General features: G+C 64.3%; 49 protein-coding genes (2 of these 49 only partly in view). 28 read left to right on the top strand and 21 right to left on the bottom strand.

From position 1 onward, the window contains the following. Positions 1-617, top strand: the 3' portion of a protein-coding gene (locus tag DPM35_RS22370) for a DUF1287 domain-containing protein (RefSeq protein ID WP_245431605.1). It extends 25 nt beyond the left edge of the window; only the last 617 of its 642 coding nucleotides appear in the window; its start codon lies off the left edge, out of view; the stop codon is at positions 615-617. A gap of 9 nt (positions 618-626) precedes the next feature. Here the strand turns inward: DPM35_RS22370 and DPM35_RS22365 are convergent, their stop codons facing one another. Beyond that, positions 627-2,948 (bottom strand): NADP-dependent malic enzyme, encoded by a 2,322-nt coding sequence (locus DPM35_RS22365; RefSeq protein WP_112129397.1) that lies wholly within the window; start codon positions 2,946-2,948, stop codon positions 627-629. Positions 2,949-3,098: 150 nt separating this feature from the next. After that, positions 3,099-3,878: an SDR family oxidoreductase gene (locus DPM35_RS22360; RefSeq protein WP_112129396.1), complete on the bottom strand. Its 780-nt coding sequence runs from the start codon at positions 3,876-3,878 to the stop codon at positions 3,099-3,101. 122 nt (positions 3,879-4,000) lie between these two features. Between DPM35_RS22360 and DPM35_RS22355 the strand changes: the two genes are divergently transcribed. Continuing rightward, the gene (locus tag DPM35_RS22355) at positions 4,001-4,831 is read left to right on the top strand and encodes a UDP-2,3-diacylglucosamine diphosphatase (RefSeq protein ID WP_112129395.1); all 831 of its coding nucleotides are present in this window, start codon (positions 4,001-4,003) and stop codon (positions 4,829-4,831) included. Positions 4,832-5,038: 207 nt separating this feature from the next. Further along, entirely contained in the window at positions 5,039-6,253 is a 1,215-nt protein-coding gene (locus DPM35_RS22350) for an MFS transporter (protein ID WP_112129394.1), read from the top strand. Here DPM35_RS22350 and dgcA read toward each other — a convergent pair. Further along, positions 6,224-7,207, bottom strand: a complete 984-nt coding sequence (gene dgcA / locus DPM35_RS22345; RefSeq protein WP_112129393.1) for an N-acetyl-D-Glu racemase DgcA — start codon at positions 7,205-7,207, stop codon at positions 6,224-6,226. The genes DPM35_RS22350 and dgcA overlap by 30 nt on opposite strands. Positions 7,208-7,284: 77 nt before the next feature. Between dgcA and DPM35_RS22340 the strand changes: the two genes are divergently transcribed. The 4 genes from DPM35_RS22340 to DPM35_RS22325 all read left to right on the top strand — a co-directional run bounded on the left by DPM35_RS22340 (position 7,285) and on the right by DPM35_RS22325 (position 11,356). After that, on the top strand, positions 7,285-8,472 hold the full coding sequence (locus DPM35_RS22340) for an ABC transporter permease (RefSeq protein ID WP_112129392.1): 1,188 nt from the start codon (positions 7,285-7,287) through the stop codon (positions 8,470-8,472). Position 8,473: 1 nt separating this feature from the next. Then, positions 8,474-9,286, top strand: coding sequence for an ABC transporter ATP-binding protein (locus DPM35_RS22335; RefSeq protein ID WP_112129391.1), 813 nt, complete (start codon positions 8,474-8,476; stop codon positions 9,284-9,286). A 14-nt stretch (positions 9,287-9,300) separates the two neighbouring features. Next, positions 9,301-10,674, top strand: a complete 1,374-nt coding sequence (locus DPM35_RS22330) for an MlaD family protein (RefSeq protein ID WP_112129390.1) — start codon at positions 9,301-9,303, stop codon at positions 10,672-10,674. A gap of 70 nt (positions 10,675-10,744) precedes the next feature. Then, complete coding sequence (locus tag DPM35_RS22325; RefSeq protein WP_425373399.1) at positions 10,745-11,356, top strand: ABC-type transport auxiliary lipoprotein family protein; 612 nt, start codon at positions 10,745-10,747, stop codon at positions 11,354-11,356. Between the two features lie 88 nt (positions 11,357-11,444). Here the strand turns inward: DPM35_RS22325 and DPM35_RS22320 are convergent, their stop codons facing one another. Beyond that, on the bottom strand, positions 11,445-17,855 hold the full coding sequence (locus DPM35_RS22320) for a kinesin (RefSeq protein WP_112129388.1): 6,411 nt from the start codon (positions 17,853-17,855) through the stop codon (positions 11,445-11,447). Between the two features lie 303 nt (positions 17,856-18,158). Between DPM35_RS22320 and DPM35_RS22315 the strand changes: the two genes are divergently transcribed. The 3 genes from DPM35_RS22315 to DPM35_RS22305 all read left to right on the top strand — a co-directional run bounded on the left by DPM35_RS22315 (position 18,159) and on the right by DPM35_RS22305 (position 20,068). Then, entirely contained in the window at positions 18,159-18,527 is a 369-nt protein-coding gene (locus tag DPM35_RS22315) for an Hpt domain-containing protein (RefSeq protein ID WP_112129387.1), read from the top strand. Between the two features lie 99 nt (positions 18,528-18,626). Continuing rightward, positions 18,627-18,947, top strand: coding sequence for a 2Fe-2S iron-sulfur cluster-binding protein (locus DPM35_RS22310; RefSeq protein ID WP_112129386.1), 321 nt, complete (start codon positions 18,627-18,629; stop codon positions 18,945-18,947). Between the two features lie 89 nt (positions 18,948-19,036). Then, positions 19,037-20,068, top strand: a complete 1,032-nt coding sequence (locus tag DPM35_RS22305) for an NAD(P)/FAD-dependent oxidoreductase (protein WP_112129385.1) — start codon at positions 19,037-19,039, stop codon at positions 20,066-20,068. 5 nt (positions 20,069-20,073) lie between these two features. Here the strand turns inward: DPM35_RS22305 and DPM35_RS22300 are convergent, their stop codons facing one another. Next, positions 20,074-21,558, bottom strand: a complete 1,485-nt coding sequence (locus tag DPM35_RS22300) for an MDR family MFS transporter (RefSeq protein ID WP_112129384.1) — start codon at positions 21,556-21,558, stop codon at positions 20,074-20,076. Between the two features lie 230 nt (positions 21,559-21,788). Further along, positions 21,789-22,409: a DUF922 domain-containing Zn-dependent protease gene (locus DPM35_RS22295; RefSeq protein ID WP_112129383.1), complete on the bottom strand. Its 621-nt coding sequence runs from the start codon at positions 22,407-22,409 to the stop codon at positions 21,789-21,791. An 84-nt stretch (positions 22,410-22,493) separates the two neighbouring features. Between DPM35_RS22295 and folP the strand changes: the two genes are divergently transcribed. Genes folP through folK form a run of 3 tightly spaced genes read left to right on the top strand, consistent with a single transcriptional unit; the run spans position 22,494 to position 24,206 of the window. Then, positions 22,494-23,348 (top strand): dihydropteroate synthase, encoded by an 855-nt coding sequence (gene folP, locus DPM35_RS22290; protein ID WP_112129382.1) that lies wholly within the window; start codon positions 22,494-22,496, stop codon positions 23,346-23,348. A gap of 2 nt (positions 23,349-23,350) precedes the next feature. Continuing rightward, positions 23,351-23,710, top strand: a complete 360-nt coding sequence (gene folB / locus DPM35_RS22285; RefSeq protein ID WP_027166337.1) for a dihydroneopterin aldolase — start codon at positions 23,351-23,353, stop codon at positions 23,708-23,710. Continuing rightward, complete coding sequence (gene folK, locus DPM35_RS22280; RefSeq protein WP_112129381.1) at positions 23,694-24,206, top strand: 2-amino-4-hydroxy-6-hydroxymethyldihydropteridine diphosphokinase; 513 nt, start codon at positions 23,694-23,696, stop codon at positions 24,204-24,206. The genes folB and folK overlap by 17 nt, the downstream gene beginning before the upstream one ends. Positions 24,207-24,252: 46 nt before the next feature. On the opposite strand, the gene DPM35_RS22275 is transcribed toward folK, so the two are convergent. Then, positions 24,253-24,801, bottom strand: coding sequence for a DUF924 family protein (locus DPM35_RS22275; protein WP_112129380.1), 549 nt, complete (start codon positions 24,799-24,801; stop codon positions 24,253-24,255). A 10-nt stretch (positions 24,802-24,811) separates the two neighbouring features. After that, positions 24,812-26,647 (bottom strand): monovalent cation:proton antiporter-2 (CPA2) family protein, encoded by a 1,836-nt coding sequence (locus DPM35_RS22270; protein WP_112129379.1) that lies wholly within the window; start codon positions 26,645-26,647, stop codon positions 24,812-24,814. Positions 26,648-26,891: 244 nt separating this feature from the next. Between DPM35_RS22270 and DPM35_RS22265 the strand changes: the two genes are divergently transcribed. From DPM35_RS22265 to DPM35_RS22255, 3 genes are all read left to right on the top strand, one after another. Further along, complete coding sequence (locus DPM35_RS22265) at positions 26,892-27,881, top strand: AraC family transcriptional regulator (RefSeq protein ID WP_181592101.1); 990 nt, start codon at positions 26,892-26,894, stop codon at positions 27,879-27,881. A 60-nt stretch (positions 27,882-27,941) separates the two neighbouring features. Beyond that, the gene (locus DPM35_RS22260) at positions 27,942-29,150 is read left to right on the top strand and encodes an MFS transporter (protein ID WP_112129377.1); all 1,209 of its coding nucleotides are present in this window, start codon (positions 27,942-27,944) and stop codon (positions 29,148-29,150) included. Between the two features lie 368 nt (positions 29,151-29,518). Next, a complete protein-coding gene (locus tag DPM35_RS22255) occupies positions 29,519-29,785 on the top strand; it encodes a hypothetical protein (protein ID WP_112129451.1) in 267 nt (88 codons plus the stop codon). Positions 29,786-29,859: 74 nt separating this feature from the next. Here the strand turns inward: DPM35_RS22255 and DPM35_RS22250 are convergent, their stop codons facing one another. The 4 genes from DPM35_RS22250 to DPM35_RS22235 all read right to left on the bottom strand — a co-directional run bounded on the left by DPM35_RS22250 (position 29,860) and on the right by DPM35_RS22235 (position 33,631). Further along, a complete protein-coding gene (locus DPM35_RS22250; RefSeq protein ID WP_095818606.1) occupies positions 29,860-30,414 on the bottom strand; it encodes a hypothetical protein in 555 nt (184 codons plus the stop codon). Positions 30,415-30,513: 99 nt separating this feature from the next. Further along, complete coding sequence (locus DPM35_RS22245) at positions 30,514-31,596, bottom strand: YcjF family protein (RefSeq protein ID WP_112129376.1); 1,083 nt, start codon at positions 31,594-31,596, stop codon at positions 30,514-30,516. After that, positions 31,593-33,065: a YcjX family GTP-binding protein gene (locus DPM35_RS22240; protein ID WP_112129375.1), complete on the bottom strand. Its 1,473-nt coding sequence runs from the start codon at positions 33,063-33,065 to the stop codon at positions 31,593-31,595. The genes DPM35_RS22245 and DPM35_RS22240 overlap by 4 nt, the downstream gene beginning before the upstream one ends. A 62-nt stretch (positions 33,066-33,127) precedes the next feature. Then, on the bottom strand, positions 33,128-33,631 hold the full coding sequence (locus DPM35_RS22235; RefSeq protein ID WP_112129374.1) for a SixA phosphatase family protein: 504 nt from the start codon (positions 33,629-33,631) through the stop codon (positions 33,128-33,130). 248 nt (positions 33,632-33,879) lie between these two features. On the opposite strand from DPM35_RS22235, the gene dksA reads away from it, so the two are divergent. Beyond that, positions 33,880-34,296, top strand: a complete 417-nt coding sequence (gene dksA / locus DPM35_RS22230) for an RNA polymerase-binding protein DksA (protein WP_040972254.1) — start codon at positions 33,880-33,882, stop codon at positions 34,294-34,296. 324 nt (positions 34,297-34,620) lie between these two features. Here the strand turns inward: dksA and DPM35_RS22225 are convergent, their stop codons facing one another. Beyond that, complete coding sequence (locus tag DPM35_RS22225; protein ID WP_181592100.1) at positions 34,621-35,334, bottom strand: flagellar biosynthetic protein FliO; 714 nt, start codon at positions 35,332-35,334, stop codon at positions 34,621-34,623. A gap of 208 nt (positions 35,335-35,542) precedes the next feature. On the opposite strand from DPM35_RS22225, the gene cckA reads away from it, so the two are divergent. Both cckA and DPM35_RS22215 read left to right on the top strand, forming a co-directional pair. Beyond that, positions 35,543-38,122 carry a cell cycle histidine kinase CckA gene (gene cckA, locus DPM35_RS22220; RefSeq protein WP_112129373.1) on the top strand — a complete coding sequence of 860 codons (2,580 nt, stop codon included), beginning with the start codon at positions 35,543-35,545 and terminating at the stop codon, positions 38,120-38,122. A gap of 72 nt (positions 38,123-38,194) precedes the next feature. Beyond that, positions 38,195-38,902 carry a DeoD-type purine-nucleoside phosphorylase gene (locus DPM35_RS22215; protein WP_112129372.1) on the top strand — a complete coding sequence of 236 codons (708 nt, stop codon included), beginning with the start codon at positions 38,195-38,197 and terminating at the stop codon, positions 38,900-38,902. Here DPM35_RS22215 and DPM35_RS22210 read toward each other — a convergent pair. Then, positions 38,899-39,204 (bottom strand): ribbon-helix-helix domain-containing protein, encoded by a 306-nt coding sequence (locus tag DPM35_RS22210; protein ID WP_112129371.1) that lies wholly within the window; start codon positions 39,202-39,204, stop codon positions 38,899-38,901. The two genes, DPM35_RS22215 and DPM35_RS22210, sit on opposite strands and share 4 nt — an antisense overlap. 239 nt (positions 39,205-39,443) lie before the next feature. Here DPM35_RS22210 and DPM35_RS22205 point away from each other — a divergent pair, with 239 nt between their 5' ends. From DPM35_RS22205 to DPM35_RS22195, 3 genes are all read left to right on the top strand, one after another. Continuing rightward, a complete protein-coding gene (locus tag DPM35_RS22205; RefSeq protein ID WP_112129449.1) occupies positions 39,444-39,839 on the top strand; it encodes a VOC family protein in 396 nt (131 codons plus the stop codon). Between the two features lie 78 nt (positions 39,840-39,917). After that, the gene (locus DPM35_RS22200) at positions 39,918-40,466 is read left to right on the top strand and encodes a gluconate 2-dehydrogenase subunit 3 family protein (protein WP_112129370.1); all 549 of its coding nucleotides are present in this window, start codon (positions 39,918-39,920) and stop codon (positions 40,464-40,466) included. Positions 40,467-40,514: 48 nt separating this feature from the next. Beyond that, positions 40,515-42,086 carry a GMC family oxidoreductase gene (locus DPM35_RS22195; protein ID WP_112129369.1) on the top strand — a complete coding sequence of 524 codons (1,572 nt, stop codon included), beginning with the start codon at positions 40,515-40,517 and terminating at the stop codon, positions 42,084-42,086. A gap of 155 nt (positions 42,087-42,241) precedes the next feature. Here DPM35_RS22195 and DPM35_RS22190 read toward each other — a convergent pair whose 3' ends face one another. Then, complete coding sequence (locus DPM35_RS22190; protein WP_112129368.1) at positions 42,242-42,631, bottom strand: hypothetical protein; 390 nt, start codon at positions 42,629-42,631, stop codon at positions 42,242-42,244. A 307-nt stretch (positions 42,632-42,938) separates the two neighbouring features. On the opposite strand from DPM35_RS22190, the gene urtA reads away from it, so the two are divergent. The 6 genes from urtA to DPM35_RS22160 all read left to right on the top strand — a co-directional run bounded on the left by urtA (position 42,939) and on the right by DPM35_RS22160 (position 49,315). Next, positions 42,939-44,249 carry an urea ABC transporter substrate-binding protein gene (gene urtA, locus DPM35_RS22185; RefSeq protein WP_112129367.1) on the top strand — a complete coding sequence of 437 codons (1,311 nt, stop codon included), beginning with the start codon at positions 42,939-42,941 and terminating at the stop codon, positions 44,247-44,249. Between the two features lie 107 nt (positions 44,250-44,356). Continuing rightward, positions 44,357-45,973 (top strand): urea ABC transporter permease subunit UrtB, encoded by a 1,617-nt coding sequence (gene urtB, locus DPM35_RS22180; RefSeq protein WP_112129366.1) that lies wholly within the window; start codon positions 44,357-44,359, stop codon positions 45,971-45,973. Further along, positions 45,970-47,193, top strand: a complete 1,224-nt coding sequence (gene urtC, locus DPM35_RS22175) for an urea ABC transporter permease subunit UrtC (RefSeq protein ID WP_112129365.1) — start codon at positions 45,970-45,972, stop codon at positions 47,191-47,193. Before urtB ends, urtC begins: the two co-directional genes overlap by 4 nt. 6 nt (positions 47,194-47,199) lie before the next feature. Beyond that, on the top strand, positions 47,200-47,946 hold the full coding sequence (gene urtD, locus DPM35_RS22170) for an urea ABC transporter ATP-binding protein UrtD (RefSeq protein WP_112129364.1): 747 nt from the start codon (positions 47,200-47,202) through the stop codon (positions 47,944-47,946). Between the two features lie 70 nt (positions 47,947-48,016). Then, a complete protein-coding gene (gene urtE / locus DPM35_RS22165) occupies positions 48,017-48,712 on the top strand; it encodes an urea ABC transporter ATP-binding subunit UrtE (protein ID WP_041000655.1) in 696 nt (231 codons plus the stop codon). 426 nt (positions 48,713-49,138) lie between these two features. Then, positions 49,139-49,315, top strand: coding sequence for a hypothetical protein (locus DPM35_RS22160; RefSeq protein ID WP_095818617.1), 177 nt, complete (start codon positions 49,139-49,141; stop codon positions 49,313-49,315). Between the two features lie 24 nt (positions 49,316-49,339). Here DPM35_RS22160 and DPM35_RS22155 read toward each other — a convergent pair whose 3' ends face one another. The 6 genes from DPM35_RS22155 to DPM35_RS22125 form a co-directional block, all read right to left on the bottom strand. Further along, positions 49,340-50,485 carry a GGDEF domain-containing protein gene (locus DPM35_RS22155; protein ID WP_112129448.1) on the bottom strand — a complete coding sequence of 382 codons (1,146 nt, stop codon included), beginning with the start codon at positions 50,483-50,485 and terminating at the stop codon, positions 49,340-49,342. Between the two features lie 526 nt (positions 50,486-51,011). Continuing rightward, positions 51,012-51,818, bottom strand: coding sequence for a DUF72 domain-containing protein (locus DPM35_RS22145; RefSeq protein WP_112129362.1), 807 nt, complete (start codon positions 51,816-51,818; stop codon positions 51,012-51,014). Between the two features lie 26 nt (positions 51,819-51,844). Then, the gene (locus DPM35_RS22140) at positions 51,845-52,303 is read right to left on the bottom strand and encodes a GNAT family N-acetyltransferase (RefSeq protein ID WP_112129361.1); all 459 of its coding nucleotides are present in this window, start codon (positions 52,301-52,303) and stop codon (positions 51,845-51,847) included. A gap of 106 nt (positions 52,304-52,409) precedes the next feature. Next, on the bottom strand, positions 52,410-55,331 hold the full coding sequence (gene uvrA / locus DPM35_RS22135) for an excinuclease ABC subunit UvrA (RefSeq protein WP_112129360.1): 2,922 nt from the start codon (positions 55,329-55,331) through the stop codon (positions 52,410-52,412). Between the two features lie 1,021 nt (positions 55,332-56,352). Beyond that, positions 56,353-56,634, bottom strand: coding sequence for a hypothetical protein (locus tag DPM35_RS22130; protein ID WP_112129359.1), 282 nt, complete (start codon positions 56,632-56,634; stop codon positions 56,353-56,355). A gap of 76 nt (positions 56,635-56,710) precedes the next feature. Next, positions 56,711-56,999: the 3' end of an ATP-dependent Clp protease proteolytic subunit gene (locus DPM35_RS22125; RefSeq protein ID WP_112129358.1), read on the bottom strand. 314 nt of this gene lie beyond the right edge of the window; only the last 289 of its 603 coding nucleotides appear in the window; its start codon lies beyond the right edge, outside the window — the gene reads right to left on this strand; the stop codon is at positions 56,711-56,713.

Genomic DNA, 56,999 nt, shown 5'->3' with positions numbered 1-56,999 from the left:
CATTGCAGTTCGGTCTTTTGTGCCTGGCCATTCCGGGGGCGATGGCGAAGATCGCCACGCCCGAGGCGATGGCGAAGATCGCCACGCCTGAATGGCCTGGCAGGCTGGTCAACGCCGCGCGCGAGCAGATCGGCGTCACCACGCTCTACGACCCGACCTATGTCCGTCTCGCTTATCCCGGAGGCGATGTCGCGCAGGACCGGGGCGTGTGCACGGATGTCGTCATCCGCGCCTATCGCCGCGCCTTCCGGCTCGACCTGCAAAAGCTGGTGCATGAGGACATGGCGGCCAATTTCGCCGCCTATCCGAAGGCCTGGGGCATGAAATCGACGGACACCAACATCGATCACCGCCGGGTGCCAAACCTTGCTGTCTTCCTCGCCCGGCGCGGCGCGGCGGTGCCAGTCAGCGACGATCCCGCCGACTATCAGCCTGGCGATCTGGTCACCCAGATTCTGCCCGGCAATCTGACGCATATCGCCATCGTCTCGTCCAACCGCTCGACCGAGGCGCCGGAGCGGCCGCTGGTCATTCACAATATCGGCCAGGGCGCCCGCGAAGAGGACACGCTTTACGTCTTCAGGCGGACGGGGCATTTCCGCTTCGCGCCAACCTGAGCAACATAGTCAGATCGGAGCGAGCGCCTGCGCCTTGTGCGCCGCCTCGACGACGGCCAGTGCGGTCATGTTGACCACGCCGCGCGAGGTCACCGACGGCGTCAATATATGCGCGGGCTTGTCGGTGCCGAGCAGGATCGGCCCGACATGCAGCGCATCCATCATGGCGCGCAGCGCCGTCAGCGTGATGTTGGCCGAATCGAGGTTCGGGAAGACCAGCAAATTGGCCTCGCCCTTTAGCCGCGAATGTGGATAGACCCGCTGGCGCAGATGCTCCGACAGTGCCGTATCGGCATGCATCTCGCCGTCGCACTGCAGGTCGGGCGCGATGCGCGCCAGGATCGCCGCGGCCTGCCGCATCTTGAGCGCGCTCGGCGCGTCGCGCGAACCGAAATCCGAGAAGGAGAGCAGGGCAGCCTTGGGCTCCATGCCGAAACGCCTGATCTCCTCGGCCGCCAGCACGGTCATCTCGGCGATCTCCTCGGCCGACGGATCGATGGAGACATAGGTGTCGGTGAGGAAAATGATGCCGCGCTGCGAAATCAGCATGGACAGGGTCGAGAGATCGCGGTCTGTCACGCCCGCGCGTGGTCCGATGATCAGCGCGACATTGCGCAGGTGGCGGGCAAACCGGCCCTCCAGGCCGCAGATCATGGCGTCGGCGTCGCCGCGTTTCAGGGCAAGCGCCGCGATCACCGTATTGTCGGTGCGCACCATGGTGCGGGCGGCCTCCGTGGTTACGCCGCGCCGGCCGCCGAGCTCGATGAGCAGATCGACATAGTGGCGGTAGCGGGGATCGTCCTCGGGATTGATCAGGCCGAAATCGACGCCCGGCCTGATGCGCAGCCCGTAGCGTTTCAAACGCACCTCGATGACATGCGGGCGGCCGATCAGGATCGGCTCGGCAATACCTTCCTCCAGCACCACCTGGGCTGCGCGCAGCACGCGCTCGTCCTCGCCTTCGGCGTAGATGACGCGTTTGGCGCTCGACATTTTCGCGGATGAGAACACCGGCTTCATCACCAGGCCGGAACGGAAGACAAAGCGGTTGAGCTTGTCGATATAGGCGGCGAAGTCGGCGATCGGCCGTGTCGCGACGCCGGTGTCACAGGCGGCCTTTGCCACCGCCGGCGCGATGCGCAGGATGAGGCGCGGATCGAAGGGCGAGGGGATCAGGAAATCGGGGCCGAACATTGGCGTCTCGCCCGAATAGGCGCGTGCCGCGACGTCGGAAGGCTCCTCGCGGGCAAGGGCGGCGATCGCCCGCACGGCCGCCATCTTCATCTCCTCGTTGATGGCCCTGGCGCTGCAATCGAGAGCGCCGCGGAAGATGTAAGGAAAGCACAGCACATTGTTGACCTGATTGGGAAAATCGGAGCGCCCGGTGCAGATCATGGCGTCCGGTCGCGCGGCCCGCGCCACTTCCGGCATGATCTCGGGATTGGGGTTGGCCAAGGCCAGGATCAGCGGCTTCGGTGCCATGTGCGCCAGCAGTTCCGGCTTCAGCACGCCCGCGGCGGAGAGGCCCAGAAACACGTCGGCGCCGGAAATGACATCGGCCAGCGTGCGCGCCTCGGTGTCCTTCACATAAGGATCCTTCCAGCGATCCATCTCCTCGACGCGGCCCTTGTAGGCGACGCCGAAACGGTCGGTGACCCAGATGTTTTCCACCTTGGCGCCGAGCGAGACCAGAAGGTTGAGGCAGGCAAGCGCGGCGGCGCCCGCGCCGGAGGTGACGATCTTGATGTCGGAAATCGTCTTGCCGGCCAGTTCCAGCCCGTTGAGCACCGCCGCGGCGACGATAATCGCGGTGCCATGCTGGTCGTCGTGGAAAACCGGGATGCCCATGCGGGCCTTCAACTGCTCCTCGACCTCGAAGCATTCCGGCGCCTTGATGTCCTCCAGATTGATGCCGCCGAAGGTCGGCTCGAGCGCGGCCACCGTCTCGACCATGCGCTCGATCTCCGGCGCGTCGATCTCAATATCGAAGACGTCTATGCCGGCGAATTTCTTGAACAGCACTGCCTTGCCTTCCATCACCGGCTTGGAGGCGAGCGGGCCGATATTGCCCAGCCCAAGCACGGCCGAGCCGTTGGAGACGACGCCGACAAGATTGGCGCGCGCGGTGTAGTCGGCCGCGGTGGTCGGATCGTCGCGGATCTCGAGGCAGGGCGCCGCCACGCCCGGCGAATAGGCAAGCGCCAGGTCGCGCTGGTTGCCGAGCGGCTTCGTCGCCTGGATCTCGAGCTTTCCCGGCGTCGGGTGCTTGTGGAAGAAGAGGGCGGCCTCGTCGAGGTCCGATCGAGCCGGTTTCTTGTTGTCGCCGTCCATTGCGGCCCCTCCCTGCGATACTGGTCTGGAGCCTTTTAGCATGCGCTCGCGATTTTTCGCGACCGCAAATCGCAGGCTCCGGCTTCACAATGCCGGAGCGGAAATAATCTACCGATTCCAGCTGGTTGGCTGGAGAGCTTCAGGCGATGCTCAGAAGGCGCTGACGTAAAGGCCGCCGTCGACCGGGATGTTCTGGCCGGTGAGGTAGCCGGCATAGACCGAACAGAGGAAGGCGCAGATCTGGCCGAATTCCTCCGGCGTGCCGAGTCGTTTCGCCGGCACGTCGGCGCTGATGCGGGCCTTGCGCGCGGCGGCCGCGGCCGGGTCTTCCTGAGTGCCTGCCTCATGCGGGCCGCGCAGCCGGTCGGTGTCGAGCTTGCCGGGCAGCAGGCTGTTGATGGTGACGTTGCGGTCGATCACCGTGCGCGCCACGCCGGCCAGGAACGAGGTCAGACCGGCGCGGGCGCCGGAAGACAGGTCGAGCCCGGGGATCGGCACATAGACCGACAGCGAGGTGATGTTGACGATGCGGCCGAAGCCGCGCTTGGCCATGCCGTCGATCACCGCCTGGATGAGCTCGATCGGTGTGACCATGTTCTGCGTCACGCCCTCGAGGATCTTGGCGCGGTCGAGCTCGCGGAAATCGCGCAGCGGCGGGCCGCCATTGTTGTTGACCAGGATGTCCGGGTCGGGACAGGCGGCGAGCAGCGCCTTCTGCACCTCGGGCTTCGACACGTCACCGGCAACTTCGATCACCTTGACACCGAATTTCTCGCGGATCTCTTGCGCGGTCTTGGCCAGAAGCTCGGCGTTGCGGCCGTTGACGACGAGGTCGGCACCGGCCTCGGCCAGCGCCATGGCGCAACCTTTTCCAAGTCCCTTGCTCGAGGCGCAGACGATGGCCTTCTTGCCGCGAATGCCGAGATCCATGGTGATTTTCTCCTGATGCCTTGGTCGCGCAAGCTAGCGCCTGGGCTGGACCAACCGCAACCGTCATACGGTTGTTGCATGAATCGGGGCATAGGCACGCGAAAGCAAAGGGTAAAATCGCGATGTCAGCCCTAGAGTCCCGCACTTTCCGCGCCCTGTTCATTTCCGACGTGCATCTCGGCTCGAAAGCGGCCAAGGCCGATTTCCTGATCGACTTCCTGCGCTATCACGACGCCGAGATCATCTATCTGGTCGGCGATATCGTCGACGGCTGGCGGCTGCGGCGCAGTTGGCACTGGCCGCAGAGCCACAATGACGTCGTGCAGAAGCTGCTGCGCAAGGCGCGCAAGGGCGCCTCGATCACCTATATCGCCGGCAATCACGACGAATTCGCGCGTCAGTTCCAGGGCGTGCATTTCGGCGGCATCGTCGTTGCCGACCGCGCCATCCATGAAACCGCCGACGGCCGGCGCCTGCTGGTCATCCATGGCGACCAGTTCGACACGGTGGTGCACAACCAGCGCTGGCTCGCCTATCTCGGCGACTATGCCTATGACACGGCGATGCTGATCAATCGCGTCGTGACCAAGCTGCGCCATCTGCTCGGCTTGCCTTACTGGTCGTTCTCTTCCTGGGCCAAGGTCAAGGTGAAGAAGGCGGTGAACTTCATCGGCTCGTTCCAGACGGTGCTGTCGGAAGAAGCACGACGCTCGCATGTCGACGGCGTGATCTGCGGCCACATCCATCACGCCGCGATCGAAAGCTATGGCGACGTGCAGTACATCAACACCGGTGACTGGGTGGAAAGCTGCACGGCGGTTGTCGAGCACTTCGACGGCCGCATGGAAATCCTGACCTGGGCGCATGTGCTGCCCGAATCCTCGGCCGGCAAGGACGTGCTGGTGCCGGTCGACATCATCGACCTCAAGGGCAGGGCGGCGCGAGCTGCCTGAACGCGCCTGCCGGTCGGGGATCGGCTGCGGTTCGAGCCCTTGGCGCGTTGTCCGCTGAAGCCGAAGCGCGGCATATTCCGTGCCTGACGTGGTCTTCAACAGCTTTGCCGCCAATCGATTGGTCCAGACAGTTCCGCCCTGCCTTGCCGCATGTTAGGGATCCGGACGCGTTGCAGGCCGTCGATTGCAGCGCAATTGGATCGATTCATGTCGCTGCCGCCGCTCTCGCCCGAACAACGTATCAAGCCCAGCCATTTCGAACTGCGCATGAGCCTGATCTTCGCGACCTTGTTCGTGCCGCAGGGCACGCATCTGCCTTACTTTCCGCTCTGGCTGCAGGCGAAGGGGTTCCATGCCGAGCAGATCGCGGTGATCCTTGCTGCGCCGATGTTCCTGCGGGTCGTGACCACGCCGATGCTAACTGCGCTGGCCGACCGGGCGAAGGATCGCGCCAACGTCTATATCGCGGTCGTCGCGGCCACGATGATCATTTCGGCCGGCTATTTCCTGCCGGCCACCTACACCGGCGTGCTTGCCGTGTCGCTGCTGCTCGCGATCGCTTGGACGCCGCATTCGCCCATGGCCGACTCGCTGGCGTTGTCGGGTGTGCGCCGCTTCGGCTCCAACTACACCGCCATGCGCAAATGGGGTTCGATCTCCTATTTCTGCGCCAACATAGCGGGCGGCTTCATCTTGGCGGCCACGGGTCCTCAGGTCGTTCCGATCATCATCTTCGTCGCCCTTGCCGCGGCGCTTGTCGCGGGGCTGTGGGCGCCACGTATGGGACGGCCTCGCAAGGCCTCGCCACTGTCGGCTACCGACATCCAGCAGTCGGCGCCGACCCTTTTCAACGCCTATTTCCTGTACTTCACCCTCGGCGTCGGCATCATCACCGCCAGCCACGCCTTCCTCTACGGTTTCGTGTCGATCTACTGGAGGTCAGTCGGTATCAGCGATTCCGTTGTTGGCCTCCTGTGGGCCTGGGGCGTGGTCGCAGAGGTCTGCATGTTTTTGTTCTTCAATCGTATTTTCGCCTCCACATCGGTCGTCCGGGTGATGGTGATCGCCGGTATCGGTTCGATCGTGCGCTGGATCGCCTTTCCAATGGTCTGGCCGCTCGGGCTAGGTGTCGCCGGCTTCTTCCTTGTCCAGTCGCTGCATTCAGTTTCTGTCGCGATGGTGCTGATCGGCCTGCAAAAGATGATCGGCGAGACGGTTTCCGAGGAGCGCACGGGCGCGGCGCAAGGCATCGCCTATTTCTTCAACGGCTTCTTCATGGCCGCCGTCACGCTTGCTTCCGGCCCGCTTTACGACCGCTTGGGAGTCGACGGTTTCTGGGTGATGATCCCGATCGCGGTCATCGGCATGGTGCTGATCGGTCTCGCCGCGCGCTCAGCCCCAAAGCCCTCTGTCAGGGGGTGAAACCAGCGATCCCTGGTAGAGGAGGCCGGGCTCGCGATCGCGTGCGAGAAGCAGCGGGCCATCGAGGTCGACGAAGTCCGCATCCTGCGCCAGCAAAACCGCCGGCGCCATGGCGAGCGAGGTGCCGACCATGCAGCCCACCATGATGCCGAAGCCGAGATCGCGGGCACGGTCGCGCAATCTCAATGCCTCCGTCAGGCCGCCGGATTTATCGAGCTTGATGTTGACGGCGTCGTAGAGACCGACCAGCGCGTCGAGGTCCTTCGCCGCGTGCACGCTTTCGTCGGCGCAGATCGGCACCGGATGCGCTATCCTGCCCAGGATCTCGTCCCTGCCCGCCGGCAGCGGCTGCTCGATGAGTGTGATGCCGTGCTGCGCGGCGAAGGCAAGATTCGCCTCGATAGTCTCGTCCGTCCAGCCCTCATTGGCATCGAGGATGATGCGGCTGTTGGGGGCGGCTTGTGTCACCGCGCGTATCCTCGCCATGTCGTTGTCGCCGCCGATCTTGACCTTGAGCAAAGGCCGCGCGGCATTGGCGCGCGCCTGCGCGGCCATGGCTTCCGGTTCGGCAAGCGACAGCGTGTAGGCGGTTTCCAGCGGCTTGGGCGGAAGGACGCCGATCGCCGCCGCCACGGGCGTGCCGGTCAGCTTGGCTTCCAGATCCCACAGCGCGCAATCTATGGCATTGCGTGCCGCGCCTGCCGGCATGGCATCGAGCAGCGCGATCCTGCCTAGTCCGCCGGCGATGTGGTCGCGCATCGCCTCGATGGCGGCGTACACGCCCTCCATGGTTTCGCCGTAGCGCTTGTAAGGCACGCACTCGCCGCGCCCGGAACGTCCCCCGTCAGCGATCGTTACGGTGATGACTTCGGCCTCGGTTTTGGATCCGCGTGAGATGGTGAAGGTGCCGGCGATCGGGAATCGCTCCATTTCGACCGAAATGACACGCGCCATAATTTTCTTCTCCGGCTGTGCGACACCAGTCTGCCGGCAAATCGACACGCCAGTCCCGTCAGGCTAAACAGGACGCCATGTTGACCATCCGCAAACGCGACGCAAGCGGCGAGGCCGCCAAGGACGCCGAGCACCAGCCACGCGTTGCCGTGGGCGAGGAAGGCGGCGTGCTGGGCTGCGCCTTTTCCGGTGTGTGGACAACGCGCACCGTGGCGGCGGTCGATGCGGACATGCGCAAGATCGAGCAGAGAAGCGGCGCGAAACAGCTGACGCTCGACCTTTCCCACATCGAAAAGATGGACACGGCCGGCGCCTGGCTGATCGACCGGCTGGCTAGCGCCTTCGAGAAGAAAGGCGTCGAGGTCCATTTGCAGGGGCAAAGCGAGGTCGCCTCGATCCTGCTTGGCGCGGTCGGCGACGCAGTCCGCCGCGAGCCCGAGTCGGGCCCGCCCGGGCCGCCCAACATCATCCTGCGCGCGCTGGAGCTGGTCGGCCGGCGGGTCTACGAGATGCGCGACGATTTCTTCGCCTCGATGAACATCCTCGGCGCCACGATCCGCGGCGCGCAGATGAAGCTCGGGCGCGGCCATGCAGTCAATCCGGCCGCGATCTTCAACCAGATCGATCGCATGGGTGTCGGCGCGATCCCGGTGGTGGTGCTGATGTCGGCCATCGTCGGCGCCATCGTCGCCCAGCAGGGCGCCTATCAGCTCAGCTATTTCGGCGCCAATATCTTCGTCGTCGACCTCGTCGGCGTGCTGATCCTGCGCGAGCTCGGCGTGCTGATGACCGCGATCATGCTTGCCGGCCGCTCGGGCAGCGCCATCACGGCCGAGATCGGCTCGATGAAAATGCGCGAGGAGGTCGACGCGCTGAAGGTGATCGGCCTCAATCCGATCGGCGTGCTTGTCTTTCCGCGGCTCGTCGCGCTGGTGATCGGGCTGCCTTGCCTCACCATCATCGCCAATTTTGCCGCGCTTGCCGGCGGCATCGTCGCCGCCTGGCTCTATTCCGACATCCCGCCGGCCGCGTTCATCGACAGGCTGCGCGTCGCCATCGATCTCAGCACCATCTTCGCCGGCCTGATCAAGGCGCCGTTCATGGCCCTGATCATCGGCATCATCGCGTCTGTCGAGGGCATGAAGGTCGGCGGCAGCGCCGAATCGCTCGGCCTGCACGTGACCGCGTCGGTGGTGAAGTCGATCTTTGTCGTCATCATCCTCGACGGGCTCTTCGCCATGTTCTACGCAGCGATCGGCTTCTGAGATGGCGAACGGCAACGGCGCCACGGCAGCGGAGCACGCGAACGATGGCGAGATCGTGCTGTCGGTTCGCGACGTTACCGTCGCCATCGGCGACAAGCTGATCCTCGACAAGCTCTCGCTCGACATCAAGCGCGGCGAAATCCTCGGCTTTGTCGGCGCCTCCGGCGCCGGCAAATCCGTGCTGCTGCGCACCATATTGGGACTAATGCCGAAGCAGTCGGGGACGATCAGCCTGTTCGGCGTCGATGTCGACAAGGCAAGCGACGCCGATCGCCTGCGCATCGATATGCGGCTTGGCGTCCTCTTCCAGCATGGGGCGCTGTTTTCCGCGCTGACGGTGCTGGAGAACGTGCAGGTGCCGATGCGCGAATATCTCGACCTGCCCAAGGCACTGATGGATGAGCTCGCCATGCTCAAGATCGAACTGGTCGGGCTGCCGGCCGACGCCGCGCAGAAATTCCCGTCCGAACTTTCCGGCGGCATGATCAAGCGCGCGGCGCTGGCACGAGCACTTGCGCTCGATCCCGACATCGTCTTTCTGGACGAGCCGACCTCCGGGCTCGATCCGATCAGCGCAGCCGAGTTCGACGAACTGGTCGTCAAGCTGCGCGACACGATGGATCTGACCGTTTACATGGTCACGCACGATCTCGACACGCTGTTCACAGCTTGCGACCACGTGGCGGTGCTCGGCAAGAAGCGGGTGCTGGTGGAAGGCACGATCGACGACATGCTGAAGAGCGATGAGCCGTGGGTGAAATCCTATTTCCGCGGAAAACGCGCCCGGCAGCTTGATCTTGCGGCGCGCGCATAGCGATAAGTGGGGCGATGGAAACAAGAGCCAACTACGTCATCGTCGGCATCTTCACGCTGGGCGCGATCCTGGCGGCCTTCGCCTTCGTCTATTGGACGGCCGCGATCGGCGACAGGGGCGAAACGGCGATGCTGCGCGTGCGCATCCCAGGCTCGGCCTCCGGCCTCAGCCGCGGCAGCCTGGTGCTGTTCAACGGCGTCAGGGTGGGCGACGTGAAGAACGTCTATATCGATGGCGACGATCCGACCGTCGCCATCGCCGACACCGAAATCGCCCGCTGGACGCCGATCACCAAGTCGACGCAGGCCGACATCGGACTTACCGGCCTCAGCGGCCAGGCCAATATCGAGCTCAAGGGTGCCGACCCCAAGGAAGCCAGGCTACTCGACGAGGCGGAGAAGGAAGGCAGGGTCGCCGAGATCGTCGCCAACCCGTCCGCGGTCACCAACCTTTTGCAGACGGCGCAGAACATCTTCACCCGCGCCGACAAGGTGCTTAGCGAGCTCGAAGGCTTCACCAAGGACGTTCGCGGCCCGCTGACGCAGACGGTCAAGAATGTCGAGACCTTCTCGGACGCGCTGGCCAAGAACTCCGACGGCATCGACAAGTTCCTGTCGGCGGTGAGCTCGCTCTCGGATCAGCTGAAGAACGTCTCGGGCCGCCTCGACTCCACGCTGAAGGCCGCCGAAGGCTTGCTCAATTCCGTCGACAAGGACCAGATCAAGAGCATCGTGGCCAATGTCGATACGGTGACGGCGAACCTGAAGGAGACCTCGAAGCAGTTCGACACGGTCATCGACAACGTCAACACGGCGGTCGGCTCGATCAACGATTTCGCCAAGCAGACGCAAGGGACGCTGGCCAAGGTCAACGGCGTGCTCGACGGCATCAATCCGGCCGACGTCAAGGCCGCCTTGGCCAACATCCAGAAGGCCAGCGCCAACGCCGACAAGGCCGCCTCCGACATCGCCAAGGTCACCGACAAGATCGCCAACCGCTCCGACGACATCAATGACACGATCAAGAATGCCCGCCAGTTGGCGCAGCGGCTCAACGATGCCTCGGTGCGCGTCGACGGCATCCTGGCCAAGGTCGATAATCTCCTCGGCTCGGGTGAGGCCAACGGCGTGATGGCCGACGCCAGGGCTACGCTGAAATCCTTCAAGCAGGTGGCCGACACGCTGAATTCCCGCCTCGGCACCATCGTCGACAACCTGTCGCGCTTCTCAGGTTCGGGGCTGCAGAATGTGGAAGCGCTGGTGCAGGACAGCCGCCGGTCCATCAACCGCATCGAGGAGGCGGTGACCGATCTCAGCCGCAATCCGCAGCGCATCCTGTCCGGCGGTGAGGGCGAGGTCCGGCAGTTCGATGGAAGGGCACGGCGTTGACTTCGGCCGCCGCGACCGCCAAGAAAATGAACCGCGAATGCGGGTTGATCGGGGACAACGGGGATCACGCGTGAAGTCGGTCAGGGTGGTAGCGGGTAGTTTGAGATCATCCGCGGCGGCATTGCTGGTGCTCACGGTTGCCGGCTGCGCGGTCCTGGGCGGCAAGCCGGCGCCGCTCGACACGTTCGAATTGTCGGCGCCGTCGGTCGACGTGCGCGCCCATAGCCGCCGCCAGATCCTGATCGCCCAGCCATCGGCGCTGAAGGCGCTGGATAGCCAGAACATCGTCATCAGGCCCTCGGACCGCTCGATCCAGTTCCTGAAGGGCGCGCAATGGGCGGACCGGCTGCCGCTGATCGTGCAGGCGAGGCTGGCCGAGACCTTCCAGCGCTCCGGCAGCTTTGCCGGCGTCGGCAAGCCGGGCGAAGGGCTGGCGATCGATTACCAGATCATTGTCGAGGTGCGCTCGTTCGAGGTGCGCGTCAACGGCGGCGAGCATGCCGATGTCGAGCTGTTCGTGCGCATCCTGAACGACCGCAACGGCGAGGTGCGCGCCTCGAAGAGTTTCACGGCCAGCGCTCCAGTCTCCGGCAGCGGCAACGCGGCTTATGTCGGCGCGCTGGACAATGCCTTCGGCCAGGCGGCGAAGGATATAGTCCGCTGGACGGACCAGACGATCTGAACGCCGGCCGAGCCGACAATCGACATCGTGGACATGAAAAAGGCGGGTCGAGACCCGCCTTTTTAGTATTCGATTCCGCTTGGCTGCGTCAGTGCAGGCGGCCGCTGGCGTGAGCCAGCATGGTGTAGACCTTGCCGGTGTCCGAGGTCAGGTAGGTCTGCGCCATGATGTTGTCGCGGTCGTTGCGCGAGACATCCTTGAGCAGCTTTTCGAAATCCTCGCAGTAGCGGTCCACCGCGGCGCGGAATTCCGCCTCGGCCTGATACTTGCGGCGGATCTCGTCGAAGGTCTGCTGACCCTTCAGCGTGTAGAGGCGGCGCGTGAACACGTCGCGCTCGCCGCGGCGATAGCGGTTCCACAGCTCTATCGAGGCGTCGTGGTCGATGGCGCGGGCGATGTCGACGGAGAGCGAGTTGAGCGACTCCATGACATGCAGCGGCGAGCGCTGCGCAGGTGTCGCGCGCGGCGCTTCGACCGGCGCCGCCGGCCGCAGCTCTTCCTCGCGCGAGGCGTTGGTCAGCAGGTCGCGCACCCAGCCGCCCTGCGTGGGCTTGCCGTTCGGCTCGCGGCGCGGCGCCTCGGCAGGACGTTCGAGGTCAAGCGTGCCGCGCAGCGTGGTCTCGGCGAGCGGCGCCTGCGGAGCGCGAGGCGCCGGTTGCGGCTGCGGCTGCGGCTGCGGCTGCGGAGGAGGCGGTCGGCGCAGCGGCGGTTCGGCGGCGCGGGCCGGCGCCTGCTGCGGAGCAGGGCGCAGACCGCGCGGTTCAGCCTGCTCGCTCGAGCCGCTGCGGCCGGATTTCGCAACGATATCCGACAGTTCCTTGAGCGCATTGATCTGCTCGGCGACGGCGCGGCGGATGGCCGAAGTCGATTCCTTGGCCTCTTCCGGCATCTCGATGACGCCCTTCTTCAGTTCGGCGCGGGTCAGGTCGAGCTCGCTCTTGATCGAGCTCGCGGTGCGGCGCATCTCCTCGGTGGCGTCGGCGAAGCGACGCGTCGCCGAATCGACGACCTCGGCGATCGCGGTGCGGATCTTTTCCGCCGACTCCATCGTGCGGCCTTCCGCGGTCTGCATCGTCTGGCCGACGAGGCTTTCGAAGGAACGCATCACCTTCTCGAGGTCTTCCGACTTCTTGACCAGGCCGACGGCGAGGTCTTCCAACGAGGACTGGCGCTCCAGCGTGTGCTCGAGATTGCTCTGCGCGGAGCTGAGCAGATTCGAGGCGCTGGAGAGCAGCCGGCTGTGCTCGTCGAACTTGGTCGCGATCGAGGCCACCTCGCGCAGCGTCGCCGAGGACAGGTCGGTGAGCCGCGTCGTGTTGGAATCGACCAGACGCGCCGAGCTGGCGAAGGTCTGGGCGGCCTTCTCCGTGGTCGCAGCGAAGCTCTGCGTGCTGCCGGAGAGCCGCTCCTCGACTTGCCCGAGATTGACTGCAGCCTGCTCGATGAGCTGGCCGAGCTGGGCGCTGGAGGTCGTCATGCGGCCGATGAGATCGGCCACGCTGTCGGCGAGCGAGGAACGCGCGCCCTCGACGGCCGAAAGCGTCTCGGCGGTGCGGCCAGCCAGCGCGTTGACGAGGGCCGCGTTTTCGCTGCGCAGCTTCTCGGTCGCCCGCTCGGTGACCTCTTCCATGCTGCGCTGCAGCTCCGAGCCACCCTGGGCGAAGCGCTCGACCAGCGGCCTTGCCGTCTCGTCAAGGATCTTCGCCATTTCGGCGGAACGGGCGGCAAGCATGGTGTTGAGCTCACGGGTGTTCGAGCCGATGGTCTTGGCCGCCTCGTTGGTGCTCTGGCCGATATGCTGGCCGACCGCCGTGAAAGTCTCGGCGATGACATTGGCGCGCGAGATCAGCTGAGCCTCGGCGCTGGAGACCTGCTCGTTGAGCTTCTGGCCCATCGTCTCGGCGGTGTAGGCGAGCCGGTTTTCCACGCTCGCGACCTGGTCCTCGACGCGGGCGGCGGCGGCCGCTGCACTCGCGGCAAGTCGCTCGTCGGCACCGGCCAGCGCCTGCTCGATCTCGCGGGCGTGGACGGCGAGTTCCTGACCGGTCTGGCGAGCGCGGTCGGCAACACGCTGCTCGGTGGCCGCGAACGCGCCGACGATAGTGTCGGCATGTTCGCCGATGGTCGAGCTGGTCGAAGCGATGCGCGATACCAGGCGGTTGTCGGCGTCGTCGAAGATGCGGCCGATCTCGCCGGCGCGTGCGGAAAGCGCTTCCGAGCCCTCGGCAATGCGCGCCATGAGCTGCTGGTCGGCGCTATCGAAGATGCGGCCGAGATCGGAGGCGCGGGCGGCCAGCGCTTCGGCCGACTCGCTGATGCGCATCGAGAGCCGTTCGTCCGCGCCCTCGAAGTTGCGTAGGATGTCGCCGGCACGCGAGGCCAGTGACTGGGCGGTCTCGACGGCGCGGGCAACCAGCTTCTGGTCCGCCGCGTCGAAGGTGTTGGCGATCTCGCCGGCGCGCGTGGCCAGCTTGTCGGCGGTTTCCTCGGCGCGAGCCATGAGCGAGTTGGAGGCGTCGTCGGCGCGCGCCATCAGCATGTTGGACGTATCCTGGGCACGTTCGTGCAGGCGACGGTCCGCCGCCTCGAAGGCCTGGGCGATGTCCTCGGCCCTGGCAAGCAGCGCGGCGGAGGTCTGCTCGGCGCGCTCGGCGATCTTGCGATCGGCATCACTGAAGGCGGCTCCGGCCTGCTCGTGCAGCGTGCTGGTGACTTCCATGACCTTGTCGCGCAATGCGCCCGCCACGAACACCGCGGTCTTTTCCAGCACGCCGCGGACATTGTCGACACCGGTCGACAGCGCACGTTCCATGGTGCCGGCGCGCTCCTCGATGACGCCGGTTTGCCGGCTGAAGGCCTGCTCGATCTTCTCGACGTCGGCGGCAATCGCCGCCGAGATGTCGCTGCTCCTGGCGGCGATCTGGTCGATATGGCCGGAGACCGAACGATCGACCTCCTTGCGGGCATCGGCGAGCTTGACGAGATCGTCCTCCAGGGCGCGGGCGAGCATGCTGCGGCCCTCGGACAGCTTGCCGACATGGCCGGCGATGACGTCGTCGATCTCGGAGCGGCTTTCGGTCAGCTTCTGCAGGTCCGCTTCGAGCGCGCGCCTCAGGATGTCGCGGCCCTCGGCGAGCTTTTCGACCTGGCCGGCGACCAACCCGTCGATGCCGGCGCGGCTTTCAGCGAGCTTGGCGAGGTCGGCTTCAAGGGCGCGGGTGAGCACGTCGCGGCCTTCGGCGAGCTTTTCGACCTGGCCGGCGACGAGGCCGTCGATACCGGCTCGGCTTTCAGCCAGCTTGGCAAGGTCGGCTTCAAGGGCGCGCGTGAGGATATCGCGACCTTCGGCGAGCTTCTCGACCTGGCCGGCGAGGAGGCCATCGATCGAGGCGCGGCTTTCGGCCAGCTTGGCAAGGTCGGCCTCCAACGCGCGCTTGAGGATGTCGCGGCCTTCCGCGAGCTTCTCGACCTGGCCGGCGACCAGGCCGTCGATGCCGGCGCGGCTCTCGGCCAGCTTGGCAAGATCGTCCTCGAGCGCCTTGGACAGTGTCGCGCGGTTCTGCGACAGCTGATCGGCATGGGTTTGCATGAGGCCGCTGGCGCTGGCCATATCAGCCTCCAGCGCGCGCGAAAGGTCGGCGCGGTGGTCGGTGATCTTCTGCGAATGATCGACGATCGCGCCCTGGATCGTGTTGAGATCGGCCTCCAGCGCGCGCTTGAGGATGTCGCGGCCCTCGGCGAGCTTTTCGACCTGGCCGGCGACAAGCCCGTCGATCGAGGAGCGGCTCTCCGCCAGCTTGGCGAGATCGTCCTCCAATGACTTCGACAGCACCGAACGGTCCTGGACGAGCCGGTTCTGATGGTCGGCGATGGCGCTGCTCACATTCTGCAGGTCATCCTGCAGGGCCCTCGACAAGGTCGAGCGATCCTGCTCGATCCTGCTCTGGTGATCGGCTATGGCGCCGCTGACGGCCTGCAGATCGGCTTCAAGGGCCTTCGACAGCTGCGAGCGATCCTCCAGCAGCTTGTCGGAGTGCCCGGCAATGGCGCCCTTGATGGTGTTGAGGTCAGCCTCCAGGGCGCGCTTGAGGATATCGCGGCCTTCGGCGAGCTTTTCGACCTGGCCGGCGACGAGGCCGTCGATCGAGGCGCGGCTTTCAGCCAGCTTGGCGAGGTCGGCCTCCAGCGTCTGCGACAGCAGGCTGCGGTCTTCGGCAAGCTTGCCGGCGTGGCCGTCGATCAGGCCGCGGATGCCGCTGAGATCGCTTTCAAGCGCGCGGCTGAGTTCGCCGCGATCCTCGGCGAGCTTGGTCGAATGGGTCTCGATCAGGTTCCTGATACCGACAATGTCGGTTTCGAGCGCCTTGGCGAGCACGGCGCGGCCCTCGGCAATTTTCTCGACCTGGCCGGCGACGAGGCCGTCGATCGAGGCGCGGCTATCCTGCAGCTTGCCGAGATCGGCTTCCAGGGCGCGCGCCAGGATGTTGCGGCCCTCGGCCAGTTTCCCGACATGGCCGGCGACCATTTCGTCAATCATTGTGCGGGCTTGGACGAGTCTGCCCGAGTCTTCGTTCAAAGCCTGGGAGAGGCGGTTGCGGCCCTCTTCGAGCTGCTCCAGATGGCTGCCAAGCGATGCATCGATGGCGGCGCGCGACTCGTTCACCTTGCGCAGGTCTTCTTCCAGCGCGCGCGAGATCAGGTTGCGACCTTCCGCCAGCTTCTGCACCTGGTTGGTGACGGCAGCATCGATCTCCGCGCGGCCCTCGGCGAATTTCGCCAGGTCCTCCTGCATGGCGGCGGCCATGCGTTCGCGGCTCTCGGAAAGCGAGCGGCTGTGGTTCTCGACGGCTTCCTCGATGCCGGCACGGGCATTGGCCAGCCGCTGGATGTCGGAGTCGAAGGAGCGCGACACCACATGCCGGGCCGCTTCCATGCGCCCGGCGAAGTCGGTGGCGCGTGCTTCGAGCATGGAGGAGGTGGACGAGATGATGTCGGCCATATCGGCGCCGATCTGGGTCTTGCCCTGATCGATCATCGCCGACAGCGTGTCCTTGCTTTCCGCGAAGGCGTTGGCGATTTCCTTCGCGCGTTCCACCATCGTCTCGTTGATCTGGCGGGCGCGCGCTTCGAGGGCGGCGTTGAGCTTCTGCGTGCCGGTGTCGAGTGCTTCGGCACGGGTCTGGAATTCGCTGATCAGCGCCTGGCCGCGTTCGGCCAGCGTGCGTTCTATGCCGCTGAGGCTCGCCTCGAATTCGGAGCTCAACGTACGCGCCGCGCCGCCGAGCAACGAGACCATGCCATTCGTGCGGTCGTCGAGCAGGTCGGTCAGCGAACGGGTGAGGCCGTCCGTGGTGTCGGTAAGCTTGGCGATGCGGGTGTCGAGCAGGCTGGCGAAGGCCTCGCCGGAGGTCGAAAGCCGGTCGGTGATGTTGTCCAGGCGCGATTCGACGGAATCGAAGATCGACGTCGAGCTTTCATTGATGCGATCGATCAGCGTGTCGCCGGAATTGTTGATCGTCATCGACAGCTTGGTCGACGCGTTGAGGATCGAGTCGCGGATGATGTCGCTGGCCGCGCCGATCTCGTCGCGCAGTGTCTCGTGGGCGCTCGCAATCGAAGCGCGCACGCGCTCGGCATGGGTGACGACCGCCTCGCGCTCACTGCCCAGACCATCGACCAGAGAACGGATGCGGGCCTCGTTCTCGGAATAGGAGCGTTCGATCTGGGTGACTTCGCCATGGACGAGCGTTTCGAGCTCGACGGCGCGGGCGAGCGTCCGCTCGATGCCTTCGCCCATCGCCGCCACCTCGCGGCGAACGGCCTGGCCGATCATCATGACACGGTCCTGGGCGAGGTTTTCCGGCTCCGCCAGGCGGAAGGCGACCTCGGTCATGGATTGCGCGGCGATGCGCATTTCCTGCGCGCGCCGGATCATGGCGGCAAACGCCCAGAACAGGATGACCGGAACGATCGCGGCAACCGCCAGGCCGATCAGCTCGGGACGGGCGAAGAACTGGTCGAAGGTTCGGATCTTCCAGATGCCGGGGCCGAACAACAGATTGGCCAGGCCGCCGGCGCCGGCGATCCAGGCCAGCGAGATAAAGGCGATCACCCAGTAGACGGTGCTCGACGCACGCCGGTTGAGGCTGTGCAGCAGCGTCTTGTAGTCCTTCTGGCGGTCGTCATTGGCGGGCGTGAAGCCGGCAGGGGGCGTGAAGCCGGACGGTTGTCCGTTGCGCGGCTCGACCGGGCGCAGCTCGGCCGGCTTGGACGCGGGCGCCTTGGCGGGCTGAGGGTTGTTCGCCGGCTCTGTCCGCTGGCTGCGACCTTCGCGCGCCAGTTCATCGGCCGCCGCCGATATCTGCGCTTCGAGATCCTCCATCGACGCTGCCATGTCGAGGCCGCCTTCGTCGCCGCCAAGGTCAAGGTCAAGCGCCTTTTCCAGTTCCGCGGCTACGTCGCTGTCGAGAGACTTGGTCGTCGTTGGTTTCTTAGCCATGCCTTCGCTACCCTGTACTAGCTGCCGCGGGACTTATGATTGTGGCCTGATTCTGGCCCGATTTTGGCTTGTATACCCCGCGCAGGAGGCTGAAAAATGGACGTTCGTATCGTAATGACACACGGGGGTAAAGAAAACATGCATTCCGGGCGATACGTAAAACTTTAAATATAAGGTTAACGCAAGCGTGATCCGGACGCCTCCGTGACAACATTTTTCCCCTGCAACCGTTAACCCGTTGGCGATTGGAGTCGCCTATTTTCTTGGGCGCGTCTGCCCGCTTTATATGGAGTTGCAGTGCGTATGCGTGGCGAAAGTGGAATTGCGTTTTCGATGCCGGGGGGCGATGCCTCCGGAACGGTTGGAGCCCGGCCTGTGGATCTCGGCCATCTGGCACGTCAGACAATGGGTGACCGCGACCTCGAACGGGAAGTGCTGGCGCTGTTCGTGCAGCAGTCGCTGTCGGTTCGCGACCAGATCGTGGACGCCGACGTCAGGCAAAGGGTGCTCCTGGCGCACGGCCTGAAGGGCTCTGCGCGCGGCATCGGCGCGTTCGCGGTCGCCGACTGCGCGGCGATCATCGAGAAGCAGCCGGAAGATGTCCGGGCGCTCAAGCGGCTCGGCATGCTGATCGAGGAAGTCCGCGACTTCATCGCGGGCATCAGCCGCTAGCATTATCTTTTTGAAAAACGTCATTTCGTGGCGCTTTCGCGCCGCAGTTGACTTGTCCGGTGGAGTGATTATCTCCGTCGCGACTCCTCAGGTGACTTAATGACCAAGCTGACTTACATCGCCCATGACGGGACCCGATTTGACGTGGAGGCCGAAAACGGCTCGACCGTCATGGAAAACGCCATCCGCAACGCGGTGCCTGGCATCGAGGCCGAATGCGGCGGCGCCTGCGCCTGCGCGACCTGCCATGTCTATGTCGACGAGGCATGGACGGCAGAGGTCGGCGAGCCGGAGGCGATGGAGGAGGACATGCTGGACTTCGCCTACGACGTCCGGCCGAATTCTCGCCTCTCGTGCCAGATCAAGGTGCGCGACGCGCTGGACGGGCTTGTCGTGCGCGTGCCCGAGCGCCAGGGCTAAAGCCGGCTTCCAGTTTTCTTCGTGCTGGCTGCTTGGCAGCAGGCAATAGCTCATGCAGTCTCCTTCCATTCCCAGAAGGGGCGCAGCGCATGAGCAATACCATCAAGACGGACGTTCTCATTGTCGGCGCGGGGCCGGTCGGCCTTTTCGCTGTGTTCGAGCTCGGCCTGCTCGACATGAAATGCCATCTCATCGACATTCTCGACCGTCCCGGCGGCCAGTGTGCCGAGCTTTATCCGGAAAAACCGATCTACGACATACCCGGCTGGCCCACCATCTCGGCTCAGGGCCTCGTCGACAAGCTGATGGAGCAGATCCATCCGTTCAAGCCGGAGTTCACTTTCAACCGCATGGTCTCGAGCCTGGAAAAGCTCGACGACGGCAGCTTCCGCGTCGCCACCGACGAGGGCGAGCTGTTCGAGGCCAAGGTTGTGGTGATCGCCGCCGGTGGCGGCTCGTTCCAGCCCAAGCGCCCGCCCATTCCGGGCATCGAGGACTATGAAGGCAAGAGCGTCTTTTATTCGGTCCGGCGCATGGAGCAATTCCGCGGCCACGATCTCGTCATCGTCGGCGGCGGCGATTCGGCGCTCGACTGGACGCTCAACCTGCAGCCGGTCGCCAAGAGCGTGACGCTGGTGCATCGCCGCCCGGAATTCCGGGCGGCACCCGACAGCGTCAACAAGATGTATGCCTTGCAGGAGATGAAGCAGCTCAAGTTCCTGGTCGGCCAGGTCAGCGGGCTTGCCGGTGCCGGCGGCCAGCTGTCGTCGGCGACCATCAAGGGCGGTCCGGACGGCGACGTCGAGGTGCCATGCACCCGCATGCTGCCCTTTTTCGGTCTTACCATGAAGCTCGGACCGATCGCCGAATGGGGCCTTAACCTCAACGAGAACCTGATCCCGGTGGACACCGAGAAGTTCCAGACCTCGATCCCGGGCATCTTTGCCGTGGGCGACATCAACTGGTATCCGGGCAAGCTGAAGCTGATCCTGTCAGGCTTCCACGAGGTGGCGCTGATGGCGCAGGCCGCCAAGCGCATCATCAGCCCGGGCGAGCGCATCGTCTTTCAATACACGACCTCGTCGACCAGCCTGCAGAAGAAGCTCGGCGTCCACGATTGACGAGCTTATTCCGCGAGCACGGGGGCCGCTTGCTCGTCATGGCCGCGCAGCGGCTTTTCCGGCATCAGGGCCAGCGCAATCAGCGCCAGGACAAGCGTGACGCCGGCGGTGAGGAAGATCATCACGAACGGCGTCGCGGATGTCAGCTGGATATGAGCCTGCGAGCCCTCAGCGGCCAAGGGCAGCCCGTAACCAAGCGCGACGGCGCCGAGCATGGCGACGCCGAGCGCGCCGCCCAGCGTGCGCAGGAAGGTCAGAACGCCCGTCGCGACGCCGAGATGCGCGCGGTCGACGGCGTTCTGCACGGAAATGGTGCTGACCGGAAAAGTCGTGCCGCTGCCAAGGCCGATCAGCGTCGTCAGGATTTCGACCTCGAGCAGAGAGGCGTGTCCCGCAATGGCACTGAGCACGCCGATGCAGGCAATGGCCAGGCTGATGCCGGCCATGGCGATGCGCCTGTAATGGACGAAGCGTGCGATCATGCGGCCGCTGAAGGCGGCGCCGGCCACCGTGCCGAGCATCAGGCCCAGCATAGCCGTGCCGGATTCGGCGACCGATAGCCCCACGACCGATTGCAGATAGACGGGCAGATAGACCGAGGCGCCTATGTTCGCGGCCTGCAGCAGGAACATCGATAGCGTGCCGGCGAGAACGATCCGGTTGCCCAGCACGTCGAGCGAGATCAATGGCTCGGCGGCCTTGAGCAGCCTCAGCGCGAAGAAGGCCCAGAACACGGCCGAGCAGGCCACCAGCCCAAGAATCTCCGCTGAGAACCAGGGATAAGTGCCGCCGCCCCAGCTCAGCGCCAGAAGCAGCAGCGCCGTGGCGACGACCAGGAGCACCGCCCCCAACCCGTCGATGCTGTGATGCCTGGCTGTGATCGGCAGCTTCTTCAGCGGGTTGTTGATGATCGCCATGGCCAGGAAGCCGATGGGAAGGTTGATCCAGAAGATGAGCGACCAGTGCAGATGTTCGGCGAATACGCCGCCCAGCAGAGGGCCGGCGACGCTGGCCACCGCCCAAGTGCCGGAGATCCAGGCCGCGTAGCGGGCGCGCTCGCGCGGCGGCACGAGATCGCCTATGACCGTCTGGGCCAGAGCGAAGAGACCGCCGCCGCCGGCGCCCTGGATGGCGCGGCCGACGACAAGCACCAGCATGTTGGGGGCGAGCGCGCTGACCAGCGACCCGAGTAGAAAGATCAGAATGGCGGCGTAGATGACGGGACGGCGACCATAGACATCCGAGATCTTGCCGTAGAGCGGCGACATTGCGGTCGCGGTCAAAAGATAGCCCGTGACGATCCACGGCAGATACTCGGCATGGCCAAGCGAGCGCGCGATCGTCGGCAGCGCGGGAGCGACGATTGTCTGGTCAAGGGCCGCCAGCAACATCGACAGCAGCACGCCGCCTATGATGGCGTTCTTCTCGCTCTCGCTTATCAGCGGTGCGGGTTTCGGCGCCATCGCCTGGTTCTCGACGGTCTGGTCCATGCGTCATTCTTTCAAGGCTGATACTCGGTGCGCCAAGACGGTCCTGGCCGGCCCGTTGCGCCCGGCGCCTGTCATTTCTCTCGTTGTTCGAGGCTCGGGCTGGTTCAAGACCTGGATGTTTCGAACCCGCTATATGTCGGTCGATATAGGCCGATTTCGACCGCCGCTCGAAAGTTTTTCCGATCTGGCACGATGCTTGGGCGAAATTGGCCCGGATGGCCTTGCCCTGGTCAGGGCGGCGGCAGCTGGCCGGCTTCAATGCGCTCCATCCGATAGCGCATCAGCCGAAGGATGCGGCTCTCGAAATTGGCGCCCTCGACCCGGTCGAAGCGGACCTGGTCCTGATCGTGCCTGGCGAGCTCGGCTGCCTGGATCGCAGCGGCCTCCGCCTTTGCCTGTTCGCACGTCTTTTGCGCCGGGCTGGCCTTCAGCGCATCCTCGAGCAAGCGCGCATGGTTCTTGGCGATCTCGACATGGCGCTCCTCATGCCGCTTGATGTCCGCCGCGAGCGTGTCCCAGAACAGCCTGACATCCGGGTCGGATTTGCGCGGGCGCCGCCATTCGGGGAGGATCACCTTGACCTTCACGGTGACGGCCGCGTCGGCGATGCGGCAGGATTCGGCGCTCTGCGCGTAGCTGATACGGGTCGTAAAGGCCATCTGCGTGGCGCCTGGATGCCGCGACCCGGTGCTCTTCACTTCGGGGCCGTTTCTGGACAGCTGCTTCTGGATATCGTCGAGCGTGCGACCGCCGACGCTGAAATAGCTGTAGGTCTTCACCAAATTCGCAGCGGTCGCCGGCGTGGCGACCAGGGCGAGCATCAGGGCGCAGAGCAGGGGACGGTTCATCATATTGCCTCTTTACGCACCTTGCTTTAGGGCCGTCCGCAGCGCAACGGAATTGATTTCCGGCGGATCACGCATGGTTGATGGACAATGACGACAAGGCGATGGCAGTTGGCGCATGGGCGCTATCTCGACCTCGGTCCGAAGGCTGTCGTCGTCGGCATCCTCAACGTGACGCCGGACAGTTTTTCGGACGGCGGCTTGTTCATCGCGCCGGAAAAGGCGCTGGAGCAGGCGCGACGGATGGTGGAAGAGGGCGCCGCCGTGATCGATGTCGGCGGGGAATCGACGCGGCCGGGTTTCGCTCCGATCACGGCTGAAGAGGAGCAGGGGCGCGTGCTGCCGGTCATCGCGGCGCTCGCGGCTTCCGGCGAGGCGCTGATCTCGGTCGACACCTATCGCGAGGACACCGCGCGGCGTGCGGTCGCCGCCGGCGCCCATATCGTCAACGATGTCTGGGGGCTGCAGCGCGAGCCCGGCATCGCGCGCGTCGCCGCTGAAACCGGCGCCGGGCTCATCATCATGCACACCGGGCGCGAACGGCAGAAATTGCCCGACGTGATCGAGGACCAGTTCCTGTTCCTGCGCAAATCGCTGGAGATCGCGCGCGCCGGCAAGGTCGCCGACAGTCAGATCGTGCTCGACGCAGGCTTCGGCTTCGCCAAGGAAACGGCGGCGGAAAACCTCGACCTGATGGCGCGGTTTTCCGAGCTTCAGGCGCTTGGCTATCCGCTGATGGCGGGAACCTCGCGTAAGCGCTTTATCGGCAGCGCGACCGGGCGCGAGCCTGGCGATCGGGCCGCTGGCACGGCGGCCACCAGCGTCATCCTGCGCTTGAAGGGGGCCGACCTGTTTCGCGTCCACGATGTCGCAATCAACGTGGACGCGCTGGCGGTGACCGATGCTATGCTTGCCCGCGAAACCGAGCTTCCTCCCGGACCCTGATCATGTACGTCATCCGCATGAAGAACTGCGCCTTCTTCGCCCGCCACGGCGTGCTGGACGAGGAGGAGACGCTTGGGCAGCGTTTCTATGTCGATGCCGAATTGACCGTCGAGCCCAGCCGGCCGCTGACCGAGGATTCCATCGAGGATACGGTCAATTACGGCGTCGCCTTCGCGGTCATCGAGAAGATCGTGACCGGACATCGCCGCTTCCTGATCGAGGCGCTGGCGCTGGAGGTCGCAAAGGCGCTGACGGCGCGGTTTTCGCAGATCAGGAAGGCCGAGATCACCGTGCGCAAACCGAACGCGCCGGTGCCTGGCGTGCTCGATTATGTCGAGGTGAGCGTTGTCTGGCCAGAATAGCGTCGTCTACCTCAGCCTGGGCGGCAATCTCGGCGACCCGGCGAAGTCCATGGGCGCGGCATTGCGCATGCTGGATGGCGACGACGCGACGCGCGTCAGCGCCGTCTCGTCGCTCTACCGCACGCCGCCCTGGGGCAAGCTCGACCAGCCCGATTTCCTCAACGCCGCCGCCGCGATCGAGACGACGCTCTCGCCACGCGCGCTGCTCGACCTTTGCCTCGACGTGGAGAGGCGGCTGAAGCGCGTGCGCGAGGAGCGCTGGGGGCCGCGCCTGATCGACATCGACATCCTTGTGTTCGGCGACCGGGTCATCCACGAGACCGGGCTCGAAGTGCCGCACCCGCGCATGCTCGAGCGCGCCTTCGTGCTGGCGCCGCTGGCCGAGATCGCGCCGGGGCTATTGGTCGGCGGGAGGAGCGTCTCGGAACGGCTCGGCGCCGTCGATGCATCCGGTATCGAGCGGCTGCCGTCCGGCCGGGAGTGGTGGCTCGGCTGATACCCAGCTTCCGATGGAAAGCCGCGCTTTTCCTGAATTGACTTGATCAGCCGGAAAAACCGCCGCCGGCCAGGAAGGCCTTTTCGTCAGCCGTCGTTTCGCGGCCGAGCATGTGGTTGCGATGCGGGAAGCGCCCGAAGCGCCGGATGATCTCCAGGTGCTCCTCGGCGTATTTCAGATAGTCCGGCGCTCTCGCGGCTGTCAGCTCGACTGACCGCTGCTGGTCTGCCAGCGACTCGGAATGCTCGAAGGGCAGGTAGAGAAAGACGCGAAACGGTTCTTGCAGTTCCAGATCCTGCCCGGCGGCGATTGCCTTGTCGGCAAAATATCTGGCGAGCGGATCGGTCGCGCACATGTGGCCCGTGCCGCGGAAGCAGTTGCGCGGAAACTGGTCGAGCAGGATCATCAGCGCCAGCGATCCTTCGGCATACGCGTTCCAGCCGTCGCATTCGCGCCGTGCCGCGGCGTAGTGAAGTTCGAGGAAGCGGCTGCGGAAATCGGCGTCGAAGGCATCGTTCTTCTCGAACCAGGCGTCGTAGCCGGCATCGCGCCAGAATTCGGTGACGGAAAGCGCCCGCGGATCGAGCTCTGCCATGCGTTGCCTCTCAGTTCTTCGTCTCTGCCTGGTTCAGCACGACGGCGGTCTCCTGGTTCAGCGCCCGGCCGGCGCGGCGCGGCTGGGTGAGCGGCGTCGGGATCGGCGTGCCGATATTGCCCTTGAGGAAACGCTGGCCGGCGCGCACGCCTTCGGCCAGTTGCGTCTCGAAGCGCGCTTCGTCGCGCCGCCGCACGTCCTCGATGACCTCGGCGACTTCCTCGGGATCGACGCCAAGCGCCTCCAGGGCCGAGCCGCCGAAGACCAGCGCCGATTCGAAGGTCTCGCGCAGCTGATAGTCGACGCCGGCGCGCACCAGTTGCAGCGCCGTGCCGCGATCGAAGGCGCGCGCCAGGATGGTGACCAGCGGGAATTCGGCCTTGATCAACTGCGCGATGCGCACGGCGGCGTCCGGCTTGTCGACGCAGATCAGCACCGCGCGGGCCCGCCCGGCGCCGGCCGCATGCAGGATGTCGAGCCTCGTGCCGTCGCCATAGTAGACCTTGAAGCCGAAATCGGCCGCGGCCTGAATCATTTCCACCTCGTTGTCGATGATCGAAACGTCCAGCCCGCGCAGCAGAAGCGGCTGGCTGGCGATCTGGCCGAAGCGGCCGAAACCGATGATCAGCACGCTGCCGGTGAGGCCGTCGGCGATGTCGACACCGTCGAGCGATTGCTCGTCGCGCGGGGTCAGGTAGCGCAGAGCCACGATCGCGAGCGGCGTCAGCACCATGGAGATGATGACGATGGCGGTGAGCGTTGCGTTGGCCTGGCCGTCGATGATGCCGACCGCGGCCGCGGACGAATAAAGCACGAAGGCGAATTCGCCGCCCTGCGCCATGAAGACGGCGCGTTCGAGCGCCTCGCGGTGGCCGCTCTTCAGGATGCGCGCGACGATGTAGATGCCGAGCGCCTTCATGACCATGTAGGCGACGACATAGATGGCGACGAGCCGCCAGTTATGGGCGACGACGCCAAGGTCGAGCGACATGCCGACGGCAAGGAAGAACAGGCCGAGCAGGATGCCGCGGAACGGCTCGATATCGGCTTCGAGCTGGTGTCGGAAAGTCGATTCCGACAGGAGCACGCCGGCGAGGAAAGCGCCCATCGCCATCGACAGGCCGGAGAGCTGCATGGCGAGAGCCGACCCCAGCACCACCAGGAGGGCCGCGGCGGTCATGACCTCGCGGGCACGCGCGTCCGCCAGGACGCGGAAGAGCGGATTGAGCAGGTAACGGCCGGCCACCACCAGTCCGACGATCGCGGCGATGCCGATGCCGACTTCGGTCAGCCGCTCCGAAATACTGGTTTCGGCGCCGCCCGGCGCGAGGAACGCGACCAGCGCGAGCAGCGGCACGATCATCAGGTCTTCGAGCAAGAGGATGGAGACGATGCGCTGGCCTTTCGGCGTGGCGATCTCGCCGCGCTCTTCCAGCAGCTGCATGACGATCGCCGTCGAGGTCAGCACGAAGCCGGCACCGGCAACGAAGGACTGCGCGATGGGAAAGCCTCCGGCCAGTCCGACCATGGTCAAAAGCATGCCGCAGACACCGACTTGCAGGGCGCCCAGGCCGAAAATCTCGCGACGCAGACCCCAGAGCCGCGATGGCTGCATTTCCAGCCCGATGATGAACAGGAACATGACGACGCCGAGCTCGGCGACGTGAAGGATCGATCCCGATTCGGAAAAGACGCGCAGGCCGAACGGGCCGATGACCACGCCGGCGGCAAGGTAGCCGAGGATCGAGCCCAGCCCCATCCGCTTGAAGATCGGCACGGCGATGACGCCGGCGGCGAGCAACGCCACCACCTGCACCAGATCGCTGCTCGATGCTTCAGCTGTCATTGGCTGTCATCCTGTTGCTCTAAAGCGCGTCGCCTGGAAACGATTCAGGTGACACGCGTCAGCTCTTTGCTTGATGCATGACGTTATCCCAGACCGCTGCACACCTCTGGGCGACATGCATTGGAAGCACTCCTTGCATGCACCGGGAGCGGGAGGCAAGGGCGGGAGGACTGACTGGAAGGGTAGGGTGCCATTGAAGCGGCCTCGGCTTGCCTGCCGGACGTTCGGCATCTACAATGGCCAAATGCCTGACTATTCGTCCCGCCCGTCTTCGGCGTCCCAAATCCCGATGGATGCGCTCAGCGAAGTCCTGCAAGACTTTCACTTGAGTGGCGTCAACTATGGCCGCTGCGAGCTCCGACATCCGTGGAGCATCGCCTTTCCGCAACAGAAGCTGCTTCGCTTTCACTTTGTCGGCCAGGGTCCGTGCTGGATTTATACCGAAGCGGAAGGCTGGCAGGAGTTGCGCGATGGCGATCTGGCGCTGCTGCCGCAAGGCATCGCCCATCGGCTGGCCAGTGCGCCGGACGTTGTCGGCGACTCGCTGGAGGGTTGCCAGGTGACCAAGGTGGGGAGCAATGTCTGCGAGGTGGTGCGGGAAGGGACGGGCGCGACAAGCACCCTTTTCTGCGGCTCCATGGCCTTGGGCGTCTGTGCGCTCAATCCATTGATCACGTTGATGCCGCCGATCATCAAAGGCTGCGACGTGGCCGGCAATGATCCGGTCGTCCGTCCTTTGCTGGCTGCTATGACGGCCGAGGCCGCGCAACCGCAGATGGGCAGCGCCACGATTCTGTCGCGCATGGCGGACTTGCTGACAGCCCGGCTCATCCGCTGCTGGGTCAATTGCACGGGAGCCTCGACCACCGGTTGGCTGGCCGCTATCCGCGACCCCCATATCGGCCGCGCCCTGGCGGCCATGCACCGAGACCCCGGCCATAACTGGACCGTGGAACGCCTTGCCAGCCTGGCGGGCCAATCGCGCTCGATTTTCGCCGAGCGCTTCAGCGCTGTACTGGGAGAGGGCGCTGCCCACTATCTTGCCCGTCTGCGCATGCAGCTTGCCCGCGAGTTGCTGGGGCAAAACGGCTTGTCGGTCGCCGAGGTCGCTACCCGTTTGGGCTATGATAGCGAAGCATCCTTCGCGCGCGCGTTCAAACGCATCACCAATGTCTCGCCAGGCGTTGTGCGTCGCACAATTCCCGGACGAACGGACATGAATTTCGGATTTTAAGATACATATCATCCGAAAAGACTCGTCTATTGAAGACCTCCATTCCTTGGAGATCTTTCAGTGACAGACACAACATTACAGCTTGAAGACGCGGCGTTGGATCTCGATGCCGCCGCGCCAACCACGTGGAACGCGGCCACCTGGTTCTCGGTCATTTCATTGGCGGCCACCAGCTTTGCCCTGGTGTCGGCCGAATTCCTGCCGGCAGGCCTGCTGACGCCAATGGCGCGCGATCTCGGCATCAGCGAAGGAACGGCCGGACAGGTCGTCACCGCCACCGCTTCGGTCGGCGCCGTGACGGCCATGTTGAGCAATGTTCTCATCGGCCGATTGAACCGCAAGACGGTGCTGGTTGGCCTCAGCGCCTTGGCGGTCGGTTCCAACCTCCTTGCAGCGCTGGCGCCCAATTTCTGGCTGCTGCTGCTGGGCCGGGCCGGGCTCGGAATCGCTCTCAGCGCCTTCTGGGCACTCTCGGTTGCCGTCGTGGCCAGGCTGGTTGGCGCCCATGCGACAGGTCGGGGCATGGGCATCGTCACCCTCGGCGTCTCGCTTGCCACCATTGCCGCACCATCGGCGGGCGCGTTGATCAGCGACTGGCTGGGATGGCGCAGCGCCATGGCCTTGACGGCGGGGCTGGCCGTGATTGCCATGCTGCTCCAGTTGCTTAGCCTGCCGACCCTGCCTGCCTCAGCCAGCAATAGCCTTGCGGATGTATTTCGGCTGACACGGCGGCGTGGCATTCAACTCGGCATGCTGGCCATTCTTTTGCTGATGACAGGGCATTTTGCCGGCTCGGTCTATGTGCGTCCCTTCCTCGAACAGGTGACGCAGCTTGCAACAGGGCCAATTGCCCTGGCGTTGCTCGGATTTGGCATCGCCGCCGTGATCGGCAATGTTGCCGGCGGCCGCATGGCCGACGCCAATATCCGCTTAGCTCTCGTGGTCACCGCCGCGTTGATGGCGATTGCTGCGCTGGCATTGGTGCTTTGGGGTGTGCACATTGGCCTGGCATTCGGATTTGTCACGCTGTGGGGCCTGGCCTTCGGCATGGGGCCGGTGGTGCTGCCGACCAATCTGTCGCGCGCGGCGCCCGATGCGCTGGAAGCGGCGGGCAGCCTGATGGTCGTCTCTTTCCAGGTTGCCATCACAACCGGCGCGGTTGTCGGCGGCTATGTCGTGGACACCTATGGCGCCACGGGACCTTTGACCCTTACCGTCGTCCTTGCCGCGTCCACAGTCGTGCTGGCGCTGCTGCAGCCTCGCGGGTGAACTGGCTGACCTAGAGCGTCTCACCGTTTCACGAAAATGGTGAGACGCTCTATCTCTTTGTTTTCATGCAATTCCGGACGGAAGGTTACGGCGAAGTCGCCGAACCTAAACGCTTCACACTTTTCCTGCAATTGCTCTGAAGCGCGTCGCGTCTTAATGGCCTGATGTGACGCGCTTTAGGTTGTTGTTTTTACGCGGTCTGAATCGGGAGCGCCGCGATATTGCAGCCTGGTTGCACAAGTTTATGCAGTTCGGTCGTTGCATGCCGCCACAATCAACGGTTAAGGCACGCTTGGCTCTGGCCCTTGGGCTTCGGCCATTGGAGGCGGCTGCGATGGGCGGCCGCCTTTTTTGAGGAGATGATTGACATGAAGAAGTTTTTGCTCGTCGCCGTCGGTGTTGCGGCGTTGGCTGTCTCGGCTTGCTCCAAGGGGCCGGAATGCACGCAGGAAATAGCCGCCAAGAAGGCGCAGGACATGGCTGCCGCACTTCAGGCGGCGATCACCAAGGATCCAAGCAAGGCAGCCGACCTGACCGCAAAGGCTCAGGCCGTGACCGCCAAGTACCAGGGCGCGACGACGCTCGACGAGGCCTGCAAGGCCTATGACGAATTGACTGCCGCCTTCAAGGGTTAAGCGTAGCCGTCGAGTAGTGCAAAGGCGGTGGCCAGGCGGCCGCCGCCTTTTTGTTTGCGCTTGGGGACTATGCGTCAGTTCTTGGCGATGGCGCCGACTTCGACCGAGTCGACCCGCTTCAGGCTCATGCCGATCACCGGCACCAGCTGTTTGTCGACACGCACGGCCACCGTCACGGTCATCGAATTGTCGTCGGGCACGCGGGCCTGCATGACGCCGTTCAACTGGTTGCGGTTGATGGTGAAGACGACCTTTTGGGCGTCGACGACGTTGCCGCCGACAATGTCCATGCCGTTGCCGGTCGAGCCGCCCATGAAGGCGCCCCGGTAGCCGTCGCGGCCCTTGCGCTCGACGGTCGCGGACATCTTCTGCGTGAAGACGCCAACCCGGCAGTTGCCGTCCAACGTCATGCCGACCTTGCCGTCGGGCGTCGAACCGTTGAAATCGCAGGTGAATTTGGTGCCCTTGTACTTGCCGGCAATGATCTCGCCAGGGCCTACCCATCGACCTTCGACGGACCGGAAGAACTGCTTGTCCGGCTCTGCGCCAAAGGCTTTTTCGACCAATCCGAGCGGCGCGGCGATAGCAACGGTCGCAGGCAGCACGCAGGACAGGATTACGCTTCTCATGGACGACACCCGGCACGACAGAGTCTATTCTTGGGACCTGGTCGACCATGGCGAAGATTGGTTAATGCTTCGTCACTGGCGGCGGTTTTCGCGTTTACCCTATTGCTCCGCCTGACCGTCTTTTTTGGCCGTGAAGGACGTCAGCGCCGAAAGGAAATCCCCGAGGCCCGGGCGCTTCACGGCGATGAACGGCATGGGGCGAGCGGTTTCCATCGCCGCGATGCCGATACGCGCCGTCATCATGCCGTTGACGACGCCTTCGCCGAGCTTTGCCGAGAGTTTCGCGGCAAGCCCATGGCCGACGATCTGCTGGACGAAACTGTCGCCGACCGCGATGGAGCCGGTCACCGCCAGATGCGCGAGCACGCCACGCGCCAACCGAAAGAAGCCGAGTGTGCCTGGACGGCCGCCATAAAGCTCGGACAGCCGCCGGATCAAGCGGCCGGCCTCGAACACGACATAAGCGATGTCGACCAGCGCGCGAGGGCTGACGGCCGTTATGAGGGAGACGCGCTTCGCGGCCTCCAGGATCATGACTTTGGCGCGGGCATCGAGGGGCGACAGGATCTCTGTTTCGGCCAGTCGCACCAGATTGGCGCCGTCGATGATCTCACCGCGCAATTCCGCAAGCGAACGGCGACCGGCCGCGGTCTCGGGCTTTGCGGCAACGAAGGCCGAAAGCTCGTCGACCAAGGCGCGCGCCGCCTTGGGATCGTCGCGCGCCACGACATCCAAGGCCCGCTTCTGCATCTTTTCGACTTCGGCAAGGCGGGCAAAGGCAAGGAATTCGCGGATGAGGATGACGAGCAGCGACAGCAACGCGATGGCCGCCATGCCGGCCGCCAGCCAGCCCAGCCATTCGGCGCGCGCGAACAAGTCGCGGATCAGCTGGTCGGCCCACAGGCCGACAGCCAGCGAGACGAGCGCCCCGACCGCGCCGAAGAACAGCCGCGCAAGCAGCGAGCGCTTTCGCGGCGCCACAGCCGGCGGCGGGGCCGCGGCCTCGATATCCGGTTCGTCGAAGACGTCGACCTCGGAGGGGATCACCACCGCCACATCGGCCCTCGCGGCACGCGGCCGGCGCGCCCGCTGCTCCTCGGCGACGCGGCTTCGCGATGGTTGCGGCGCCGCCTCGGCTTCAGGCTCGATGCGGAAGGCCGCCGGTTTGCGGGGCGCGGTCATGCCAGATGATCTCCGATCAGGAACTGCAGCGCGCGGTCGAGCCGGATATGCGGCAAGGACAGCGTGACGCCTTCAGCGGTGCGCTCGAGCTTCGGCGGACGGAAACGCACGAAGCGGATCGCCGGTTCGGCGCCGTCGGGCGATGATCCGGAACTGTCGAACACCGCATCAACCTTTTCCGGCAAATCGCCCGGGAATACGGCGGTTTCGGCCTTTCCGTCGAACGTTTCGCCGTTGATCGTCTCACCCTTCAGCGGGGTGCCGATGATGACCGGCAGCATCTCGCGGCCTTGCTTCACCGTGCCTTCGCGGGTCGAGCGGACCGCGGCCATGGCGACGACGTCGACCGCGGCACCGCTGAAATTCGCGCGCGCGACGGCGCGATCGGTCAGCCGGCGCACGATCGCCTGCAGCCGGTCGTGGCTTTCGTGGTGCAGATGGTCCGCCTTGGTCGCGGCGACCAGGATGCGGTCGATGCGGCGCGAGAAGAAGTCGGTGAGGAAATTGCCGCGTCCGGGCCGGAAGCAGGACAGGATCTCGGTGACGGCACGTTCCAGATCCGCCATGGCGGCCGGGCCGGCATTGAGCGCCTGCATGGCGTCGATCAGGACGATCTGTCGGTCCAGGCGGGTGATGTGCTCGCGAAAGAACGGCTTGACGACATGCGTCTTATAGGCCTCGTAGCGGCGCTCCATCATCGCCTGCAGCGATCCGGGACGCGGCCGGCCTTGCGCGAGCGTCATCAGCGGCGCGAAGGTCAGCGCCGGCGAGCCTTCGAGGTCGCCCGGCATCAGGAAACGGCCGGGCGGCAGCGTCGACAAGGCGCGTTCGTCGAGCTTGCAGGCCTTGAGATAGGCGGCGAAGCTCTCGGCCAGGCGCCGCACCGTCATCTCGTCGGCATCGGCATCGGGATTGACGGTGGAATCCAGCTCGCGCCAGGCCTGCGACAGGTCGGAACGGACGGGCAGGGCGGCCAGCTCGACCGCCTCGCGCGAAAAATCGGCGAAGGATTTGCCGAGCAGGGGCAGATCGAGCAGCCATTCGCCGGGATAGTCGACGATGTCGATGGACAGTTTTCCGGCTGAAAACAACCGGTTCCAGCCGGAAGCCGACTCGTATTCGATGGTGAGCCGGAGCTCGGAGATGGCGCGGGTCGAGTCCGGCCAGATGCGATCGTTCACCAAAGCCGCGACATGGTCCTCATACTGGAAACGCGGAACGGCATCGTCCGGCTGCTCTTCTAGGAAGGCGCGGGCGATGCGGCCGGATTTCTGCGCTTCGAAGAGCGGCAGGCGTCCGCCATGGATGAGGTTGTGGACCAGGGCGGAGATGAACACCGTCTTGCCGGCGCGGGAAAGGCCGGTGACGCCAAGACGCAATGACGGGGAGAAGAGCCCGGCGGCACGGCCCGACAACGTGTCGAGCGCAATCCTCGCCTCGTCGGTGAAAGTGGTCAGCGATGATGCCAAATCAGCCTCTGGTTGCGCGTCCGCGCCCGATATAGGCGTTGGGCCGGGCGTTTGAAATGGCCTCAGAGGTCGGCCGGCGTGAGAAAGGCTTCGAGGTAGCCGTTGCCCTGCGCCGCTTCGGCAAGATTGCCGGGAAAGCGCACCACCGCGAGGCCGGAAGTTGGAAAACCGTGCTTCATCATCCCGCGCGCTGCCTCGTCACCGTCGCCCGACACCGCCATGGCCAGATCCTCGGTCATGGGATTGTGGCCGATGACCAGAAGCTGGTCGGCGCCGGCATTCTTGCGGATGATGTCGAGATAGCCGGCCGCATCCTCGCTGTAGAGCGTGTCGAAGAACAGCACCCGGCCGGTGTCGGTGCGCCCCGCCAGGCCTTCCAGCGTCTGCCGTGCCCTTTTGGCATTGGAGCAAAGCGTGACGTCCGGCACGTAGTTGCGGGCCCGCATAGCCTCCCCGATCGCCTCGGCGTCCGCCATGCCCGATTCGTCGAGCGGGCGGTCGAAATCGCGCACGCCGGGCAGCGCCCAGCCGGCTTTGGCATGCCGCAACAGATAAAGTCTGCTCAACCCGACCCCCATGGCGCTGCGTTCCTGGCAAAGCGCGATTAGTCACCAGAACCACGTCATGCACAATGGCCGGCGCGAGCAACTGCAACGAATCATGTGCGAATTCGTTTTATGCCGTTGAAACAACGTCGTTGCCGGAGCTGCCGATGCGAGACTAACAATTGCGTGAAACTGTCGCCGATAGCGCTTGTGCAGGCTCTTGTCCCCGAATATATAGGCGCCAAATTTGGGGTTGTTGGGTGAGTCGAATGAACGACATCGTTACCGCCGATTACGTACCCTCCGAAGACGAGCCGTTCATGAACGAACGGCAAAAATCGTACTTCCGCCAGAAGCTCATTACCTGGAAGAACGACATCCTCCGCGAAGCGCGCGAGACTCTCGAAATCCTGCAGCAGGAAAACGCCAACCACCCCGACCTGGCCGATCGCGCCTCCTCCGAAACCGACCGCGCCATCGAATTGCGCGCCCGCGATCGCCAGCGCAAGCTCATCTCGAAAATCGACTCCGCGCTCCAGCGCATCGATGAAGGCACCTACGGCTATTGCGAGGAAACCGGGGAGCCGATCGCGCTGAAGCGGCTTGACGCGCGTCCGATCGCGACGCTGTCGATCGAGGCGCAAGAGCGCCATGAGCGCCGCGAGAAGGTCTATCGCGACGACTGACGCGGGCTGGAAGGCAAAAGAATCAAAAATGGCCGGGTTTCCGGCCATTTTTGTTTTCAGCTCCTGCGGAGAGGTTCGCTCGTACCGGCAAGTTGCCGTTAGAGCGGTTCATCGTTTCATGGAAACGGCGAAACTCCTTGTTTTGACGCAATTCCGGACGGAAGGCTACGGCGAAGGCGCCGAGCCTAACCGCTCACACCTTTCCTCGAATTGCTCTAAACCACGTCGCGATCCTCCGGATTCACTCCATGCGCTTTAGGTCTTTGATTTTACGCATGTCTTTGTCCCGAAACCGGTCCCCACTTTCGGGAGACATGCATTAGGTCAGCGCTTGTGGCTGCCCAACTCGCCAAGCAGCCTGGTCATCTCGTCATCGAGCGAAGGCTTGGCCGCGGGCTTGCTGGGTGCCGGTTGCGTCTCGTCGAGAGAGGTCTCGAGCTCGTGCATCAACGTGTCGTCGATGGAATCGTTTGAGGGCAGCGGCGTGTATCTGGCGCTGCCGTTGGCCGTTCCGTAGCCCGGCAGAGGCGTGACCTTCGCTGTCGGCTGGCTCGGCGCCGCCGGCTTGGGCGCCGGAGCAGGCGCCGGGGGGCGCGGGCGTGTGGCGGCAACTGGCTGGGCGGCAGGCGGCGCCTGCCTGGCAGGTGCGGGCGCAGGCGCCGGTTGCGGCGCGCGCGGACGTGAGGCCGCGGTTGCCTGCTGCTGCCCGCTGTCGCCGGTCAGCGCCGGGCGGCGCGGCGCGGCCAGCCTGATATCGCGTTCGACCACGACATCGGTCGGCCCGCCGATCAGGATCAGGTGCTCGATGTCATCGCGGCGCACCAGAACCAGCCTGCGATGGCTGTCGACGGCGGTGGCGTCCATGACCGCAAGGCGTGTCTTGCGGTTCCTGCCGCCGGCCACGAAGGTGCCGAAGGTCAGGTTGCGCACAACCTTGATGACGAGCAGGACGACGACAAGCAAAATGAGCGCCGCAAACGTCCACAGGATTGCAGCGACATAACCCGGACCCGCCACGCTATCCAGCCACTGCAGCATCGGTGCACCCAATCGCCTCTTGAGGTGAGGCGACACTAGACCGCGGTGGCGGCCTGCCGCAAGTTCACATCACCCATCGTGAACAGTTTGAAACATGAATCGTTGATTTTATCGGACATTTGCCGCCGGGACCTTTTCCGCTACAGGAGAATGTGATTCAACCGGCCGTCCGCGCCCGTCGGACACCGGAATCACGAGCAGGGGGAACATGGCCAAGGAAGCGCGCGGCGATTTCTATCCGGTACCGATCGTCGACCAGAACACGCGTCCGGGCGCCGTCACCAGGCTCATCGTCTTCATCGTCGTGCTGACCGGTGCGGCGATCGTCTTCGGACTTTTCCGCGAGCGCCTCGGCGATCCCTTCCTGCTCGGTATGCTCGGCGTGCTCGCCATGATTGGCGTCGGCTTCCTGTTCGCGACCGCGATCGGCTTCGTGCAGATCGCGCCACGCTCGACCGGCGACGAATTGTCGAAAGCCTTCGTCGACTCGATGTCGCAGGGCCTGCTGGTGACCGACACCAAGGGCCGCGTCGTCTACGCCAACCGCGCCTATGCTGACATGACGGGTGCCGCCTCGGCGGCCGATCTCAAGACCGTCGAAGGGCTGTTGTCGGATGTTCCCGAGGCTTCGATGACGATTTACAGGCTGGCGTCAGGTCTGCGCGACGGCCAGGCGGGCGACGGCGAGTTCCGGCTGGCGCAGTCGATCAAGCCCGGCGCCGAGCCCGGCGCGCGCTGGTATCGGGCGCGTGCCCGCGCCTTCAGCATGCCCGGGCAAAGGCTGCCGATGCTGGCCTGGCAGCTTGCCGATATTTCCCAGGAACGGGCGGAGCAGGAGCGTTTCTTCCTCGACCTGCAGAAGGCCATCGACCATCTCGACCATGCGCCGGCCGGGTTCTTCTCGGCCGACCAGGAAGGTCGCGTCACCTATATCAACGCCACGCTCGCCGAGTGGCTGGGCATCGACCTTGCCTCCTTCACGCCGGGCGCTATCACGCTGCCGGAGATCATCGCCGGCGACGGCATGGCGCTGGTGCGCTCGGTCAAGGCCGATCCCGGCACCACGCGCAACGCCGTCATCGACCTCGACCTTACCACCATGAGCGGCCAGGCGCTGCCGGTGCGCTTCATGCACCGGGTTTCGGCAAGCCGCGAAGGCGTGAACGGCCCGACCCGCACGATCGTGCTCAACCGCACCCAGGGCGAGGACGCTTCCGCGGAACTGCGGGCCTCCGAAGTCCGCTTCACCCGCTTCTTCAACTCGACGCCGATGGCTATTGCCGGCGTCGACGCGAACGGGCGCATCCTGCGCACCAACGCGCCGTTCCTGCAGCTCTTTTCATCGGTGGTCGACCGCGATGCCGTCGACCGGCGGGTGCGCTTCGAGACGATCGTCCACGAGCGCGACCGGCCGGCCTTCGCCGCCGCCTTCGAGAAGGCCCGGCAACGGCAGGCCAATATCGAGCCGATCGACTCCGTGCTGCCCGGCAATGAGGAGCGCCATATCCGTTTCTATGTCAACGCCGTCGCCGACAGCGCGGGCGGCGAGGGCGCCGAGGAATCGGCCATCGTCTATGCAGTCGAGACCACCGAGCAGAAGGCGCTCGAGGGCCAGATGGCGCAGAGCCAGAAGATGCAGGCGGTCGGCCAACTCGCCGGCGGTATCGCGCACGACTTCAACAACGTGCTTACCGCCATCATCATGGCGTCCGACCTTCTGTTGACCAATCACCGGCCGTCGGACCCGTCCTTCCCCGACATCATGAACATCAAGCAGAACGCCAACCGGGCGGCCTCGCTCGTGCGGCAATTGCTGGCCTTCTCGCGCAAGCAGACGTTGCGGCCGGAAGTGCTGAACCTGACCGATGTCCTGGCCGATCTCAGGATGCTGCTCGCCCGGCTGGTCGGCAACGACATCAAGCTGAAGATCGACCATGGCCGCGACCTGTGGCCGGTCAAGGTCGATATCGGCCAGTTCGAGCAGGTGGTGGTCAATCTCGCCGTCAATGCGCGCGACGCCATGCCGAGTGGCGGCGACCTCACGGTGCGCACCCGCAACGTCACGGCCGACGAGTGCAAATCCTTCGCCTATCGCGAGCTGACGCCGGCCGACTATGTGCTGGTCGATGTCGAGGACACCGGCAGCGGCATCGCGCCCGACGTGCTGAAGAAGATCTTCGAGCCGTTCTTCACGACCAAGGAAGTGGGCAAGGGCACGGGCCTCGGCCTGTCGATGGTCTACGGCATCATCAAGCAGACCGGCGGCTTCATCTTCTGCGATTCCGAAGTCGGCAAGGGCACGGTGTTCCGCATCTTCCTGCCGCGCCACATCGCCGATGCGAAGAAGCAGGCCGAGCCTGGCGAAGCGCCGGCGACCGCGGCCCCGGCCAAGCCGGCCGATACGGCGAAAGACCTTTCCGGCTCGGCCACCGTGCTTCTGGTCGAGGACGAAGACGCCGTGCGCATGGGCGGTGTGCGGGCGCTGACCTCGCGCGGCTACACCGTGCACGAGGCGTCGTCCGGCGTCGAGGCACTGGAAGTATTCGAGGCGCTCGGCGGCAAGGTCGATATCGTCGTGTCCGACGTCGTGATGCCGGAGATGGACGGGCCGACATTGCTCGGCGAACTGCGCAAGCGTCAGCCGGACATCAAGTTCGTGTTCGTTTCGGGCTACGCCGAGGACGCGTTTGCGAAAAACCTGCCGGCCGACGCGCATTTCGGCTTCCTGCCGAAACCGTTCTCGCTCAAGCAACTGGCGACGATCGTCAAGGACGTGCTGGAATCTTAGGTAAGCCAGCGCTTGCGCATCGCGGCGACCCTGTCATGATGGTAGCCGGACATCTGTCAGGGGTGGTAGCGCGTGACGCCGCATATCGAGGCGGAGAAAGGGGATTATGCCGAAACGGTGCTGTTGCCGGGTGATCCCGAGCGCGCTCAATGGATGGCGGAAACTTTTCTCGAAGCGCCGCGCTGCGTCAACCGCCGAAGGGGCGCGCTGGGCTTCACCGGCCGGTTCCGCGGCAAGTCGGTCAGCATCCAGGCGACCGGCATCGGCGTTTCATCCTTCCTGATCTACGCCCATGAATTGCTCGACTATCATGGTATGAAGACACTGATCCGTACCGGCACCAGTGGCGGCTTGTCGGAAGATGTACCCCTGCGTGGGCTCGTCATCTCCAGCGAAGTGCGGGCAGAGAGCGCGATCAGCGGACAGGTGTTCGGACTTTACCAGCCGGCGGGACCGGATCCGGCGCTCCATGCGCTGGCGCTGCGACGCGCGGCCGATCTCGGCATCGCCTGCAGCGCCGGACTGACGATCTGCAGCGACGTGTTCCACCATCCCGACGGCCGCGCGCGGTTCGACGAGCCGAGGGCGCTCGGCGCGCTGGCGGTCGATATGGAGACCAGCGCGCTCTATCGCATAGCGGCGCAGTTCGGGGCGCGCGCGCTGTCGCTGCTCACCGTGGTCGATCATGTCGCGACCGGCGAACTGACCGATTATTCGGAGCGACAGGCCCTCTTCACCGACATGACCCGGCTGGCGCTCGAGGTCGCGGCAGAGAGTTAGGCGGCTTCCCGCTTCAACGCGGCCTGCTCCTCGGCGCTGGGGCGGTGGCCGCGCAGATAGAGCGCGCAGGTCGTGCGCAGCATGGAAGCGAAATTCGGGATCTGGCCGTTGATCTCGATCGCCTCGTCATAGAGCTTCGAGATAAATTTCGGTGTGGTCAGTCCCTGGCTGTCGGCGATCTCGTCAAGCAGACCCCAGAACGTCGCCTCGAGCTGGATGCTGGTCGAATGACCGTCGATGCGGATCGACCGGTTGATCTGCCGGTAGCCTTCCGGGTCTTGCCCGGCGAAGACTCTGCACATCGGTACCTCCCGTTTTTGTTTGTCTTGGGCGCCGATTGCGTGGGCCGGCGCCTTTTTGAACACTGCCTGCGTTTGTCATCTTCGATCCGATGGCCGGCAACGGCAATCAGACTTTCGTCCTTACGCGCGGCGAGACTACCCATTTTCAGGCCGCACGCGTGGTAATCGGCTGCCACCACCATTTTTCGCCGGCGCGCATAATCGGCTTCGAAAAGCATGAAGTGCTCACGGAGTCCGATTTGGCGAAGACGATCCATTCCATGATCAGGGTTCTCGACGAGGCAAGGTCCGTCGATTTCTACAACAAGGCCTTCGGTCTCGAGGTCGCGCAGCGGCTCGATTTCGAGACCTTCACGCTCATCTATCTCAGCAATGGCGACTCGCCTTTCGAGGTGGAGCTGACGGTGAACAAGGGGCGTACCGAGCCTTATGCGCTGGGCGACGGCTACGGCCATCTCGCCGTCTCGGTCGCCGATCTCGACAGCGAGCACGATCGGATCGGCGCGCTCGGCTTCAATCCGAAGAAGATCGTCGAGTTCAATCACGACGGGGTGCGGATCGCCCGCTTCTTCTTCATCGAGGATCCTGACGGCTACAAGATCGAGGTCCTGCAGCGGGGAGGGCGCTTCCAATAGGGACATTCCGCCGCGGAGAGGCGCGGCGCCAGCAACGGCACTTTTCCAGGGTGCGAACAGCAAGCAGGGAGGAAAATCATGGTTACAGTCTATGAAAAGAAACCGGGTCACGAGAAGAAGGCCGGGCTATCGCGGCGCGAGCTTCTCAAGCGCGGCGGCGCAGGCGCGCTGCTCATCATCTCGGGCAGCGCCGTCATCAGCCCCGAACACGCCTGGGGTCTCGAAACCTCGGCGCTGAAGCCCGAGACGATGGCGACGCTGATCCAGGTGGCGCGCGACATCTATCCGCATGACCAGGTGCCGGACAAATATTACGCCATTGCCGTCAAGGGCCATGACGAGACGGCGGCCAAGGACCCGGCCCACAAGGAACTGATCGAGAAGGGCATCGCCGAGCTCGACAAGAAGGCCGGCAAGGGCGGCTATCGCGGACTCGGCTGGGAAGAGCAACGGGTCGCGCTGCTCACCGATATCGAGAAGACGCCCTTCTTCCAAGCGGTTCGCGGCGGCCTCGTTGTCAGCCTCTATAACCAGAAGGAGCTCTGGCCGATCTTTGGCTACGAGGGCGAATCCTATTCCAAGGGCGGCTACATCGCGCGCGGCTTCAACGACATCGAGTGGCTGTAGGCCGCTCTGCCCCGAACCGCATTTCGACAGATTTCATGGGAGGAAACCATGGCAGCATCATTCGATCTCAAGAACGACGGCGTGGTCGTCATCATCGGCTCCGGCGCCGGCGGCGGCACGCTCGGCAACGAACTCGCCCAGAAAGGCATCGACGTCGTCATCCTCGAGGCGGGCGCCCGCCACGAATATGAGGACTTCATCAACGACGAGTGGGATTCCTTTGCCCAGCTTGCCTGGAAGGACAAGCGCACCACGTCGGGCGATTGGCGCGTCGCCAAGGACTTCCCGAACCTGCCGGCCTGGATCGTCAAGTCGGTCGGCGGCTCGACAACACACTGGGCCGGCGCCTCGCTGCGCTTCCAGGAACATGAGTTCAAGGCGGCCACGACCTACGGCAAGGTCAAGGGCGCGAACCTCCTCGATTGGCCGGTAACGTTGGCCGAGATGGAGCCCTACTACGCAAAGGCTGAAGCCAAGATGGGCGTCACCGGCACCAACAACTGGCCGCGGCTGCCCGGCAACAACAACTTCAAGGTGCTCAAGGCCGGCGCCGACAAGCTCGGCTACAAGGAATGCCATACCGGCAACATGGCCATCAATTCGGTGGAGCGCGACGACCGCAACTCATGCCAGCAGACCGGCTTCTGCTTCCAGGGCTGCAAATGGGGCGCCAAATGGTCGACGCTCTACACCGAAATCCCCAAGGGCGAAGCGACCGGGCACCTGGAGGTCCGGCCGAACTCGATGGTGATCAAGATCAACCATGACGCTTCCGGCAAGGTGACCGGCGTCGTCTATGCCGACAAGGACGGCAAGCTGCAGGAACAGAAGGCCCGCATCGTCGCTGTCGCCGGCAATTCGATCGAGAGCCCGCGCCTGCTGCTCAATTCGGAATCATCGAAATTCCCGCACGGGCTGGCCAACTCGTCGGGACAGGTGGGCAAGAATTACATGCGCCATACCACCGGCTCGGTCTACGCCATCTTCGATAAGCCGGTGCATATGTATCGCGGCACCACCATGGCCGGCATCATCCGCGACGAGGCGCGGCACGACCCGTCGCGCGGCTTCGTCGGCGGCTATGAGATGGAGACGCTGTCGCTCGGCCTGCCGTTCATGGCGGCCTTCCTGAACCCTGGCGGCTGGGGCCGTTCCTTCACCACGGCGCTCGACCACTACGACCATATGGCCGGCCTGTGGATCGTCGGCGAGGACATGCCGCGCGAGGAGAACCGCATCACGCTGCACAAGGACGAGAAGGACGAGCACGGCATGCCGATCGCCGACGTCCATTTCGATGATCATCCGAACGACGAGGCAATGCGCAACCATGCCTACAAGCAGGGTCAGGCGCTTTACGCCGCGGTCGGCGCGACCAGGACCTTCCCGACGCCGCCTTACCCGTCCACGCACAATCTCGGCACCAACCGGATGAGCGAGAAGGCGGAAGACGGAGTCGTCAACAAGCACGGCCAGTCGCACGACATTAAGAACCTGTTCGTCTCCGACGGCAGCCAGTTCACCACCGGCGCGGCGGAAAATCCGACGCTGACCATCGTGACGCTGGCGATCCGCCAGGCCGACTACATCGCGGCGCAGATGTCGGCCAAGACCATCTGAAGCGGTTCGGCGTAACCGCCGACCCGCTTCAGCTATTTTTGTTTGACGCAATTCCGGACGGAAAACCGCTGAGCACTTTTCCTGGAGTTGCGTTTGTCCTCCCGACTGCCTGCTGGCGCGGGACCCGAAAGGGTTCCGCGCCTTTTTTATGCGGGCTATCTTCTGGTGCAGGTCGAGGCGGTGAAGGCGCCGTCCTGCTGCTTCATGATGATGTCGAAGGAGGGACCGCTAGGGTCGTCGAGCGTCGCCTGGGTCATCGAGATGGAATTGCCGCCGCTTGTATAGCCGCCGAGCGGACCAAGCCAGGTGATCTCGCCATTGGGGTTCATCTGGTAGTTGTAGGCTTGCGGCGTGGCGCCGAAGGTCACCGGGCCGCTATAGAGGTTGCCCTTGATGGTGATCACGCCGAGGTCGAGGAACAGGCCGAGCAGGTAGACCTCGCAGTGATAGGCGCCGTCGGGCAGCTTGCCGTCGGTGAAATCGGCCTGGGCGCTGCCGGCGGCGGAAAGGAGAGTCAGGAAGCTCAGGATCGTTCGCAGGGCCATGACGTCGCTCGTTTGCGCGGCGACCTTGCCCCATTTTACCCCGGCCCTGCAACAGGCCCGATCAGCCAGTTTTTGCCTTTATGATGAAATTTAAGGCATTTTTGCTGTTTGGGCAAAATCTAGGCAGCCCTGCGTAAACTTTTCTCAACTTAATCGCGTGGACAGCAGATCGACAGTTTCCCGGCTACTGCATAACCGGCTGTAATCTCATCGTTATCCCGCAATTCCGTTGAGCGCATTCCCGTCTGGCACGTCGCTTGCACAGTTTATGCTGCGGTGCAAACAATCATGCTTGGGAGTGTGTCATATGAGGGGTAACTTCGCGAAAATAACAAAAATCCTGTCGGCGGGCGTCGTCGCCGCCGGCCTGCTGGCATCGGCTTCCGCCAAGGCGGCCGAAGACACGATCAAGGTCGGTATCCTCCATTCGCTGTCGGGGACCATGGCGATTTCGGAGACGACGCTGAAAGACGTCATGCTGATGCTGATCGACGAGCAGAACGCCAAGGGCGGCCTGCTCGGCAAGAAACTCGAAGCCGTGGTCGTCGACCCGGCGTCCAACTGGCCGCTCTTCGCCGAAAAGGCGCGTGAGCTGATTTCCAAGGACAAGGTCGCCGCCGTGTTCGGCTGCTGGACCTCGGTGTCGCGCAAATCGGTGCTGCCGGTGTTCTCTGAACTCGACAACATCCTGTTCTATCCCGTCCAATATGAGGGCGAGGAGAGCGAGCGCAACGTCTTCTACACCGGTGCGGCACCGAACCAGCAGGCCATCCCGGCCGTCGACTACCTGATGAGCGCCGATGGCGGCTCGGTGAAGCGCTGGGTGCTTGAAGGCACCGACTATGTCTATCCGCGCACCACCAACAAGATCCTTGAAGCCTATCTGAAGTCGAAGGGTGTGCCGGCTGAGGACATCATGGTCAACTACACGCCGTTCGGCTTCTCCGACTGGCAGACCGAGGTCTCGGCGATCAAGAAGTTCGGCTCTGCCGGCAAGAAGACCGCTGTCGTCTCGACCGTCAACGGTGACGCCAATGTGCCGTTCTACAAGGAGCTCGGCAACCAGGGCATCAAGGCTGAGGACATCCCGGTCATGGCCTTCTCGGTTGGCGAGGAAGAGCTTGCCGGTCTCGACACCAAGCCGCTGGTCGGCCATCTCGCCGCCTGGAACTATTTCGAGAGCGTCAACACGCCCGAGAACAAGAAGTTCATCGCCGACTGGCACAAGTTCATCAAGAACAACAAGCGCACCACCAACGACCCGATGGAAGCTCACTATATCGGCTTCAACATGTGGGTGAAGGCGGTCCAGAAGGCCGGCACCACCGATCCGGACAAGGTCATCGACGCCATGGTTGGCGTTTCGGTGCCGAACCTCACCGGCGGCTATTCGACGATGATGCCGAACCACCACATCACGAAGCCGGTGCTGATCGGTGAGATCCAGGCCAATGGCCAGTTCCAGACGGTCTCGAAGACGCCGGGCCTGGTGATGGGCGACGAATGGTCCGACTACCTGCCCGATTCCAAGGACCTGATTTCCGATTGGCGCGCGCCGCTCAGCTGCGGCAACTTCAACGTCAAAACCGGCAAGTGCGGCGGCAAGGGCACCAACTGATCCTCCCCAGGCTGGACCATCAGGTCCATGCCCAAGACTGCGCGCGTCCGGACGGTTTCCTCCACCGTCCGGACGCCAATTAAACCCTCAAGGGTCACCAAGTACCGATGAAGACCTTCCGTGCGATTGGCCTCACGCTTTTGTTCCTGCTGACGACGCTGTCGTCCTCGGGCGCTGCGGAAGCCGATCTGCGTGCCATCATCGCCAAATTCGCGACAGCTGCGGACTTTTCCGAGACTGGAGTTATCGTTCGCGAGTTGACAGCCACAGGCGATCCGGCTGTCGAACGGCCGCTTGCTGCATTGGCGGAAGGCAATCTTTACATTCGCGCCGCCGACTCGATGGTGTTTGTCGGCAAGGAAGGGAGCGACAGCATCCAGCTTTTCGACCCGCTGAGCGGCGAGGCAGCGGGCGAGGCTTCCGCAGATGACTTAACCCAGGTCGGCGTCAACAACACCTTGCGCCGCACCATCCGCGATGCGTTGGGCACGCTGACGCTTGGTTCCAAGGATCCGACTGTCCGCATCGCCGCCGCCAACACCATGTTCAAGACACCCGATGCCGCCAACATCGAGCCGCTCGACGCAGCGATCGCCAGTGAAACCGTGGCGAGCGTCAAGGCTTTGCTGGAGCAGGCGCGTGCTGCATCCATACTGGTTTCGGACAAGCCCGATGCGGACAAGCTCGTCGCAATTGCCCTGATCGGTGCGCGTGGCGACCGCGACGCGGTGTCGCTCCTCACCTCCGTTGAGGCCAACGCCTCCGGAGCAGTCAAGGAAGCGGCGACAGCCGCAATTGCGAGCATCAATTCGACGCTGGCGCTTTGGGATGCCGGGCAGAACATCTGGTACGGCATTTCGCTCGGCTCGGTGCTGCTGCTGGCCGCGATCGGGCTCGCCATCACCTTCGGCGTCATGGGCGTCATCAACATGGCGCATGGCGAGATGGTTATGCTTGGCGCCTACACCACTTTCGTCGTCCAGCAGGTGATCCGCGCCTCGTTTCCCGACCTGTTCGACTGGTCTCTGGTGATCGCGCTGCCGCTCGCCTTCCTGGTCGCGGCACTGGTCGGGCTGGCGATCGAGCGCGGCATCATCCGCTTCCTTTATGGCCGTCCGCTGGAGACGCTCCTGGCCACCTGGGGCGTTTCGCTGATCCTGCAGCAGGCGGTGCGAACCATCTTCGGACCGACCAACCAGGAGGTCGGCAATCCGTCCTGGATGTCGGGCTCGTTCGATATCGGCCAACTGGCCATCACCTGGAACCGGCTGTGGATCCTGGTGTTCGCTCTCGCCGTGTTCGCGGTGCTGCTCTACGTCATGAAGCGCACCCCCTGGGGCCTGCAGATGCGCGCCGTGACCGCCAATCGGCGCATGGCCGCCTCGATGGGCATCAAGACGCCCTGGGTCGACGCGCTGACCTTTGCGCTTGGCTCCGGCATTGCGGGCATCGCCGGCGTGGCGCTCAGCCAGATCGACAACGTGTCGCCCAATCTCGGCCGCGGCTACATCATCGACAGCTTCATGGTCGTGGTCTTCGGCGGCGTCGGCAATCTCTGGGGCACGTTGGTCGGGGCCTTCTCGCTCGGCATCGTCAACAAGTTCCTCGAGCCCTATGCCGGCGCGGTGCTGGGCAAGATCGTCGTGCTCGTGCTGATCATCCTGTTCATCCAGAAACGCCCGCGCGGCCTGTTCGCGCTGAAGGGCAGGGCGGTGGAAGCATGATCACGCAACGCTTCTTTGCCGCCGACCGCCGGATTGGCGTTACGATCGTCGCGCTGCTCGCGGCAGCCATCGTCGTGCCGCTGCTCGACCTCGCGGTGTCGCCGCAAAGCGCTTTCTATATCCCGCCCTATATCGTGGCGCTGGTCGGCAAATATCTCTGCTACGCGCTGCTGGCGCTCGCGCTCGACCTGGTGTGGGGCTATTGCGGCATCCTTTCGCTCGGCCACGGCGCCTTCTTCGCGCTCGGCGGCTATGCGATGGGCATGTATCTGATGCGTCAGATCGGTTCGCGCGGCGTCTACGGCAATCCGATCCTGCCCGACTTCATGGTGTTCCTGAACTACAAGGAATTGCCCTGGTTCTGGTACGGCTTCGATCATTTCTGGTTCGCGGCGCTGATGGTGCTGGCCGTGCCCGGACTGCTTGCCTTCGTCTTTGGCTGGTTCGCCTTCCGCAGCCGCGTCACCGGCGTCTATCTGTCGATCATCACCCAGGCGATGACCTATGCGCTGCTGCTCGCCTTCTTCCGCAACGACATGGGCTTCGGCGGCAACAACGGCCTGACCGATTTCAAGGACATACTCGGCTTCAGCGTGCAGGCGGACGCGACGCGCTCGGCGCTGTTTGCGGCCAGCGCCGTCACGCTCGCGCTTGCCGTCTTTGTGACCGCGGCCATCGTGCGCTCCAAATATGGCAAGCTGCTGATGGCCGTGCGCGATGCCGAGAGCCGTACCCGTTTCCTCGGCTGGCGGGCTGAGAACGTCAAGCTCTTCGCCTTCACCGTCTCGGCAATCATGGCCGGCATCGCCGGCGCGCTCTACGTGCCGCAGGTCGGCATCATCAATCCCGGCGAATTCGATCCGGCGAACTCGATCGAGGTGGTGATCTGGACCGCCGTCGGCGGGCGCGGCACCATCGTCGGCCCGATCATCGGCGCGCTGCTCGTCAATGCCGGCAAATCCTGGTTCACCGGCGTGCTGCCGGAATTCTGGCTGTTCGCGCTGGGCGGGCTGTTCGTCGCCGTCACGCTGTTGCTGCCTAAGGGCATCGTCGGCATGTGGGACAGCTGGCGCGGCCGGGCCAAGGCGCTGCGCGCAGCATCGCTTGCCGCGGAAGCCGGGAACGATCCGCAGGCGCCGGAGCCGAAGATCGTTCGCTCGGCGGCAAGGACGCCGGGCGCCTGGTCGGCCACCGGCCCCGAACCGCAGCCGGCGGAGTGAGCGGTCATGAGCAAGTCGAACACCATCCTTTACCTCGACGGCGTCTCGGTCTCCTTCGACGGTTTTCGCGCCATCAACAACCTATCGCTGGTGCTCGACAAGGGCGAGATGCGGGCGATCATCGGGCCCAACGGCGCCGGCAAGACGACGATGATGGACATCGTCACCGGCAAGACGCGGCCGGACGAGGGCGAGGTCTTCTTCGACGGCCAGGTCGATCTCACCCGCCATGACGAAGCCGAGATCGCCATGATGGGCATCGGCCGCAAATTCCAGAAGCCGACCGTCTTCGAAAGCCACAGCGTCGAGGACAATCTGATGCTGGCGCTGAAGGGGCCGCGCTCGATCTTTCCGGCGCTGTTCCATCGCCGTTCGGCGGCCGAGGCGCGACGCATCGACGACATCCTCGGCATCACCCGTCTCGGCGACAAGCGCGACGAGCTCGCCGCGAATCTCAGCCACGGCCAGAAGCAGTGGCTGGAGATCGGCATGCTCTTGGCGCAGGACCCGAAGCTCTTGCTCGTCGATGAGCCGGTCGCCGGCATGACCGATGCCGAAACCGAGGAGACCGCGCGCCTGCTCAAGGACATCGCCCGCGATCATTCGGTCGTCGTCGTCGAGCACGACATGCATTTCGTGCGCGAGCTCGGCGTCAAGGTCACCTGCCTGCATGAGGGCTCGGTGCTCTCGGAAGGCACGCTCGATTTCGTCTCGGCGGACGAGCGCGTCGTCGAAGTCTATCTGGGGCGCTGAGCATGGTCTGGCGGGTTCCGTTCTATCGTTTCGATTTCGCTTTCCTGAAGCGCTGGAGAAGGGGCTGACCATGCTCGAAGTCTCCAACGCCACGCTGCATTACGGCGCCGCCCAGGCGTTGCGCGGCGTCTCGCTGAAGGCGGGCGCCGGCAAGATCACCTGCGTGCTCGGCCGCAACGGCGTCGGCAAAACCAGTTTGATGAGATCGATCGTCGGCCACCACCGGCTGACGAGCGGAAGCGTTGCCTTCGAGGGGAAGGCGCTCGACCGGAGCGCGGCGTATGACCGCGCCCGGTCGGGCATCGCATTCGTGCCGCAGGGCAGGGAGGTTTTCCCCCTGCTGACGGTGCGCGAGAACCTGGAATCCGGTTTTGCGCCGCTGCGGCGCGCAGACCGCAACATTCCGGCCCATGTCTTCGAGCTGTTTCCGGTGCTGAAGCAGATGCTCGGCCGCCGCGGCGGCGACCTTTCCGGCGGGCAACAGCAACAGCTCGCCATCGGCCGCGCTCTGGTGATGCGGCCGAAGCTCTTGGTGCTCGACGAGCCGACCGAAGGCATCCAGCCGTCGATCATCAAGGATATCGGCCGCGCCATCCGCTATCTGCGCGACCAGGCGGGGATCGCCGTGCTTCTGGTCGAGCAATATCTCGACTTCTGCCGTGAGCTTGCCGACGAGGTCAACATCATGGATCGCGGCCAGATCGTGCATACGGGGCCGGCGGAAGACCTCGATAGGGCGGACGTTCGGAAGTTCCTGACGGTGTAGCGCCGATCTGCATCCTTGGGTGCAGCAAGGAGCGCGGCGACGCCGCGCTGACCAGGGATCATGTCATGACCGATGTCGGATGATGCGGCGGTGCAGAATAATAGCCGTCCAATGTTACACCTGCCGTCCTCCGTTCTGTGCCGTTAGTGGCGCTTCGAAGTAACGACATGGATCCTTGGGTTTTCGCTCCGCTTCGCGTCGCTGCGCCCAAGGATGATGAAGTTGTTGTGCGCTCTGACGCGCTCAATACTCCATGCTAGTCTTTCGCAGGCCTTGGTGAGTCGGCCGCTTTCCGTACCAGTCGCGAATGAGGGGGGGAAGGCGCGCGGACACCGCCCGCAAGTTCCACGCAAGCAAGCCTGCCTAGCTTTCCCCGCAGTGATTGTCGGTCAATGCGTCCAAGAAGACTCTTGCCAGGGGACGGCGATGGAACGTTTTGTCGAGGACTATCAGAAGCGGCGCCTCACCGAGCGCGTCGATATCATGACCGCGATCAACATCCTGATGTCACAAGGCTATGACGAGGATGATTTGATCGGCGAAATGACCAAGGTTTTTTACGTCGACCTCGATGCCTTCAACGACGTGATTGCCCACCACTGAGAGTGAGCAGGCGACCGGAAAAGGTCACCCGGCGAGGCGGAAGTCCAGGACACGATTGCGGCCGGCGCGCTTGGCGGCATAGAGCGCCTTGTCGGCGGCGCTGAGCACTTTTTCGAAGCTCATGCCGTCTGTGCTGCCGAAGGCGAAGCCGGCGCTGACCGTGCAGCGCAGCGGACCGGCCTCGGTCTGAACAATGCGCGCCGCGAACACAGCCCTGACACGTTCGGCTGTCGCTTCGGCTGTCTCGGGCAGGGTGCGTTTCAGAACCATGGCGAATTCCTCGCCGCCCATGCGGGCGACGGAGTCGGTAGAGCGTAGACCGGCGGAAAGCACTTCGGCAAAGACCTTGAGCACCTCGTCCCCGGCGGCGTGACCGAACTCGTCATTGATCGCCTTGAAGCCGTCGAGGTCGAACACAACCACAGCGGTGAAGGCGTTGACGGGCATGCTGCCATGCAGGTCGAACAAAGCGCGGCGGTTGAGAAGGCCGGTCAAGGCATCAGTTTGCGCCTCGCGCTGGTGGTGGCGGGCGAGCCGACCCTGGTTGAGCGCCAGCGACAATGCGCCGATACCGGTCATGGAGGCGATCACGATGACGAGGCTCAGATCCTCCGCCCAGTTGCTCGGCGCGTGACCGAGAACCAGTTTGCCGTCCCATGCCAGCACGGCCGCGCACAACACGAAGGATGCCGCGGTCAGCGAATAGAGCAGCGACACGCCGATGAGATGGACGGGCGCCTCAGCGCGGCCCCGCCAATATTCATAGGCGGTGCCGAACAGGAGCAGCGCGGCGAGAGCGTTTTCCAGCATGAAGCCCAGCCCATCATAGCCGAAGGCCATGGGCGGCAGCGCGAGAGCATAGGAAATGCCGGTGCCGAGCGCGATAAGCGGCAGGGGCGAGCGCCTGGTCCTGAATTGATGGGCGGCGCCCAGCATGACCGAGAACCCCAGCAAGAGCAGCGCCAGCGTCAGCACGCCGAGCGTCGTTCCGGGTCTTGCGATATAGGCCTCGTAGGCAAAGACCTCGACCACCACGACCAGCACGCTGACCGCCCAGGTCAAAAGGAACTTGTCGGAACGGGCGGTCAGCCACGTTCCGAACAGCGTGAGGCTGAGGCAAGCGGCGGAGAAGCCGACGGCCAGAAGCAATGAATTGTAGTCGAGCAGCATGCATGCGTCCTTGCCGGCGCCGGGCTTCTGCAACCTGACGTAGGTCCATTAGTGGAGCAAGGAAGTATCGATTACGTTACGATAGCGGTGAAGATGCCGGATTTTCCCGCACTATAGGATTGTTACCGACAAGAGCAGGGCAAGGCCGATCGCCATCATCAGCAGCCCCGGCCAATTCTGTGAAAGGCCGAGGAAGCGGAGGCCCCGTCGGCGTGGCTCGATCGTCGGGCCAGGCGTTGCGAGGTATGGCTTCGGGCGATCCGGGGCTGCAGGTGCCGGATCACTAAGTTGCCCACGCCGGAGGACTGCTGCGGCCATGTACACAATCCCGGCGACAGTAAGTAACGCTCCAACGAGGATAACAGCCATATCGCCCGCTTTCTTCGGGTTTCTCCCGAATACCCAGCCAGCGTTCAGCGCCCAACCGCCATGAAACCGGCTCCCCGGCGAGATAGGCAAAACGGTCGAAATGCCCGGTAAGTTCCGGCTGAGCTACGCAATGTCGTCCTTTCAAGGGCTCGCCGCCTTAATCGGCTACCCGCTTCATCAGCGCCATGGCGCCGAAGGGCGCGCGCACCTTGCCTTCGGTGATGAAGTAGACAAACACGTCGCGCGGCTTGACCGGCGCATCGGTCTTCGGGTCGGTGCGCGGCAGGTCGGCAGGCTGCTTGCCCTGCGCCCATGTCTTCACCCGGCCCGCCCATTCGTCGAGGCCTTTCGGGGTATAGCAATCGGGGTTGTCGTCGCTGCCGGTCTGCAATCGCGCATAGACGAAATCGCCGGTGACGTCGGGAATCGCCGGATATTTGGCATGGTCGGCGTAGACGATTGCGGCGTTGTATTTTCGGGCGAGCGCGGGAAACTCCGGCACGATGAAGCTGTCGTGGCGCACTTCGAGCGCGTGGCGCAAAGGCACGCCGTCCTGCTTCTCGGGCAGGAGCTTCAGGAAGGCCTCGAAGTCATCCGCGTCGAATTTTTTCGTCGGCGCGAACTGCCACAGGATCGGCCCGAGCTTCTCGCCGAGGGCGGTGACGCCCGAGCCGAGGAAGCGCATCATCGATTCGCCGGCTTCGCCGAGCACGCGGCGGTTGGTGACGAAGCGGTTGCCCTTGAGCGAGAAGACGAAGCCCTCCGGCGTGTCTTTGGCCCACTTCACAAAGGTCGGTTCCTTGAAGCTGGAATAATAGGTGCCGTTGACCTCGATGCTCGGCACCTGGCGACTGGCGTAGTGGAGCTGCTTGGCCTTGGCGAGCTTCTCCGGATAGAAGGAAGTGTCCCAGGGCTCGAAAGTCCAGCCGCCCATGCCGGCGCGGATTTTTCCTTGGGCAGTCATCGTCTTCCTCCTCCGTTCGAATATGATCAGGCCGCCCGGTCGACAGGCTTGGCCATGTCGACCAGCGTCCATCCTGGCCGGTATGGATTGGCGCGGCGACCCGTTTCGCGAAAACCGTAAGCCGCATAGAGCGCGATGTTCCGCTCCATGCGCGAATTGGTATAGAGCCGCACCTCCGGCACTGCCCATGATCGCGCCTGCTCGTCGGCGAAATCGAGCAATCTGATCCCAAGCTTCCGGCCCTGGAAGACCGGCGCGACGGCGACGCTGAAGATCATGGCGTGGTCGGGATGACGCTCCAGGACGATCAATCCGGCGAGCTTTGAGCCTTCTTCCAGCAGCCAGACTTCGCCGCGCTCAATGCGCGGTCCATAGTCCTCGGTGACCGGGACCGGCGGTCCACCGACGATGGGCGTGTAAGGCGCATAGGCATCCGTGGTCAGCGCGACGACGGCTGCGAGGTCTTCGGGGCGGGCCAGTCTCATGATTGGACCACTCCGGCTGCGGCCGCGACAACCTTTTTCATCCCGGCAGCCATGGCCGCGACGGCATCGAAGCGGCTTTCGATGGAGATCAGGCCGTTACCTGCCATCACTCCGCCGCTTCGCGCTTACCCCCGGGCCGGCGCTCCAGAAGCTCCTTCAGGAACTGGCCGGTATAGCTGCGCTTCTCGCGCACGATCGCTTCCGGCGTGCCTGATGCCACCAACTCGCCGCCGCCGTCGCCGCCTTCGGGGCCGAGATCGAGCACCCAGTCGGCGGTCTTGATCACTTCGAGATTGTGCTCGATGACGACCACCGTGTTGCCCTGATCGACCAACTCATGCAGCACTTCGAGCAGCTTGGCGACGTCGTGGAAATGCAGGCCGGTGGTCGGCTCGTCGAGGATGTAGAGCGTCTTGCCTGTCGCCTTGCGCGACAGTTCCTTGGCGAGTTTTATCCGCTGCGCCTCGCCGCCGGACAAAGTCGTCGCCTGCTGGCCGATATGGATGTAGCCCAGGCCGACCTGCTTCAGCGTCTCCAGCTTGTCGCGCACGCCGGGCACCGCTGAGAAGAACTCGACGCCTTCCTCGACCGTCATGTCGAGCACGTCGGCGATCGACTTGCCCTTGAACAGCACGTCCAGCGTCTCGCGGTTGTAGCGCTTGCCGTGGCAGACGTCGCAGGTGACGTAGACGTCGGGCAGGAAGTGCATCTCGATCTTGATCACGCCGTCGCCCTGGCAGGCTTCGCAGCGGCCGCCCTTGACGTTGAAGGAGAAGCGGCCCGGCTGGTAGCCGCGCGCCTTCGCTTCGGGGAGGCCCGCGAACCAGTCGCGGATCGGCGTGAAGGCGCCGGTATAGGTCGCCGGGTTGGAGCGCGGCGTGCGCCCGATCGGCGACTGGTCGATGTCGATGACCTTGTCGAGGAATTCCAGCCCCTCGATGCGGTCGTGCTCGGCCGGATGCTCGCGCGAGCCCATGATGCGGCGCGAGGCCGCCTTGAACAGCGTCTCTATCAGGAAGGTCGATTTGCCGCCGCCCGACACGCCGGTGACCGCGGTGAAGGTGCCGAGCGGGATTTCCGCCGTCACGTTCTTCAGATTGTTGCCGCGCGCGCCGACCACCTTGATGCGCCGGTTCTTCTTCGCTTCGCGGCGCACCGCCGGCGTCGCCACTTCGAGCTCGCCCGACAGATACTTGCCGGTGATCGAGGCGGGCGTCGCCATGATCTGCTGCGGCGTGCCCTGGGCGATGATGCGGCCGCCATGGATGCCGGCAGCCGGACCGATGTCGACGACATAGTCGGCATGCAGGATGGCGTCCTCGTCATGCTCGACGACGATCACCGTGTTGCCGATGTCGCGCAGGTGCTTCAGCGTATCGAGCAGGCGCGCATTATCGCGCTGGTGCAGGCCGATCGACGGCTCGTCCAACACATAGAGCACACCGGTGAGGCCGGAGCCGATTTGCGAGGCGAGCCGGATGCGCTGGCTCTCGCCACCCGACAACGTGCCGGAGTTGCGCGACAGCGTCAGATAGTCGAGGCCGACATCGTTGAGGAAGCGCAGCCGCTCGCGGATCTCCTTGAGCACGCGCACCGCGATCTCGTTCTGCTTCTCGTTCAACTGCGCCGGCAGGTCGGTGAACCACTGGTCGGCCTTGCGGATCGACAGTTCGGTCACTTCGCCGATATGCTTGCCGCCGATCTTCACGGCAAGCGCCTCCGGCTTCAGCCGGTAGCCGTTGCAGGCGGGGCAGGGGGTGGCCGACATGAAGCGCTCGATCTCCTCGCGCATCCAGGCCGATTCCGTTTCCTTCCAGCGCCGGTCGAGATTGGGGATCACGCCCTCGAAGGTCTTGGTGGTCTTGTAGGAGCGCAGGCCGTCATCATACTGGAAGGTGATCTCGCGCTCGCCGGTGCCGTGCAGCACGGCTTCTTTCGCCTCCCCGCTCAGGTCCTTGAACTTGTCGCCGAGCTTGAAGCCATAGGCCTTGCCCAGCGCTTCCAGCGTCTGCGCGTAATAGGGCGAGGTCGACTTCGCCCACGGGCTGATGGCGCCGTCGCGTAGCGAGACGTTCTCGTCCGGCACGACGAGGTTGGGATCGATGGCCCGCTGGCTGCCGAGGCCATCGCAGGTCGGGCAGGCGCCGAACGGGTTGTTGAAGGAGAACAGCCTCGGCTCGATCTCGGGAATGGTGAAGCCGGACACCGGGCAGGCGAATTTTTCCGAGAACAGGATGCGCTCATGCGTCTCGTTCTTCGACTTGTTGACCGAGTCCTCGCCGGTCAGGCTGGCGTCGAGCGGCCGGTCGGCGAACTCGGCCACGGCCAGCCCTTCGGCGAGCTTCAGCGCCGTTTCCATCGAATCCGCGAGCCTGGTCGCAAGATCGCCTCGCACGACGATGCGATCGACCACCACGTCGATATCGTGCTTGTACTTCTTGTCCAGCGCCGGGACGTCGGCGATCTCATAGAAGACGCCGTCGACCTTGACGCGCTGAAAGCCCTTCTTCTGCAGTTCCAGCAGTTCCTTGCGGTATTCGCCCTTGCGGCCGCGCACGATCGGCGCCAGCAGGTAGAGGCGCGTGCCTTCGTCCAGCGCCAGCACGCGGTCGACCATCTGGCTGACCGTCTGGCTTTCGATCGGCAGGCCGGTGGCCGGCGAATAGGGGATGCCGACACGCGCGAAGAGCAGGCGCATGTAGTCGTAGATCTCGGTGACGGTGCCGACCGTCGAGCGCGGGTTGCGCGAGGTGGTCTTCTGCTCGATCGAGATGGCGGGCGACAGGCCGTCGATCTGGTCGACGTCCGGCTTCTGCATCATCTCCAGGAACTGCCGGGCATAGGCCGACAGGCTCTCGACATAACGCCGCTGGCCTTCGGCATAGATGGTGTCGAAAGCGAGCGACGACTTGCCGGATCCGGACAGGCCGGTCATGACGATCAGGCTGTCGCGCGGCAGGTCGAGATCGATATTCTTGAGATTGTGTTCGCGCGCCCCGCGAATGGAAAGATATTTATGATCGGCCATCGCCGGTCGCCGCCTCAGATCTGGAATTTGCTGGATTGGGCGGGTTTGTCCCGTCCATCCCCTATGTAGGTATTTTCGCCGCCACGTCGAGAGACGCCACAATCTCGACGGAACACGCCAATCCTGGGTTTAACCGCCTTTCGCGCGAGCGGGCAAGCAGAAAGAACAAAGACCGAACACGCTCCTGACAAAGCGCTGTGGAAACAATCGCGTTGGGCGTTGTGGAAACAATCGCTCGAAGAGTCGTGAAGACAGGTGCCGCCGATGCCCACCTCGTTGATTTCCGGAGCCACTCGACTTACCCGTACGTAACCTCCCGGCGATCACATTTTTCGGTAACCGGCTATTCAACGGTTGACGCCGGCGACTCACGGGGGCAGTCTCAAAGGCGTCAACGAAGCCGGCCGTCTTTCGATGGCCTCGCCGCCCAACTGGCGACCTGCGAGACGCCGCAGGTGATAGCGATTAGCGCTTCGAACGACATTGTCGCAACGGACCCAGGAGCGGAGCATGACGCCACCGGACAGTCCCTTGAGGCTCCACACGGAGATGGAGCCGCGGCGGGCATAAGTGCCAGGGCAGACTTGAAACGCCAGCCCGACAAACCGTGACTTGCCGATTCCCTACAATCAGAGACCATAGTCGGATCGTCGGCCAAACGCCGCGTTGCATCCGAAACAGAACGCCGGCAGTCCACTCCCGGCTAAAGTTGGATTTAAGATCCATGAAGCCCCATCCGTCTGCTCAGCAGGGATGGGGCTTATATTTTTTGCGATCATCGCAGGTTCGCCGTTGGTCGGAGCCCCCCAACTTCGTCATCCTTGGGCGTAGCGACGCAAAGCGGAGCGAAGACCCAAGGATCCATGCCGTTACCTCAGCCGACGAGCGCAGCGGAGCAGAATTCTGAACCGTGCTGGCACGTTGAAGTTCACGGCATGCATCCTCGGGCCTGCGCCGCGTCGCTTCGCTCCTTGCTCCGCCCGTGGATGACGAAAACGCGCTTCAGTCGATCGCTGCTAAATCAGTGGTTCGGCAGCTTCATGCCGCCTGTCGCCATGTCGACTGTGATGCTGCCGCCGATCCTGACATCGGTGTTGCCGATCTTGAACGAGCCGTCGCTGCCGGCCGGCAGCGCGTCCTCGGGTTCCGGCTGTGGCGCCGGTTTGGCGATGCGGTAGCCGCCGCTGACGCCCGGCAGTTTTTGCGACGGGCTGTCGTCGGCAAGCGCGGTGCCGGCCATCAGCGCGCCGGCAAGAGCGGCGAGGGCGGCGCATAAATGTCTGGGCTGAACGGACCTGATCATGCGCGGACTATAGGGACGCAACTGGAGCGATGCCAAGCGCGCGGCGATCAAATTGCCGCGCGCCCGCCCCGCGATGTCAGGCCGCTTTCTTGCGCGTGTCGTAGACGTGGTCGACGAGGCCCCATTCCTTGGCTTCCGCGGCGCTCATGAAATAGTCGCGGTCGAGCGTGCGCTCGACCTCCTCGTAGGTCCGTCCGCAATGCCTGGCGTAGAGCTCCGTCATGTGCTGCTTGGTGCGCACGATGTCTTCGGCGTGGCGCTGAATGTCGGACGCCTGGCCCTGGAAGCCGCCCAGCGGCTGGTGCAGCACGATCCTGGTGTTGGGCAGGGCAATGCGCCGTCCCGGCGTGCCAGCCATCAGCAGG

The sequence above is a fragment of the Mesorhizobium atlanticum genome, assembly GCF_003289965.1.
Lineage (GTDB): Bacteria > Pseudomonadota > Alphaproteobacteria > Rhizobiales > Rhizobiaceae > Mesorhizobium > Mesorhizobium atlanticum.
The sequence above is the reverse complement of the archived record's forward strand: the minus strand, read 5'-3'. Positions and strand labels throughout refer to the sequence as shown.

Excerpts from the sequence above, each read along its gene's own strand:
- DPM35_RS22365 (WP_112129397.1), bottom strand. The coding sequence starts at position 2,948 with ATGGACGGCGACAACAAGAAACCGGCTCGATCGGACCTCGACGAGGCC.
- DPM35_RS22360 (WP_112129396.1), bottom strand. The coding sequence starts at position 3,878 with ATGGATCTCGGCATTCGCGGCAAGAAGGCCATCGTCTGCGCCTCGAGC.
- DPM35_RS22355 (WP_112129395.1), top strand. The coding sequence starts at position 4,001 with ATGTCAGCCCTAGAGTCCCGCACTTTCCGCGCCCTGTTCATTTCCGAC.
- DPM35_RS22350 (WP_112129394.1), top strand. The coding sequence starts at position 5,039 with ATGTCGCTGCCGCCGCTCTCGCCCGAACAACGTATCAAGCCCAGCCAT.
- dgcA (WP_112129393.1), bottom strand. The coding sequence starts at position 7,207 with ATGGCGCGTGTCATTTCGGTCGAAATGGAGCGATTCCCGATCGCCGGC.
- DPM35_RS22340 (WP_112129392.1), top strand. The coding sequence starts at position 7,285 with ATGTTGACCATCCGCAAACGCGACGCAAGCGGCGAGGCCGCCAAGGAC.
- DPM35_RS22335 (WP_112129391.1), top strand. The coding sequence starts at position 8,474 with ATGGCGAACGGCAACGGCGCCACGGCAGCGGAGCACGCGAACGATGGC.
- DPM35_RS22330 (WP_112129390.1), top strand. The coding sequence starts at position 9,301 with ATGGAAACAAGAGCCAACTACGTCATCGTCGGCATCTTCACGCTGGGC.
- DPM35_RS22320 (WP_112129388.1), bottom strand. The coding sequence starts at position 17,855 with ATGGCTAAGAAACCAACGACGACCAAGTCTCTCGACAGCGACGTAGCC.
- DPM35_RS22315 (WP_112129387.1), top strand. The coding sequence starts at position 18,159 with ATGCGTGGCGAAAGTGGAATTGCGTTTTCGATGCCGGGGGGCGATGCC.
- DPM35_RS22310 (WP_112129386.1), top strand. The coding sequence starts at position 18,627 with ATGACCAAGCTGACTTACATCGCCCATGACGGGACCCGATTTGACGTG.
- DPM35_RS22305 (WP_112129385.1), top strand. The coding sequence starts at position 19,037 with ATGAGCAATACCATCAAGACGGACGTTCTCATTGTCGGCGCGGGGCCG.
- DPM35_RS22300 (WP_112129384.1), bottom strand. The coding sequence starts at position 21,558 with ATGGACCAGACCGTCGAGAACCAGGCGATGGCGCCGAAACCCGCACCG.
- DPM35_RS22295 (WP_112129383.1), bottom strand. The coding sequence starts at position 22,409 with ATGATGAACCGTCCCCTGCTCTGCGCCCTGATGCTCGCCCTGGTCGCC.
- folP (WP_112129382.1), top strand. The coding sequence starts at position 22,494 with ATGACGACAAGGCGATGGCAGTTGGCGCATGGGCGCTATCTCGACCTC.
- folB (WP_027166337.1), top strand. The coding sequence starts at position 23,351 with ATGTACGTCATCCGCATGAAGAACTGCGCCTTCTTCGCCCGCCACGGC.
- DPM35_RS22275 (WP_112129380.1), bottom strand. The coding sequence starts at position 24,801 with ATGGCAGAGCTCGATCCGCGGGCGCTTTCCGTCACCGAATTCTGGCGC.
- DPM35_RS22270 (WP_112129379.1), bottom strand. The coding sequence starts at position 26,647 with ATGACAGCTGAAGCATCGAGCAGCGATCTGGTGCAGGTGGTGGCGTTG.
- DPM35_RS22265 (WP_181592101.1), top strand. The coding sequence starts at position 26,892 with ATGCCTGACTATTCGTCCCGCCCGTCTTCGGCGTCCCAAATCCCGATG.
- DPM35_RS22255 (WP_112129451.1), top strand. The coding sequence starts at position 29,519 with ATGAAGAAGTTTTTGCTCGTCGCCGTCGGTGTTGCGGCGTTGGCTGTC.
- DPM35_RS22250 (WP_095818606.1), bottom strand. The coding sequence starts at position 30,414 with ATGAGAAGCGTAATCCTGTCCTGCGTGCTGCCTGCGACCGTTGCTATC.
- DPM35_RS22245 (WP_112129376.1), bottom strand. The coding sequence starts at position 31,596 with ATGACCGCGCCCCGCAAACCGGCGGCCTTCCGCATCGAGCCTGAAGCC.
- dksA (WP_040972254.1), top strand. The coding sequence starts at position 33,880 with ATGAACGACATCGTTACCGCCGATTACGTACCCTCCGAAGACGAGCCG.
- DPM35_RS22225 (WP_181592100.1), bottom strand. The coding sequence starts at position 35,334 with ATGCTGCAGTGGCTGGATAGCGTGGCGGGTCCGGGTTATGTCGCTGCA.
- cckA (WP_112129373.1), top strand. The coding sequence starts at position 35,543 with ATGGCCAAGGAAGCGCGCGGCGATTTCTATCCGGTACCGATCGTCGAC.
- DPM35_RS22210 (WP_112129371.1), bottom strand. The coding sequence starts at position 39,204 with ATGTGCAGAGTCTTCGCCGGGCAAGACCCGGAAGGCTACCGGCAGATC.
- DPM35_RS22200 (WP_112129370.1), top strand. The coding sequence starts at position 39,918 with ATGGTTACAGTCTATGAAAAGAAACCGGGTCACGAGAAGAAGGCCGGG.
- DPM35_RS22195 (WP_112129369.1), top strand. The coding sequence starts at position 40,515 with ATGGCAGCATCATTCGATCTCAAGAACGACGGCGTGGTCGTCATCATC.
- DPM35_RS22190 (WP_112129368.1), bottom strand. The coding sequence starts at position 42,631 with ATGGCCCTGCGAACGATCCTGAGCTTCCTGACTCTCCTTTCCGCCGCC.
- urtA (WP_112129367.1), top strand. The coding sequence starts at position 42,939 with ATGAGGGGTAACTTCGCGAAAATAACAAAAATCCTGTCGGCGGGCGTC.
- urtB (WP_112129366.1), top strand. The coding sequence starts at position 44,357 with ATGAAGACCTTCCGTGCGATTGGCCTCACGCTTTTGTTCCTGCTGACG.
- urtC (WP_112129365.1), top strand. The coding sequence starts at position 45,970 with ATGATCACGCAACGCTTCTTTGCCGCCGACCGCCGGATTGGCGTTACG.
- urtD (WP_112129364.1), top strand. The coding sequence starts at position 47,200 with ATGAGCAAGTCGAACACCATCCTTTACCTCGACGGCGTCTCGGTCTCC.
- urtE (WP_041000655.1), top strand. The coding sequence starts at position 48,017 with ATGCTCGAAGTCTCCAACGCCACGCTGCATTACGGCGCCGCCCAGGCG.
- DPM35_RS22160 (WP_095818617.1), top strand. The coding sequence starts at position 49,139 with ATGGAACGTTTTGTCGAGGACTATCAGAAGCGGCGCCTCACCGAGCGC.
- DPM35_RS22155 (WP_112129448.1), bottom strand. The coding sequence starts at position 50,485 with ATGCTGCTCGACTACAATTCATTGCTTCTGGCCGTCGGCTTCTCCGCC.
- DPM35_RS22145 (WP_112129362.1), bottom strand. The coding sequence starts at position 51,818 with ATGACTGCCCAAGGAAAAATCCGCGCCGGCATGGGCGGCTGGACTTTC.
- DPM35_RS22140 (WP_112129361.1), bottom strand. The coding sequence starts at position 52,303 with ATGAGACTGGCCCGCCCCGAAGACCTCGCAGCCGTCGTCGCGCTGACC.
- uvrA (WP_112129360.1), bottom strand. The coding sequence starts at position 55,331 with ATGGCCGATCATAAATATCTTTCCATTCGCGGGGCGCGCGAACACAAT.
- DPM35_RS22130 (WP_112129359.1), bottom strand. The coding sequence starts at position 56,634 with ATGATCAGGTCCGTTCAGCCCAGACATTTATGCGCCGCCCTCGCCGCT.